Genomic DNA, 55,940 nt, shown 5'->3' with positions numbered 1-55,940 from the left:
GAGTCTTAATAGGGCGTCTAGTCGCTGGGAATAGACCCGAAACCGGGCGATCTATCCATGGGCAGGTTGAAGGTTAGGTAACACTGACTGGAGGACCGAACCGACTACCGTTGAAAAGTTAGCGGATGACCTGTGGATCGGAGTGAAAGGCTAATCAAGCTCGGAGATAGCTGGTTCTCCTCGAAAGCTATTTAGGTAGCGCCTCATGTATCACTGTAGGGGGTAGAGCACTGTTTCGGCTAGGGGGTCATCCCGACTTACCAAACCGATGCAAACTCCGAATACCTACAAGTGCCGAGCATGGGAGACACACGGCGGGTGCTAACGTCCGTCGTGAAAAGGGAAACAACCCAGACCGTCAGCTAAGGTCCCAAAGTTATGGTTAAGTGGGAAACGATGTGGGAAGGCTTAGACAGCTAGGAGGTTGGCTTAGAAGCAGCCACCCTTTAAAGAAAGCGTAATAGCTCACTAGTCGAGTCGGCCTGCGCGGAAGATGTAACGGGGCTCAAACCATACACCGAAGCTACGGGTATCACCTTCGGGTGATGCGGTAGAGGAGCGTTCTGTAAGCCTGTGAAGGTGAGTTGAGAAGCTTGCTGGAGGTATCAGAAGTGCGAATGCTGACATGAGTAACGACAATGGGTGTGAAAAACACCCACGCCGAAAGACCAAGGTTTCCTGCGCAACGTTAATCGACGCAGGGTTAGTCGGTCCCTAAGGCGAGGCTGAAAAGCGTAGTCGATGGAAAACAGGTTAATATTCCTGTACTTCTGGTTATTGCGATGGAGGGACGGAGAAGGCTAGGCCAGCTTGGCGTTGGTTGTCCAAGTTTAAGGTGGTAGGCTGAGATCTTAGGTAAATCCGGGATCTTAAGGCCGAGAGCTGATGACGAGTTACCCTTTGGGTGACGAAGTGGTTGATGCCATGCTTCCAAGAAAAGCTTCTAAGCTTCAGGTAACCAGGAACCGTACCCCAAACCGACACAGGTGGTTGGGTAGAGAATACCAAGGCGCTTGAGAGAACTCGGGTGAAGGAACTAGGCAAAATGGCACCGTAACTTCGGGAGAAGGTGCGCCGGTGAGGGTGAAGGACTTGCTCCGTAAGCTCATGCCGGTCGAAGATACCAGGCCGCTGCGACTGTTTATTAAAAACACAGCACTCTGCAAACACGAAAGTGGACGTATAGGGTGTGACGCCTGCCCGGTGCCGGAAGGTTAATTGATGGGGTTAGCTAACGCGAAGCTCTTGATCGAAGCCCCGGTAAACGGCGGCCGTAACTATAACGGTCCTAAGGTAGCGAAATTCCTTGTCGGGTAAGTTCCGACCTGCACGAATGGCGTAACGATGGCGGCGCTGTCTCCACCCGAGACTCAGTGAAATTGAAATCGCTGTGAAGATGCAGTGTATCCGCGGCTAGACGGAAAGACCCCGTGAACCTTTACTATAGCTTTGCACTGGACTTTGAATTTGCTTGTGTAGGATAGGTGGGAGGCTTTGAAGCGTGGACGCCAGTTCGCGTGGAGCCATCCTTGAAATACCACCCTGGCAACTTTGAGGTTCTAACTCAGGTCCGTTATCCGGATCGAGGACAGTGTATGGTGGGTAGTTTGACTGGGGCGGTCTCCTCCTAAAGAGTAACGGAGGAGTACGAAGGTGCGCTCAGACCGGTCGGAAATCGGTCGTAGAGTATAAAGGCAAAAGCGCGCTTGACTGCGAGACAGACACGTCGAGCAGGTACGAAAGTAGGTCTTAGTGATCCGGTGGTTCTGTATGGAAGGGCCATCGCTCAACGGATAAAAGGTACTCCGGGGATAACAGGCTGATACCGCCCAAGAGTTCATATCGACGGCGGTGTTTGGCACCTCGATGTCGGCTCATCACATCCTGGGGCTGAAGCCGGTCCCAAGGGTATGGCTGTTCGCCATTTAAAGTGGTACGCGAGCTGGGTTTAGAACGTCGTGAGACAGTTCGGTCCCTATCTGCCGTGGACGTTTGAGATTTGAGAGGGGCTGCTCCTAGTACGAGAGGACCGGAGTGGACGAACCTCTGGTGTTCCGGTTGTCACGCCAGTGGCATTGCCGGGTAGCTATGTTCGGGAAAGATAACCGCTGAAAGCATCTAAGCGGGAAACTTGCCTCAAGATGAGATCTCACTGGAACCTTGAGTTCCCTGAAGGGCCGTCGAAGACTACGACGTTGATAGGTTGGGTGTGTAAGCGCTGTGAGGCGTTGAGCTAACCAATACTAATTGCCCGTGAGGCTTGACCATATAACACCCAAGCAATTTGCTGACCTGAGAAGGCACCAGATTGCGGTGTGTGAAGACGAAACGAACCGAAAGTTCGAAACGCACAAACACCAGCTGTCACATACCCAATTTGCTGAAGCGAGGCCATCTGGTCACGAGTCAGTACCCGAATTTCTTGACGACCATAGAGCGTTGGAACCACCTGATCCCATCCCGAACTCAGCAGTGAAACGATGCATCGCCGATGGTAGTGTGGGGTTTCCCCATGTGAGAGTAGGTCATCGTCAAGATTAAATTCCGAAACCCCAATTGCGAAAGCAGTTGGGGTTTTGTTTTGCCTGCGGGAAAGTTTTTCAGCGCTACGGCGAACAAAATTGCACAGTTATTTTCGAATCAGAACACTAGAATAGCCCCATCTTTATCGGAGCCAGAGCCTGTATGTCAGAATCGGTTGACGCCCCCGGGCTGTCAGATTTACCGCTGGAAGACTTGATAGCCTGCCACGAGTGCGACTTGCTGATGCGCAAGCCGACACTTGCCCATGGTGAAAAGGCCCTATGCCCGCGTTGTGGTTATGAGTTGTACGCCCACCGCCATAACGTGGTGCAGCGCAGCCTCGCCCTAGTAATCGCCGCGTTATTACTTTACGTACCGGCAAACTTTTTACCCATCATGCAACTCAATATCCTCGGGCAATCTTCGCAGGATACGGTCTGGAGTGGCGTGGTCGGTCTGTTCAATACCGACATGCAAGGAGTGTCGATTGTCGTCTTCCTTTGCAGCATGGCCATACCGTTGCTCAAGTTGCTGTGCCAGCTGTTTGTGTTACTGACGATTCGTTTCGATGTCGGCCGAAGCTACGGTTTGCTGCTCTATCGTATTTACCATCACCTCAGAGACTGGGGCATGCTCGAGGTCTACCTCATGGGCGTCCTTGTCGCGATCGTGAAGCTGGCGGATATGGCAGCAATCACCGTCGGCCTCGGGCTGGCATGTTTCATTGGCTTGTTGTTGGTACAAGTCTGGCTGGAGGTGGTGATGTCACCGCATCAGATCTGGCAGGCATTATCAGGAGAGGATGCCCATGCGGGCGATTGATGCGGGCATTCTGGTGTGCACCGAATGCCACGAACTGAACAAGCAGGAAGCTGACGTCGATGAGCAAAGCTGTACCCGCTGCGGCGCGCAGGTGCACGCTCGCCGCCCCAACAGCCTGACCCGCACCTGGGCGCTGTTGATCACGGCGGCCATTATCTATATTCCGGCGAATGTCTTGCCGATCATGACGGTCAGCTCTTTGGGCCAGGGTGAGCCGAGCACCATCATGTCCGGGGTGATTGAACTGGTGCAGCACGGCATGATTCCAATCGCGAGCGTGGTGTTCATCGCCAGTATTCTGGTGCCCACGTTCAAACTGGTCGGCATCGCGTTGTTGCTGTTTTCCGTGCAGCGCCGGCAGCCATTGTCGGCCCGTCAGCGTATCTGGATGTACCGTTTCATCGAATTCATTGGCCGCTGGTCGATGCTCGATATTTTTGTGATCGCCATTCTCGTGGCGGTCGTCAACTTCGGCCGGATAGCCAGTGTCGAAGCCAATCTGGGCGCCGTCGCCTTCGCCTCTGTGGTGATTTTGACGATGCTCGCCGCAGTAACTTTCGATCCCCGACTGATTTGGGATAACACGGAGTCGGACGACGACCATGACTGATTTGCCTGTAGCGAAAACCCGACCGGCTTCGAACTGGTCGGCCATTTGGGTGCTGCCTCTGATCGCGCTGATCATCGGCGGCTGGCTCGGCTGGCGTGCTTATTCCGAGACCGGTATAGAGATTCAGGTGCGCTTCGAAAGCGGCGAAGGCATCCAGGCCAACAAGACCGAAGTGGTCTACAAAGGCATGCCGGTCGGCAAGGTCAAGACGCTCAAGCTCGACGATGAAGGCAGCTCGAAAGGGGCGATCGCGACCATCGAAATGAACAAGGACGTGGAACAGTACCTGAAGACCAGCACGCGGTTCTGGCTGGTCAAACCGAGCGTGACCCTGGCCGGTATCACTGGTCTGGAAACGCTGGTCTCGGGTAACTATGTCGCGATCAGTCCCGGTGAAGGCGAGCCGGTTCGCAAGTTCAAGGCTTTGGCCGAAGAGCCGCCACTGTCTGACGCCAAGCCCGGTCTGCACCTGACCATCAAGGCCGATCGCCTCGGCTCACTGAATCGCGGCAGCCCGGTGTTCTACAAGCAGATCAAGGTCGGTCAGGTCAAAAGCTACGTGCTTTCCGAGGATCAGAGCACCGTTGAACTGAAGGTGTTCATCGAGCCGACCTACGCCAAACTGGTGCGCAAACACACACGTTTCTGGAACGCCAGCGGCATCAGCATCGACGCCAACCTGTCCGGCGTGAAAGTCCGTAGCGAATCCCTGGCCAGCATCGTCGCCGGTGGTATCGCCTTCGCCACGCCGGAGAATCGCAAGGACAGCCCAGCGACCGATCCGAGCCTGCCGTTCCGTCTCTATGAAGACTTCGACGCCGCCGCTGCCGGAATTCGCGTGAAGGTCAAGCTCAGCGATTTCGAGGGCCTGCAGGCCGGTCGCACACCGGTGATGTACAAAGGCATTCAGGTCGGCAACCTGAAAGCGCTCAAAGTCGATCCGGACCTGAACAGTGCAACAGCCGAGCTGACCCTTGATCCGTTGGCCGAAGACTATCTGGTTGAGGGCACGCAGTTCTGGGTGGTCAAACCGTCGATTTCCCTGGCGGGTATTACCGGCCTGGAAGCGCTGGTGAAAGGTAACTACATCGCCGTGCGTCCGGGCGACAAAGGCGCTGCGCCGAAACGCGAATTCGAGGCGCGACCGAAAGCACCGCCGCTGGACCTGCGTTCGCCGGGCCTGCATCTGGTGTTGTTCACCGATTCGCTGGGTTCGATCGATGTCGGCAGTCCGATTCTGTACAAGCAGGTCAAGGTCGGTTCGGTGCAGAGCTACCAGTTCTCCCGAACCAAGAAGCAGCTGGTCATCGGCGTGCACATCGAGAAGGAATACGAAAACCTGGTCAACGCCTCGACGCGCTTCTGGAACGTCAGCGGCATCACCCTCACCGGTGGCTTGACCGGGGGCATTCAGGTCAAGAGTGAATCTTTGCAAACCCTAATGGCCGGCGGTATCGCCTTTGAAACGCCGCAAGCCAATGCGCCGTTGAAGAAACGCATACCGCGCTTCCGTCTGTTCGCCGACCACGATGAGGCAAACAAGAAAGGCGCGGTAGTGACGATCAAGGTTGATCGCGCTGACGGCCTGAGCAGCGGTACGCCGGTGCGTTTCAAGGGGCTGGATGTCGGCAAGATTGAAAGCGTCGATCTGACCGATGACATGCAGTCGGTAATCCTCACCGCACGCATCACTGAAGTGCCGGAGAAGATTGCGCGAGTCGGCAGTCAGTTCTGGGTGGTCAAGCCGGAGCTGGGCCTGATCAAGACGCAGAATCTGGAAACGCTGGTCACCGGAAAATACATCGAAGTCCAGCCGGCGGCGAAGAATCTCGGGCCGCAGAAGAACTTCGTTGCCTTGGCCGAGGCGCCGGAAGTCACCAAGCAAGAAGCGGGTCTGAGTCTGGTGTTGAGCGCCGCACGTCGTGGTTCGCTTAAGCCTGGCGTACCAGTGACCTACCGTGAGATCACCGTCGGAAAGGTGACCGGTTATGAATTGGGCCAGACAGCTGACCGTGTGTTGGTGCACATCCTGATCGAGCCGAAGTACGCGCCACTGGTGCGTAGCGGCAGCCGCTTCTGGAACACCAGCGGCGTGGGCTTCGATTACGGTTTGTTCAAAGGCGTGACGGTGCGCACCGAGTCGCTGGAGACACTGATTCAGGGCGGGATTGCCTTCGCCACACCGGATGGCGAGCGCATGGGCAATCCGGCGCGGGCCGAGCAGACGTTCCCGTTGTTCGACAAGTTCGAGGATGAATGGCTGACCTGGGCGCCGAAGATTCAGCTTGGTAAGTAGTGGCGCCTGTCGAATAGCCTTCGAGCAGGCTCGCTCCCACAGGGGAACGCATTCCAACTGTGGGAGCGAGCCTGCTCGCGAAGGGGCCAGCCAAATCAACACAAAATCCAGGCGATAAAAAAGGGCCGCGATCTCATCAGATCGCGGCCCTTTTTTTGCTTCAGCTACCGCCGATCAAACCGCATCCAGCTCCGGCTCATCGGCCTGCACGTTCAGCGTGGCCTTGACCACATCATGGCGACGGATGTACTTCCAGTCCGCCTCATCAATGTAGATGCCTGCCGGGCCGCTGCCGCCTTCCAGGTCGATTGCGACACTGGCGCAGACCTGCGGCTTCACACTCGCCAGAATCGGCACGAAGCCCAGTTGCAGACTGGTTTCCAGCAGCGCCGCCTGGTTCTTCTCGTCGATGTCCGCCGCCTCGTCGAGGTAGTACGGCAAACGCACGCGGCCGGCCAGATCGCGGTCCATCAAGTGCAGCAACAAGTACATGTTGGTCAGCGCCTTGATGGTCATGGTCGTGCCGTTGGACGCCGCGCCGTCGATGTCGGTGTGGATCACCGGTTGGCCGTTGACCTTGGTGATCTCGAAGGCCAGTTCAAACAAGTCCTTGAGGCCGAGCTGGTTGTGGTTCGCTGCCACCAGCCGCGCGAGGTATTCCTTGGCCTCTTCGTTCTTGTTGTCCTGCTCGGCGCTCTGGCTGAGGTCGAACACCGACAGGGTTTCGCCTTCTTCGTATTGGCCGGCGCTGTGGATGATCTGGTCGATGTGCTTGAGCGCTTCCTTGTTCGGCGCGAGGACGATGCGGAAGCTCTGCAGGTTGGAAACCTGACGCTTGTTGATCTCGCGGTTGAACAGCGCCAGTTGGTGCTCGAGGCTGTCGTAGTCGCTGCGAATGTTGCGCAGAGTGCGGGCGATGTCGGTGACCGCCGCGCGCCGCGCCTTGCCGAGGGTCAGGGCTTCATCGGTACGGTGTGCGTAAGCGTTGATCAGCAGCGACAGACGCCGCTCCATGTCGTCTTCGCTGTCGAACTTGGCCACACCTTTCAAACGCACCTGCGCGTACAGCGCCTCGATCTGCCCATCGGCGCGCAGCAGACCCTGCCAGCTATCCTGATAGTCGTTGAGCAACGGCAGCAGGTTGTCCATCGAATCATCGACCGGATCCATGAACGGCGTACCGAACGGCAGATCCGCTGGCAGCAACTGACGACGACGCAGGGCATCGTCGAGGGTGCGTTGCTTGGCTTCCATGTCGGCGATCTGCCGGCCGACCAGTTGCAGCTTGGCCGACAGTTGCTGGACGCGCTCGGTGAAGGCATCGCTGGAGCGCTTGAGTTCGTCCTGCGCAGCTTCCATCTGCGCCAGTTGTTCGAGTTTGTCGCTTTCTTCGGCGCTCAGGGTCTGGGTGCGACGGAAATCTTCCAGCGCCTTCTGCGCGTCCAGCACCTGCTGATAGAGCGCCTCGGTCTGGGTCTTGCTCGCGGCGCGGTCGGCGGCCACGGCTTGCTGGGTTTTCAGTTGCTTGAGCTCTTTTTCCAGACGCTCCTTCTGATCGCGCAACGCGGCGCGGTCAGCCAGAGCCTGCAAGGCAGGCGGCTCAATGTGCGAGATGTCGATCGACAGGCCCGGCACTTCGAAGCGCTCGCCCTTGAAGCCATCAAGTATCAGCTCCACGGATTTGACCCACTCGCCGTTTTCGTCGAGGGTGATGCCGTGCTCGCCCAGCGGCAGGCTGAACAGCGCGCTGTTGAACAGGCGCATCAGGCGTTCGACATCCTGTTGCGAGAACTCTTCGCGCAGACGGGCGTAGCTGTTGTTATCAGCGTGATCGAGTTGCTGCTTCACCGACTTCAGGCGTTTTTCCAGATCGCGCAGACGCTCTTCGAGATCTTCGGCGCTGAACTGACGCGACTGCGCCAGGGCACCGGCCAGTTCATCGTGAGCATCCTTGGCGGCGAGCAATTGTTGCTCGAGCACTTTGACGTCATCGACCAGGGCGAAGCGGTTCTTCAATACCGACAGCTCACCGAGCCAGCGCTGGATGCCGGAAATTTCCCGCTCCAGACGCATCAGTTCCTGAGTGCCGCCGCGCTGATCGTTTTGCAGATCGTCCTGCTCGCGACGGTAGTGCTCAGCCTGGATGGTCAGCTCTTCCTTGCGCGCCGTGGCGTAGTCCGACCAGGTGCCGAGCAGGGAATCGAGCAGCGGCGACAGGCGATGCAGTTTGCCGCGCAGCACATCGCGCTGTTTCACGCCGTTGGCCAGCGCTTCAACCAATGGACCGGCGGCGACCAGCGAGTTGTAGTCCTGCTCCATGCGCCGCACATCGCGGAAAGCTTCTTCGCACGCGGCGATGTAATCGACGCTGCCGGAACGCAGGCTGTGCTCGAAAGCATCGAGGAACAGTTGCTTGAGCTTGGCCGCGGTGATTTCGCGCATGTGCAGCAGGTTGATGAACAACGCACGGAAAGTTTTCAGGCTCTGCTCGCTGGTGGAGCGCAGCGGGATCAGCGTCAAGTCGAGCGGGATCGACGTATGGCCGCCAACCAGCAAGCGGCGCAGTTCATCCGGCTTGAGTTCGTAGGCTTTCAGGCCTTCTTTTTCGAGGTTGCTGAACAGTTCTTTCTGGCGCAGGCAGGTGTCGTTTTTCTGGTAATGCGCCAGATCGAGCTTGCCGGCGTAGGCGAAGAACTGGTGCCCGAAACCGCCGCCCGGGCCGCGCCCGACCACGCCGATCACGTGGGGGCCATGGGGCAGGTTGACTTCAACGAGGATGTAACTGGTGTCGGAGGCGAAGTAGAAGCGCCGCGATTGCTCGAGGCTGTACTTGCCGAAGCTCATGTCCGACATGCGCGCCAGAATCGGGAACTGCAAGGCGTTGATCGACGCTGATTTACCGAGGTTGTTCGCGCCGTAAACCGATAGCGGTTCTTCCAGCGGGAACAGGCCGAGGCTGTAACCGGCGGTGTTCAAAAGGGCAAAGCGGCGGATGCCGTAGCGTTCCTGGCTCATGCATCGGACTCCTGTTCTTCGGCAATGGCGCGGGCCAGTGCGTCTTCTTCGCTTTCTTCTTCAAATTCGGAAAGATCGAGCGGATCGTCGGTTTCGAGGAATTTTGCTTCGGCTTCTTCGTCGATCAGCACCGGCGCCGGCAGCGGCAGAACGCTGTGGACGCTGGCTGCGAGGTCGCGGTCCTGTTGTACCGACAGGCACACGTCGAGGAAACGGTGCATCGGTGGCAGGAAGCGGTAGACACCGTTTTCTTCGCCGGCGAAACCAAGCTGGGTCATGCGGCGCATGATTTTTTCTTCGAGTTCTTCGACGGTCTGCACTTCGGCCTGGATGAACAGGTCGCGGTACTTGTCCAGCAGCGACGGCAGTTCTTCGCGGCCGAGGCTGCCGCCGTCGAGCACGGCGATCGGGTCGCGGCCCTGATCGGCCAGATGCTCGACGAGGATGAAGGTGAACAGCGCCAGACGCTGGGCGGTCTTGTTCACCGCTGCGGCGGCCATGTCCGGCACGAAGTAGTAGAAACCACGGGTGTCGCAGACCAGTTCAAAGCCCAACGCCTTGAACAGCGTGCGGTACTGGTCCTGGAAATTCGACAGTTGTGCATACAGCTCAGGATCACGGCGGCTGACGTGGTAACCCTTGAACAACTCGCGGAAAATCGGCGCCAGTTGCGACAGTTCGGAAAGATCAAGATGCATTTGGGATGCTCGCAGAATCCTCGGCGGCGGTATCGCTGGCCGAGAGCAGGGCGAAGGAGCGCAGGCTGACCTGGTGCTCGTGAGTGTGGTATTCGCGGCGTTCCAGACGCTCGCGCTTGAAGCGTTTTTCCCGCGACAGGCGCGAGAACCAGTAAAGCAATTCGTCGGTGGCGCCGTCCGGTTCCTGCTCCAGCAGCCAGGTCATCAGATCCGGCATCGGCAGGGATTCTTCGCACCGATCGACCATCTCGCGCACGGTGCGCGGTGCACGTGGGGCGTCGCCAGCCTTTTGGGTTTTGTGCGCCTTGGGGAAGCGCGCCGGTTTCGGCTCGAAACGCGCCAGCGCGTAGACGTAGGCTTCGACCTGACTGGCGCTGCCCAGGAAAGTGCTCTGTGGGCGGGTGAACAGCGGCATCGCCGCTTGCGGTACGGCGTCGATGCCTTTACGGCGAATTGCCGCCAGTGCCAGTGCGGCGCCGCGAGTGACGGCATTGTGCCGACGTGCTTCTTCACGCAACGGCAGCAGCAGCTCGCGGGCATGGCGCAGGGTCAATTGCGCGCTGGTCTGCATTTCGAGGATGCGTGCGTGGGTGCGCAGGAGCATGTCGTCATCGACCAGGTGGCCGAGGCGCTGCTGTTCGCTGAGCATCTTCAGCAGCACGGTTTCGACCTTGCGCACGCCTTGTTCGAAGGCGCCGTCGGCGTTGACCAGATCGATCATCGGCTCGACGTATTCGTCCCACGTCGCCAGGACTTCGGCGTACCGCTGACGCAGCGGAATCTGCCGGTCGCTGGTCTTCGCCCGTTCGGCGACTGCCACCAGGGCCTGTTCATCGTTGTCGAGTTTCTTCAGTACGTCGCGCACGCGCATGTCGAGCAAGCGCAGCTGGCGCGCCAGATCGTTGCCATCACGAACGTCGAAAGCGTCCTGGATGTAACCAGCCAGACGCTCCAGGTGACGCAAATAGGCTTCGATTTCCAGGCACAGACCGAGGCGGTGTTCGCGGCGCAGGTAGGCGAGGAAGTCGTGGATCTGCGCGTTGAGCTCGAAACGGTTCGGGCTTTTCGCCACCGGAACCAGAATATCGAGGCGAATCCACACGTCGAGCAGGCTGGTGATGTCCTGCGGCGTGCTGTCGAGTTGTTGGGCGGCCAGTTGCGTGCGCAGTTCGTTGAGGCTCAGGGTGCCTTGGTCGAAGTGCTCGCACAGTGGCTCCAGAAGTGCCCAGTGTTCAGCGAGGGCGCGCAAGACGCGCTTGGGTTCGATCATCGGAATGGCCGGCTGGTTGGCGATTAAAAGCGGCGATTGTACTGCATCACAGGCGCGGCGATTCACTCTCGGGACGGGCTGTCGCATTCTTTGCCCAAAGGGCAGCGGCGCAGCGCTGCGCGGGGTATCGATCAACAGCGAGCGATCTTGTGCGAAGGGCGGTAGAATCAGCGCACTTTCCGTTATCCACAAGTGGCCGACCTTTGCTTATCGAGTCCCGCCGCCGCGCCTATTTGAACGCCATGCAGGTGGTCAACTGGCTGCCGCGCACCGAACTGCCTTTCGCCGCACCGTCGCGGCCCGAGCTGCTGGAGATGCCCGAGCCTGAGCTTGAGGTACCGGTTGTTCCGGCGCCTTTGGCCGAAGCACCGGCGCAGCCTGCCGCGCGTCAGGCCGAGCGACCGAAAATCGAGGTGCCGCGTCCGTCGCTGGCCAGTACCCGCAACGGCGCCAAACCGGTGGAGGAAGTCGACGACACGCCGATGGTGGTCAAGCCAGCGCCAGTGCCGCCGCCACGGTTCGCCCTGCAACTGCTGCGCGCCGGGCGCTGCCTGCTGCTGGTCGAGTTACCCACAGGCGAAGCGTTTCAGAGTCGCGATCCGGCCTACCTGCTGCTCAAGGACATGCTGCGCGCCGCCGGTCTGCCGGATGCTCCGCAGATCGTCGGCGAACCTGTGCGCTGGCCGTGGCTCAATCGCGGCACGTTGGATCAAGGCCCGGAAGCGGCGCGCGACTTCGTGCAAGGCTTCCTCTCGGTGCAGATGGAAGCGGCGCCCTGCGCCTGTCTGTGGCTGATCGGCCTGCCGGCGGTGAAATTTGCCGGGGGAGCGGACGCCGAAGCGTTCAATAGTGAATTGCAGATCGAAGGTCTGGGCCTGGCCTGGGCGATTCCCGGTCTGGAACTGTTAATGGAAGAGCCACAGCGCAAGGCCGCTGTGTGGCAAGCCATGCGTCGGCTGATGGCGCGCTGGAAACAATCCGATGAGTGAGGCTGTAACCTTTCGCCCGATGACCGAGGCGGATCTGGACGCTGTGTTGAAGATCGAATACGCCGCGTACAGCCATCCGTGGACCCGGGGCATCTTTCTCGATGGCCTGGGCAAATACCAGATCTGGCTGATGTTCGAAGGGCAGCAGCAGGTGGGCCACGGTGTGGTGCAGATCATTCTTGATGAGGCGCACCTGCTCAATATCACCGTCAAGCCGGAAAATCAGGGGCGCGGGTTGGGGCTGACATTGCTTGAGCATTTGATGTCGCGTGCGTATGCGGCTGAGGCTCGGGAATGCTTTCTCGAAGTGCGCGACAGCAACACGGCTGCGTTCAAGTTGTATGAGCGGTATGGCTTCAACGAGATCGGCCGGCGTCGCGATTATTATCCGGCGGTGGGCGGGCGTGAGGATGCGGTGGTGATGGCCTGTACCCTGGTTGACTGATCGACCTTGAAAGCTTCGCGAGCAGGCTCGCTCCCACATTGGATTTTGTAACCATCCCTGAACCCTGTGGGAGCGAGCCTGCTCGCGAACGCGTCAGATCAGGCGCCTCTTATCTCCGCTTGCCATCCAGCGGATCCAGATCCGCCAGTTCCGCTTCATCCAGCCCGTCACCGCCGCCGATGTCATTTTCATCGACCACGCTCAGATCCCAATCCGCCTGATTACCCTCGCCGACTTCCTCGGCATCGCGCGCACCATCCTCGCGAATCAACGTTTCCGGGCTCAGGTCATCGTCAGTCGGCTGGTGATCGTCCACCGAGGCCCCGGTCATACCCGCCTCACGCACTCGCTCAGCAGGCATCAATTGTTCACGTTCACGCTCGGGCAGCTCATCGCCGATCTTCGCGCTGGGCTCTTCATCGTCAAAGTCCAGCTCGTGCACCGAGCCCATGCGGTCTTCGTTATCATCGATGGGTTCCGGTTGCACCGCATCATAAGGGCGTCGTGAATCAGTCATGGCAATTCCTCATAGTGTGGGCCTTACTGAGTGGACTCACCGGGCGCGCGAGAATTCCAACGAAAACACTTTGCGCTGGCGGCGTGACTTCGACGGGTGGTCGTCTATCAAACCTGCGCATCTTTCTTGAGGCCTTATCCATGCACGATCTACAAGACCTGATTGATAACAACGAGCGTTGGGCTGACGCGATCACCAAGGAAGACCCGGATTTCTTCGCCAAACTGGCGCGCCAGCAGACTCCGGAATATCTATGGATCGGCTGCTCCGACGCACGCGTACCGGCCAACGAAATCGTCGGCATGCTGCCGGGCGATCTGTTCGTGCACCGCAACGTGGCCAATGTCGTGCTGCACACCGACCTCAACTGCCTGTCCGTGATCCAGTACGCGGTTGATGTGCTCAAGGTCAAACACATCCTCGTCACCGGCCACTACGGCTGCGGCGGCGTGCGCGCGTCGATGCAGGATCGCCAGTTCGGCCTGATCGATGGCTGGCTCCGCTCGATCCGCGATCTGTACTACGAAAAGCGCGAAGAACTGGCCAAGCTGGCAACCGAGGAAGAGCAGGTCGATCGCATGTGCGAACTCAACGTGATCCAGCAAGTGGCCAACGTCGCACACACCAGCATTATTCAGAATGCCTGGCACCGCGGGCAGCCGCTGTCGATCCACGGCTGCATCTACGGCATCAAGGATGGCCGCTGGAAAAGTCTGAACACCACCATCAGCGGTTTCGAGCAACTGCCGCCGCAATACCGTTTGCGTCCGGTCGGCGCGCCGTAACCGCAGCTTTCAGCTTCGGCCTGGATGACGCCAGCGCTGTAAAAAGCGCTGGCCTTCAGGCGTGGGTGGGTCGTCGTAACCGGTGATCCAGCCACGGCAGCGCGACGAGCCGCAATCGCAGGCGAACTGGCGTAGCAGTTTGGCTTCGGTCGATGCGTAATCAATACTCAGATGTTCGCCGCTGTGGATATCTTTCAACGCCCACAGCCACAACTCAGCCATGTCCAGGAATGCATTCGGATCACACGCGTGTTTCAGCACCCCGCAAAAACGCGGATCGTATACGTGGATGCCGGTTTGCAACTGGAGAGTATGTCGGCAGCGGTAGGGCAGCAATTGCCCGGAAACCCGGCACATTCGGCTGATACGCAGAAACTCGCGGCGCGCGACCACTGCCGTGGCCATGCCCTGTTCGTCGTGGATGATCTGGAAGTCGTCGCAGGATGGGAATCCCAGTCGCACGGGGAGTCCGGCGAAGGGATAAATGCCTTTGGTATCGCGCGGCGGGTGCCGGCCCATGGCTTGATTGTTCATAACGATCCCTGTTGGTAGGTGTTGCCTCCGGGTTGTGCCCATGCGTCGTTTCGCGACGCATGATTGGATCCAAGCGTCGCGCAATTGCAACATCGAGTCTACTGTCAAACCTGACAGGCGCGTTCGCCGTTATCCCGCGTCAGCATTGGCTGACACGGGGTTTGCTCCGGCAGCGCTTACAGCGCTGGTGCGGGCACTGTGGCGGCAGGCAGTGGCGCTTTCAGCTGTTGCAGTTGCGTCTTGACCGGCGGCGTGGCGCACTTGGCAGCCGCTTCTTCGGCGCTTAGATCGCGGACCGAGGTGTAGAACAGCTCACAGGTTTTGACCTTTTGCGTCACCTGCCATGTTTGCGTGCAACTGTTCAGTGTGGCCTGCGCATCGCTGCCCGGTTTACTGCCCATACCAGCCTGCCAGCAGGCAGCACTCAAATCCTGGCCCATGACTTTCAGGCCCGCCGCGTCGGCCTTGGCCTGGGCGTCGTCGCCGGTGTAGCTCTTTGGGTCGGCGGCGTACCAGATGTAACTCGGGTGATTCGAACCGAGCACCGGCACATTCACCCCTTCGCTCGGACTGATGCTCGCCAGCCCCAATACGCCAACTGTCGGCCCATATTGCTCCTTGATCCAGTTGCGCACCGGCGCCCCGAACGCAACCATCGGCAGCGTCGTGCCGCTGGCGGTCTGGCTGAACTGCTTGACCAGCGTGGTCTGGTAATCCTTGAAGTAGTCGTAGACGTCCTCCAGATCCCCGCCAGCATTGGACGGCGCGGCGATCGGCGCGATGTCGATGATGGTCTGGTAAGCCGGCGTTTGCCCGGCAGGGATGCCGTTATCGGTCAGCAAAGTCGCCCAGCGATCGGTGGTGTTCGAGCGCAGGTAGTCCTGCGCCTGGGTCAGCGAGTAGTCAGGCGGGAAGTGCAGCAACTCGACGCTCTTGCGATTCTCCAGGGCCATGCCCAACGGCAGGAACATATACCAGCTATAGGCCCATTTGCCATCGGCATTCAGCTTGCTGGCGCCGGCATAAGCCAAATCGCCGGCGTCGAGCAACGCTGACAGCGGCTTGTCATAGCCGTCGGGGACACCGCTGATCTCGGCGTAGATCTGATCGTTGTCGGTCTTCACCAGCACCTTGGCATCGGCGTAACCGTCGCGCTGTACGCTCTGGCTCAAGTAATGAGCGACGGTCTGCTCCAGCGTCCATTTGCGAAAGCAGATCACGCTACAGTTGTTGGGGTAGGCGAAGAGGCGGGTGACGCGCTCGGTGCTGCCCAGTTTCACGTCGACATCGGCGTGAGCGGCGGCGCTTAACGTCAGTGCAACGAGGGTAAGTCCTGCGAGTTTGGACATGCTCAGATCCTTTTCAGCGTGGGTTCCCCTCGGTTTGGGGGCGCTTCATAGTGGATCAGTGGTGTCTGACAGAAAAGCGGTTGAGTGTGGATTCTTGCCTGAATGCGGTATTACCCAAGCAGCGCACATATTGTTACGGCTGTGCCAACAAGCACGCTGCCTGGTGCGCGTCCGCACTGCTAGACTGCAGCGACATTGATTTTTTCACGGGTGATTCATGAAGCCTTCTACTGCTCTCGACATGCAAAGGTCCGCCGTCCGCGAAGTGATCGGGCGCTTTCGTGTGGCCAACCCGCGTGTATTTGGTTCAGCATTGCTGGGGACGGATCTGGACGGTAGCGATCTCGATCTGCTGGTTGACCCGCTGCCCGGCACGACGCTTTTTGATCTCGGCGGACTTCAGGTTGAGCTTGAAGACCTGCTGGGTGTTGCGGTCGAGGTGCTGACCCCCGGCGACCTGCCAGTGAAATTTCGTCAGCAGGTGCTTGATCAGGCGCGCCCCGTATGAACGAGAACCGGCGAGATGATTATCTTGAACATATTCGTCAGGCCGCGAGCGATGCGCTTATCTTCGTCGAGGGCCTGAACAAAGATGAATTCGCTGAAGATAAGAGAACGCAGCAAGCGGTGATCATGAGCCTGATCATCATTGGAGAGGCAGCGACCAAGATCATGGATCGTTACCCTGAGTTCACTGTTGAAAACGCGCAGGTGCCGTGGCGCAGCATGCGTGGGATGCGTAATCGAATTGCTCACGGTTATTTCGATATCAATCTGGACGTTGTCTGGGAAACCGTTCAGGTTGCGTTACCTGCACTGTTGAAGTCCCTTCCGACCGCTCAAGGTTGAATACGCCTGTCCGAAGACAGGCGTATTAAAGTCTACCTACGGCATCACCGGCGGCGTATACGCCAATGTCGTCCCCAGCGCCCACAACAGCAGCAGCACCAGTGGCGTGTGCACCAGCAATTGCACGAACGAGAAGCCGATCAGATCCCGCGCCTTCAACCCGAGCACGCCCAGCAGCGGCAGCATGTAGAACGGGTTGATCAGGTTCGGCAGGGCTTCGGCGGCATTGTAGATCTGCACTGCCCAGCCGAGATGGTATTGCAGGTCATTGGCGACTTGCATCACGTACGGCGCTTCGATGATCCACTTGCCACCGCCGGACGGGATGAAGAATCCGAGAATCGCCGAATAGACGCCCATCAGCAGCGCATAGGTGTCGTGGGAGGCGATGCTGACAAAGAAAGTCGAGATGTGATGCGCGAGGGTTTGCGCATCGGCGCCTTTGACCGTGGTCATCAGCGCGGCGATCGAGCCGTACAACGGAAACTGGATCAACACGCCAGTGGTGGTCGGCACCGCACGGGCCACCGCATCCAGAAAGCTGCGCGGGCGCCAGTGCAGCAGCGCGCCGAGCATGATGAACAGGAAGTTATAGGTGTTCAGGCCGGAAATCGCGGTAATCGCCGGTTTGGTCGAAAACTCGTGAAACAGCCATCCCGCCGCCAGCAGCACCAACACGATGATCAGCAACGGGCTGTGTTCCAGCCATTCGCCGGGGCGCGTGCGCGGTTGCAGCGGCGGCAGGTTGAACGCCGGGTCGATGCCACAGGCCTTGGCGTCGCGTGCCGAATTCGGCCCGGGCGCTGTGGCGTAGGCGATGATGATCGAAATCACGATCAGCGCCAGCAGCATGACCCCGGACTGCCAGAGAAAAATGGTTTCGGTGAAAGGGATCACGCCAGTGATCGACAGGATCGACGGCGGCAGGCTGCCCGGGTTGGCCTGCAACTGTGCGGCTGACGATGACAAGCCCAGCGCCCACACCGCGCCAAGTCCCAGATATGCCGCAGCACCGGCCGCGCGGTAATCCATTTTCAGGTCGGTGCGGCGGGCGAGGGCGCGTACCAGCAGCCCGCCGAATACCAGCGACAGACCCCAATTGAGCAGCGATGCGACCATCGAAATCAACGCTACCCAGGCCACGGCGGAGCGGCCGTTCTTCGGGATGCGTGCCAGTTTGTCGATCAGCTTGACTGCGGGCGGAGAGCTAGCGACGACGTAGCCGCCGATCACCACGAAGGCCATCTGCATGGTGAACGGGATCAGGCTCCAGAAGCCGTCGCCGAAGGCCATCGCTGCAGCGGTGGGTGTGGCGCCCATGGCCAGAGTGGCCAGCGCAACGATGATGACGGCCAACGCGGCGAATACCCAGGAATCGGGAAACCAGCGTTCGGCAAAACTGGAACAGCGCAGGGCAAAGCGCGCGGAGCGGCTATCTTCGATATCAACGGCCACAGGAAGTACCTCGGATTTTTTATGGTTATTTTGATCCGTGGGAGCAGTCGCCCGGCTCGACAGCCACAGAGAACCCTGGGGGAGCGAGCCTGCTCGCGAAGACGTCGGCACATTCAGCATCAGGTTGTCTGAACTGACGCTTTCGCGAGCAGGCTCGCTCCCACGTGGGCGGCTGGTCGGTGTTGGCGTGGTCCCTTGGACAGGCGCTAACAGTAAATCAAGCGCCGCCCTTTTGTTGAGCAGGTTTTCGCAAACCGAGACTATGGTCTGACGGGTTGTCGATCCGCGCTTTTGCGTAGACCATGAGCGCCTTGGTTTTTGCCGATGCCTGAGTTCTTTGTCATGACTGCCAACTCCCCAGCCCGACCGGCGCCGTTCAGCCGTGCCGATTACAAGACCCTCGGCCTTGCGGCGCTCGGCGGGGCGCTGGAAATCTACGATTTCATCATTTTCGTATTCTTCGCACTGACCCTGAGTCAGTTGTTCTTCCCCCCGGAAATGCCCGAGTGGCTGCGTTTGCTGCAGAGTTTCGGCATCTTCGTCACCGGTTATCTGGCGCGGCCTCTGGGCGGGATTCTGATGGCGCATTTCGCCGACCGTCTGGGCCGCAAAAAGGTGTTCAGCCTGAGCATCCTGATGATGGCGCTGCCGTGCCTGCTGATCGGGATCATGCCGACCTACGCGCAGATCGGCTATTTCGCACCCTTGCTGTTGCTGGCGCTGCGCATCCTGCAAGGCGCTGCGGTGGGCGGCGAAGTGCCGAGTGCCTGGGTGTTCGTCGCCGAGCATGCCCCGACCGGCCATCGCGGTTACGCCCTCGGTTTCCTGCAGGCCGGCCTGACCTTCGGTTACTTGATCGGCGCACTCACCGCGACCTTCCTCGCGCAGGTGTTCACGCCTGCCGAAATTCTCGATTACGCCTGGCGCTTTCCATTCCTGTTGGGCGGTGTGTTTGGCGTGGTGGGCGTTTACCTGCGCCGCTGGCTCAGCGAAACCCCGGTGTTCATGGCCATGGAAGCGCAACGCGAGGCGCGGGTCGAACTGCCGCTGCGCACGGTGTTGCGTGAACATCGTCTGGCCATGCTCCCGGCCATGTTGCTCACCTGCGTACTCACCTCGGCGGTGGTGGTGTTCGTGGTCATCACCCCGACCATGATGCAGAAAACCTTCGGCATGACCGCCAGCTACACCTTCGGCCTCAGTGCCTTGGGCATCGTCTTCCTCAATATCGGCTGCGTGATCGCCGGTCTGCTGGTCGACCGCATCGGCGCCTGGCGCACGGTCATGCTCTACAGCCTGTTGCTGCCGCTGGGCATTGGCGTGTTGTATGGCTGTCTGATCATGGGCGGCCATTGGATCGGCATGGCCTATGCGGTCGCCGGTCTCGCTTGTGGGGTAGTGGGTGCGGTGCCTTCGGTGATGGTCGGGTTGTTCCCGGCGCGGATTCGCGTGTCGGGCATTTCCTTCACCTACAACATTGCCTACGCCGCCTGGGCAAGTATCACGCCGCTGTTGCTGATAGGTCTGATGCCGTGGAGCCCGTGGGTCTGCGTGATCTTCTGTGCAGTGATGGGCGCGGTGGGAGTTCTGACAGCGGCGTATTTCGGTGCGCGCATGCCACGTACCGGACCGTGTCAGGCTGCCGGCGCTGCCTGAACCGCAAGCGCCGGATTATTTTCGACTGACGGGTCTGAAGCTGGCTTCAGAAAAGCTGCGCATGGCCGATGGCTAGGTTGTATCCGCTAACTACCCTGCCATCGGTGCCTTCCATGTTCAATAAACGCTTGAAACAAGAGCTGGCCGCTCTGCGCGAAGAACTCTCCAGCCTTGTACAAGTGAAGGAAAGCCTGGAAAGCGAAATGCTCGCGCTGACCCTTGAGCCCGACGGGCGGATTCGTTCGGTCAACCAGAATTTTCTCGATGAAATGCTCTACAAGAGCCAGGACCTGGTCGGCCGGGCAATTGAAGACATCGTGCCGGCCCACGTCAAAACCGACGAATTCCATCAGCGCTTAAAAAACTCGATGAGCCGTGGCGAGCATTTTGCCGGCGCCGTGCGCCTGTTGCGCGGCAATGGCGACGAGGCGTGGCTGCGTTCCATCGTGCAACCGGTGCGCTCGTCCGATGGCCGGATCAGACACATCTCCTTCTACGCCAGCGACCTGACCCGCACCATCGAAGCCTCCCGCGAGCATGAGAACCTGATCGGCGCGCTGGTGCGCTCCACCGCCGTGATCGAGTTCGATCTCAACGGCAATGTGCTCAGCGCCAATGATCGCTTCCTCAACGGCATGGGTTACAGCCTGGCGCAGATCAAAGGCAAACATCACCGCACATTCTGCGCCCCGGATGAGTACAACAGCGCCGAGTACCAGAACTTCTGGCGGCGCTTGAACAGCGGTGAGTTTGTCGCTGGCCGCTTCAAGCGTATCGACAGCCATGGTCGGACGGTGTGGCTGGAAGCGTCCTACAACCCGGTGGTTGATGCCAACGACAAACTGTACAAAGTGGTGAAGTTCGCCACGGTGATTACTGATCAGGTCAACCGCGAGCAGGCGGTTGCCGACGCGGCCAGCATCGCTTACAGCACCTCGCAACAAACCGACAGCACCGCGCAACGGGGCACCACGGTCGTCACCGAAGCGGTGAACGTGATGCGTGATTTGTCGCGTCACATGCAAGCCGCCGGCGAAGGTATCGAGGCGCTGAACGAGCAGTCGCTGGTGATCGGCACGATCGTCAAAACCATCAGCGGCATTGCCGAACAGACCAACCTGCTGGCGCTCAACGCTGCCATCGAAGCCGCCCGGGCCGGCGAGCAGGGCCGTGGTTTTGCCGTGGTCGCGGACGAGGTTCGGCAACTGGCCTCGCGCACCAGCCAGGCGACGGACGAAATCGTCGGCGTGGTACGGCAGAACCAGGAAATGGCCCGCAATGCCGTGGCGCTGATGACCGACGGCAAGCTTCAGGCTGAACAGGGCCTGGCGTTAGCGGCGGAGGCAGGCACGGTGATTGTCGAGATTCAGGACGGTGCGCAGAAAGTGGTGGATGCGGTGGGGCAGTTTGCCAATCAGCTCTCTCACTGATCGACACTGACCAAGTGTGGGAGCGAGCCTGCTCGCGAAGGCGATTCAACATTTAACGTTAATGTTGGCTGATACACCGCTTTCGCGAGCAGGCTCGCTCCCACAGGTTCTGTGTTTCTCCAGTGGCAGCGCTACAATCGGCTCCTTTTCCTCCGGAGCAGATCCCCATGAGCGTCTCCCACCGCCGTCCGGTGCCCTTGAACAAAGCCTACCGCCTGCTCAACCACGGGCCGACCGTGCTGGTCAGCGCCGCTCACGACGGCCAGCGCAATATCATGGCCGCCGCCTGGGCCATGCCGCTGGATTTCGAACCGCCGAAAGTCGCCGTCGTCCTCGACAAATCCACCTGGACTCGCCAGTTGCTCGAAGTCTCCGGCACTTTTGTGCTGAATGTGCCTTGCGTCAATCAGGCCGATATCGTGCAAACCGTCGGCAACACCTCCGGCCTGGAAATCACCCGCAACCAAGGTCAGGACAAGTTTCAGGCGTACGGCCTACACACCTTCGCTGGCGAACAGATTGAAGCGCCGCTGCTTGAGGGCTGTGTCGCCTGGCTCGAATGCCGCCTGCTGCCGGAGCCGCGCAATCACGAGCAATACGACCTGTTCCTCGCCGAAGTCATCGCCGCCCAGGCCGACGAGCGTGTGTTCAGCGATGGGCGCTGGCATTTCGAGGGGCATGACGGCTTGCGCACGCTGCATCACGTTGCGGGCGGGCATTTCCTGAAGATTGGGGATGGGGTGGATGGCAAGACGTTGGCGGTTTAAATGACGTTGATGGAAAACCGTCAGCGGATGTAGCAAGGTAGAAGCTTCATTCCACTGCTCAGGCGCAACGCTCATGGACGTTTCTGTTGCCGGTTATCTTGCCCCGTTGCTCTCGCTGGCGCTGTTGTGGACAGTGGCGGTGGTCACGCCCGGGCCAAATTTCTTCAACATCGCGCAACTAGCGGCCAGTCACTCGCGCCGACATGGCGTGGTGGCTGCGCTGGGTGTGGCCACCGGCACGGTGCTGTGGGGCCTTGCTGGCGGCTTGGGAATCAAGACGCTGTTCAACGCCGCGCCGACCCTCTATCTGGGCTTCAAGATTGCCGGCGGTTGCTATCTGATTTATCTGGGGCTGAAGCAATTCAAGCGCAAGGCCGCGATTGCCCCCGGTGCATCGGCTGCGCCCCGGCAGACTTATTTCGGCGTCTACGCTCGCGGTTTCCTGGGCAACATGACTAATCCGAAATCGGCACTCTTTGTCGCCACCATCTTCGCCACCGCCATGCCGCCCCACGTGCCGCCGCTCCTGCTGGCGCTGGCCGTGCTGACCATGGCCACGCTGTCGTTCAGCTGGTATTGCAGCGTCGCTCTGTTCTTCGCCAGCCGCCGGGTTGCCGGTGTCTACGAGCGGTCACGCCAGTGGCTGGATCGGTTGGCAGGTGGGTGCTATTTGTTGTTTGGGGTGCATTTGGTGGCGAATCGCTGATCAATGAGAGCAATCGCTGTGCGCAAAAAAAGGCCTACCTCCCGGTAAGCCTTTTCTGCCCACTTCGTAATACTCAATCCCCCAACGCTTCTCCCTCACGGCGAGGGTCGGCACCCCCCGTCAATGTCGCTTTGCCCTGCGCATCCTTCACCCGCACGATCGCTTGGGTGCCGCTGGTCATGTCGATTTCGCTGAGCGTGTGGCCCTTGTCCTTGAGCGCCTGAATCAGCGCCGGGCTGAACTGTCCCTGTTCCAATTCGGTGGGGCCATTGCGGCTGCCGAAGTTGGGCAGGTTGATCGCACTTTGTGCATCGAGGTTCCAGTCGAGCAGGCCGATGGTGGTTTTGGCTACGTATTCGATGATTTGCGAGCCGCCGGGCGAGCCGACTGTGGCGACGAATTCACCAGTGTTGCGATCAAAGATCAGCGTCGGCGCCATCGACGAACGTGGGCGTTTTCCGGATTCGACGCGGTTGGCGACTTTCTGCCCGTTCTCTTCAGGGATGAAGGAGAAGTCGGTCATCTGGTTGTTCAACAGAAAGCCCTGAACCATCAGGTGCGAGCCGAAGGCGGCTTCGATGGTGGTGGTCATCGACACGGCGCCGCCGAGATCATCCACCGCGACCACTTGCGAGGTCGAGATGCGCAACGGCGAGCGGTCCGGTGCGTAGGCAACCTGTACGCCCGGCGGTGTGCCCGGTTTGGCGCTGCCCATGCTGCGCTCGCCGATCAGGCTGGCGCGGCTGGCCAGGTAGGCAGGATCGAGCAGACCTTTGACCGGCACCGGGACGAAGTCGGTGTCGGCCACGTATTGCGCACGGTCGGCATAGGCCAGACGTTCAGCCTCGGCGATCAGATGCACCGCTTGCGGCGCCGGTTCCATGCCGGCCGGCGTATTGGTGTTCACTGGTTTGAGCGGCGTCAGCGACAGGCGTGGATCGCGAGTCTCCAGCGCCTGCAACGTGCCGAGAATCTGCGCCACGGCGATCCCGCCCGACGACGGTGGCGGCATGCCGCAGACCTGCCAACGCTTGTAGTCGGTACACAGCGGCGCGCGCTCCTTGGCCTGATAACGCTGCAAATCGGTCAGCGACAGGCTGCCGGGGTTGGCGTGCTGTTGAACCCTGGCGACGATCTCTTCGGCGATCGGACCTTTGTACAGCGCATCGGCACCTTCGCTGGCGATGCGTTTGAACACGGCGGCCAATTTCGGGTTTTGCAGGCGCGTGCCGACAGCTTTGACGCTGCCATCCTCATTGAGGAAGTACGCAGCCATGTCTGGCGACTGGCGTATCAGTGGATCGGCAGTCAGCAGCGAATGCAGGCGCGGGGAAATCGCAAAGCCTTGCTCGGCCAGTTTCATCGCTGGCTCAAACAGCTTCGCCCATGGCAAGCGACCGTGCTGCCGATGCGCCAGCTCCAGCGCCCGCAATACTCCGGGCGTACCGACCGAGCGGCCGCCGATCTGCGCTTGCGTAAAGGCCATCGGTTTACCGTCAGCCTTCAGGAACAGCTTCTCGGTGGCCCCGGCCGGCGCCGTTTCGCGGCCGTCATAGGTGCGCACCTGCTTGCCATCCCACAACACAATCATCGCCCCGCCACCGATCCCGGAAGACTGCGGCTCAACCAGCGTCAACACCGCCTGCATCGCAATCGCCGCATCAATCGCCGAACCACCCTGACGCAACATCTCCCGCCCGGCTTCGGCCGCGAGTGGATTGGCAGCAGCGGCCATGTGCTTATTGGCGTGACGGGTTTGCAGATCAGTGCGGTAACCGGAAGCGGCTTCCGGTGCCAGCGGCAAGGAAGAAGAGGGCGGGGCGTTGCATGCGGTGAGGGTCAGAGCGCTGACAAGCAGTGTCAGGGCTGGCAGGCGAAAGCGCTTCAAGGGCTGGGCTGGAAACACGCGGGCTCTCCGTCCGTGGGGTGAAAGTCTTCGGGGACTTTATCGAGCGGGCGGGCGGGGCGCAAACTGCGTGAGGATTACAGCCCTCCCGCTCAGCGGCCGCGCCAATCGATTGGCCGAAAACGATGCCCTTGTGGGAGCGAGCCTGCTCGCGAAAGCGGTAACTCAGGCGATGCGATCTTCTTGAGAGTGATGCAGGGTTAGTGAGTCATAAACTTATTGCTTGAAGCCGGGTAGACCATGGGTACAGCGCCACTTTTTCACGATTTCGGTAATGCCCTCGGCTGTTTGTTGTTTCATATCCTCGGGCCAATAGATGAGGTCAGTGCCCGCTGGGTGCTCACACAGACGTACAAATTCAAACAACAGCGGATCGAGAATCTCGTCTGGGCTTGTGTTGGCTGCAAGAACAGATTGCACAAATTTCAAGAATTCTGCTTCGGTGTAGTCGGATATGTTAGTCATAACGTCCTCAAGTTGAAGTTCCACAGTTCAAATGAAACGGGCGGCAGGATTCATGTCTTGAACCCGGGTAGTCGATTCGCTTCGCGCCATGCCATGACTGTACGAGCTATTCCGGCAGATGTTGTATCTGCTCCGGGCTCGGGGTAGTAGATCAGATCCATCCCGCTCGGATGTCCTACTATCTTGTTGAAGTGCAGTATCAATGCATCTGCACGGAGATCTGTCGGCGCTATATCTTCCTTTCTTATTTCATCTATGAGATCAATGAAATCCTGCTCGGTATAGTCGGAAAAGCTGCTTTTGATGAATGGGTCGCTCATGGTATGCCCTTATTTACGGTGTACGTCGACATGGTTTTTGGGCGTGTACACCCTTAGGTTATCTACGTTGTAGATATCACCACCTTCGGATATCGGTTCCACATGATGAATCTCATGAGAGATCCTTTTCCCTGCTGCATCACCTAAGCGGACGCGGGGCGCATTTCCGGTGCGCATACGTCGTAGATTATCTTCGCTGACCTGTTGTGCCACTGCGCTGTCTTTTGAGGCAACGGCCCAAAAAGCCCGCCTAAACGAATCAAAACTAGAATATTCGCTCCCTCTGAGTTTATCGGCGATGCTGGTTGGAATAGGGGCGCCACCCTGAGCTTGAGCATGGTCAAGCCAAATACCGCCCACATCCTCACCCACCCCGTAACGATCCCCGGCGTCTGCCTCGCCGGCCTCGAATAAACCACATACAACGACTTCAGCCCGGTGTCCGCCGGGAACACCAGAATACAATCCTCGGCCGTTACATCCTCGCCCGGCAGACCCTCAATCTGGCTATCGGTGTTGTCCGGGATCGGGTGGACGAGGATCGGGTCGAGTGCCTCACCATGGTCGGGATAAACCAGCGGAGGCATCGACCCCAACGGCCCGCGCTGCGGCGTCCAGAGAATGGTGATGCCGTTGAGCTTGGCCTCCATGGCGGTCTTGTCGGCGTTCCACTTGACGTTCACCGTGCGTACGGCGTCGTCGCCAGAGGCGCCGGAGTGGATGCCGTAGACCCGCAGAACACCTTCGGCATCACGACGAAACTGGAAACGCACGCGCGTGGTGGCGCGGCTCATGCGGCGTAGTTCTTCGTCGGTGTGAAGCGTGCCGTCGGCCATTTTGCTCGGCAGCATTCCCAGCACAAACACGCTGGCCGGCCCGCCGGCGCCACGGATGGCCCAGTTCAGGCGCTGTTGCAAAATCCCGCCGCCGGCCAGACGCCCCAAAGCCAGGTCGGCGCCAATTGCCGTCGCGACAGCGGTACTGGTGGAGGGCATGAGCATGGCGCCGGCGACCATGATCTTGCCGAAGTTGCTGGCTGGCTCCTCGGCAGTGCCAGCGTCCGTGCGACACCAGTTGTCCGGCGTGCAGGACTTGGCAAATACCCTGTCTTCGCGTGGCTTGGGCGCAGGCCACTCATCCTTCTCGATGTACACCGGCTCCGGCGCTTTCGGTGGAAGCAAAGTAAACCAGGCCCTGCCACCGCTATACGGATTTAATAACCAGTCATCATCGAGAAGGTATTTGTATTGAGGCATGCCAACTCCCTGCATGGCGCTGAATCGAGCCAGGGGAGCTTGTCGGTCGAAGGGCAATTCAGGGAGAGAGCGGCGGGTGCTTGAAGTGATGAAAAATCCAGTTCTTACGTGAGCAAAGCCTGCTTCCTACAGGGCTATCTCAGTCCAGCGGTTTTGCGCCTGATTCGGGCAAAACCATTGTCGGTCGCGCCTGTAGTCTTTTCCTTTGAATCGCTGACTACGCCGGATTTCTCTTACAGATTATTCAGGTCGACAGCCTACGCGGCGTTGCCTGAGGATGGTTTCTGTAGTTTTTCCAGGATGGATATCAGATGAAGAGGATGAGTCCGTTGCCATTCGATTTTATTTTCAGTCGGCCGCTGTCATGAGCATTTCCAATGAGGATCGTGATTTTCTGGTTGCGTTGGGCAGTCGCATTGCGCATTTACGTAAGGTGCACGAGATAACACAGACGCGGTTTGCAAGGGCTTTAGGTCTTTCTCGGCAGACCTTTCAGGGTTACGAGGAGGGCACGCGCAGCATGCCGGTCACGACACTGGTGAAGATGGCATTTGCGCTTCGCGTTCCCGTTGAAGACCTGCTCGGGGTTCCCTCGTACACGGAGACGCCCAGACGCAGCTTGACCTCGACGTGGTATCGACGGCTGCAGTCCATCAATGAGCTTTCGAAGGTCCAACAGAAGGTAATTGCGCAGATGCTTGACGCGCTGATCGCACAGGCAGCGACCAAAACAAGCAACGAAGAAAAAGAAGTTTGAAGTAACCCAAAGAACGCGGAACCAAGGTGCACGAACACCCAGGTCCCGCTAACCACAAGCAGCTAAACAGGAGCTAATTATGGCTAAAACCAATCATACGACATCAACTCCCATCACTGAACGCCGGTTGAAAATCGCCGCAGATTTCTACCCGGTCCACACCAAGGAAAAGCCCTACAGCCCCGCCAAACCCGTACCCTGGATCAGACTGCGCGGCCTGTGGTTACGGCAGGCAGGATTCGAGGTAAACGAGAACGTCAAAGTGCGCGTGATGAAAGGGTGTCTGGTCATTACAGCCGAATAGATGAATCATCCAAGTAAAGCCGCAACGCCATTTGCGTAGGAAAAACGCCGCTAACCCTCAAAGAATAGCGGCGTTTTTTCTCATATAGCGCTCTTGATTATCTAGAGTTTTATGGCGGGCGGGGCCCGTAATACCTGGCTAAAAGCCTGGTTGTGAGGAAGGCATTATTTTGAATTTGATATTTGGCTTATGTGAAAAAAAGGCGAATTGCAAACTGTAAGAAAGTCTGACGGATGAGCGGCTGCGAGCCCACTGATCAATCGAAAGGGCTGAAGATAGACCTTCTGTGGGTAGGGAACCGGAGGGGGAATTATTGCAGGCATAAAAAAACGGCCTACCTTTCGGTAAGCCGTTTTTAGTACTTGGTGGCTACACAGGGACTTGAACCCCGGACCCCAGCATTATGAATGCTATGCTCTAACCAACTGAGCTATGTAGCCAAGTGGCGCGCATTATTCCCCTGAAATGGCAAAGCGTCAAGCGTAAATCGAAAATATTTCTTCCTGTTTTCAACCGCTTATCCTCGGGCCCCGAAAATCGGGGCCGGGGAGGGCGTCAGCGCAGTTGGAATCTGGCGGTATTGGCGCTCAGGGCTTCGCTGCCCTGGCTCAAGGTGTCGGCCGCGAGGTTCACCGCACGTGCGCCTTCAAGCAAACGCACCGCCGCTTGATCGACCTGCTGGATATTGCCGCTGACTTCGTCGGCGGTGCTGGCCTGTTCTTCAACCGCCGTGGCGATTTGCGCCAGGGTGTCGGTGACGCTCTGTACGGCGCTGGCGATTTCTCCCAAGCGTTCGCCGAGTCCGGTGACCGCCTCGGCATCCGATTGCGCCTGACCACAGGCGGCCTCCATCAGGTTCACGGCTTCGTTGACCGTGGCGCGCAGGCTGTCGACGGTGCTGGCGATCTGCGCGGTGGACGATTGCGTGCGTTGCGAGAGGCTGCGCACCTCGTCGGCGACCACGGCAAAACCGCGACCCTGTTCGCCGGCGCGGGCGGCTTCGATGGCGGCGTTGAGTGCGAGCAGGTTGGTCTGCTCGGCGACGCCGCGAATGGTGTCCACGACCAGTTGAATCTGCTGGCCTTGCTCGCTGACCCGGCCGAGCGCGGCGGCGGTGTCGTTCAGGCGCTGATTGAGCTGCTGAATGCTGGCCGTGGTGCGTTGGCTGTCGCGGCTGCTGTCGGCGGCGATGCGCCGGGTCTGCTGGGCGCTGCCGGAGGCCTGTTCGCAACTCTGTGCGACGCCTTGCGAGGTGGCGGCCAATTGCGTGGCGGCAGCGGCGATCTGGCTGATCTGCAACTGCTGCGCCTCGACTTCGCTCAGGGCGCCGCTGGAGTGTTGGTTGAGGCTGCGTACCGCGTTGCTCAACTGCGAGGTCTCGTGGTCGACGCCAAGCATGCTGCTGCGCAATTGCACCACCGCGACGTTGAGCGCGGTGCTGATCGCCGCCAGCTCATCGCGCCCCACCACCGGCACTTGCAGGCTCAGGTTGCCGTCGCGCAAGGCCTCAGCGAGCAAGGTGATGCCGCTGGCACTGCGGCGGATCGAGGCTTGCAGGCAGACGAACAGGTACAACGCGGCCAGCAGCAGGCAACCGAAGATTGCGGCGACAACAATGAACTGGCGGATCGCCGAGCTGTAATACGCATCGAGCCGCTGATCCAGCGCGACCAGGGATTGCTGGCGCAGGGAAGCGAGGTCGGTGAGCAGCGCGTCGAGGCTGCGTTCGAAGTCCTCTGGCTTGAGGTTGATGCTGCCGCCAAACACACCGTCGTCGAGGACTTTCAGGCCGCTGTCGAGGTGTTCCAGGCTGTCGTGATACTGACCGGCCCAGGCTTGCAGCTCGGCTGGCAAACGCGCCTCCAGCAGGCCGGCGGTTTTCACCAGTTGCTCGCGGGCGTCGCCGATGCGACTGCGCAGGTCGCGCAACTGCAAGCGGCTCTGCAGGGTGAACTGCCCGGAGACCACCGAAGCCTGGCCGACCGCGGCGAGACGGCCGACCCGCTCGATCAGGTCCGGTGCGTGTTGCGTGGAAATCTGCGTCAGCAGGTAGGTTTCCAGCCACGGCGCGAGGGTCAGGCGATTGTCCATGACGATCTGCTCGCGCAAGGCTTGCAGGGCGCCCAGGGCATTGGTGAAGCGGTCATAACCGTCCGGCCACCAGCCGACACTGCTGAGGCTTTTCGTATCCAGACCATTCAGTGCTGTTTGCAGCGCCTGATAACGGTTGAGAGTTTCACCCTCGGCGCCTTCGTTTTTCAGCGCGTTGCCCAAATCTGTAGTGGCTTGCTGCACGGCCGGTTGCACCGCGTCGAACGCGCCCATTGCAGCGAGGGTGGCCGGCGTCGGTTGCCGGTTGGTTTCCGTAGCGCGCCAGCGGGCGGCGCGGTCGCGTTGCGCGGCGAGCAGGTTGTCCAGCGCATCCAGCGCGAGCAATTGACGTACCCCGGCACGTTCGCCGGAAATCAGATTGAGCTTCTCGCGATAGTCATGGCCGATCATCAACAGGCTGCCGGCCAGCGGCAGAATGAACAGCAGAAACAATAATTGGAATTTACCTGCGAAGCCAAACCGCCCCAGCAATTTGATCCCCGGTGAAAGGAAAGCCTGCATGCCTCATGACTCCTCTGGACACCACGCACCATTGGCGTGCATCGCAAGCTGTTGGCTCACGACCCGTGCCCTCTAAAAGGCCTCGAAAGTTCACCATGCCCGCTCTGTAGGCCGGCTCTGTAGCGAAACTTCCCATTGTCGAGCGCCTTTGTAAGGCGATCGTGTTCAAGGGCTGTAGCAAGGCAAGATTCAGACCATGGCGTTGCGCTATCACCTTACAGTCGACGACCAGTCAGTTAGTTAGCTGCCTAAGGGGATAGCGCGAGCGCACCGAAAAATGGCACATTGACGCACCTGCCTGCGGGCACCCATCTGCTGTCCGGAATTTTCCATGGCTATCAGCAACGTTCAGACCGCCGCTGCCTCGGCGACCGCTGCTCCGCAAAGCAGCCCCTTGGTGATGCGCATCATCGGCGCGGTGGCGCTGGCGCATCTGATCAATGACCTGATCCAGTCGGTGCTGCCGTCGATCTACCCGATGCTCAAGGCCAACTATGGCCTGACTTTCACCCAGGTCGGCCTGATCACCTTGACCTTCCAGTTGACCGCGTCGCTGTTGCAGCCGTGGGTCGGTTATCACACTGACCGGCATCCGAAACCGTGGCTGTTGCCGGCGGGCACGGTGTGTACGTTGATCGGCATTCTGATGATGTCAGTGGTCGGCAGCTTCCCATTGATTCTGCTGGCGGCGGCGCTGATTGGTATCGGCTCGTCGACCTTTCACCCGGAAGCCTCGCGTGTTGCGCGACTGGCCTCGGGCGGCCGGTTTGGTCTGGCGCAATCGACCTTTCAGGTCGGCGGCAATGCCGGCTCCGCCTTCGGCCCGTTGCTGGCGGCAGCGATCATCATTCCCTTCGGCCAAGGCAATGTGGCGTGGTTTGGCCTGTTCGCGGTTTTTGCGCTGTTCGTGCTGTACCGCATCAGCCGCTGGTACGCCAATCACCTCAACTTGTTCAAGCTCAAGGCCGGCCAAGCCGCGACGCACGGCTTATCGAAGGGCAGGGTGACCAGTGCCTTGGTGGTCCTGGGGCTGCTGGTGTTCTCCAAGTATTTCTACATGGCCAGTTTCACCAGCTACTTCACCTTCTTTCTGATCGAGAAGTTCGACCTGTCGGTTGCCAGCTCGCAGCTGCACTTGTTCCTTTTCCTGGGCGCAGTGGCGGCGGGGACGTTCTTCGGTGGACCGATTGGCGACAAGATCGGGCGCAAGGCAGTGATCTGGTTTTCCATCCTGGGGGTGGCGCCATTCACCTTGATCCTGCCGCATGTCGATCTGTTCTGGACCAGCATTCTCAGCGTGGTGATCGGCTTCATTCTGGCGTCGGCATTCTCGGCGATCGTGGTGTACGCGCAGGAACTGGTGCCAGGCAATGTCGGGATGATTGCCGGGATTTTTTTCGGTCTGATGTTTGGTTTCGGCGGGATTGGCGCAGCGCTGCTCGGGCATCTGGCGGATGTGCACGGGATTGAGTACGTGTATTTCCTGTGCTCGTTCTTGCCGTTGTTTGGTGTGTTGGCGATCTTTTTACCGCGTACCAGAAAGGCCTGAACAGACGAATCGAACTGTGGGAGCGAGCCTGCTCGCGAATGGATGGGTCAGTTGACGAATGCTTAGCTTACACGCCACATTCGCGAGCAGGCTCGCTCCCACAGGGAAATGTACTCAGTCACTGAATTTCAGGCACAAAAAAGCCGCGTATCAAACGCGGCTTTTTGTTGCCCGGCTGTTGCTTAGACGTTGAAGCGGAAGTGCATCACGTCGCCGTCCTTGACGATGTAATCCTTGCCTTCCAGGCGCCACTTGCCGGCTTCTTTGGCGCCGGCTTCGCCCTTGTACTGGATGAAGTCGTTGTAGGCGATGACTTCGGCACGGATGAAGCCTTTTTCGAAGTCGGTGTGGATCACGCCGGCGGCCTGTGGGGCGGTGGCACCGACCTTGACGGTCCAGGCGCGGACTTCTTCGACACCGGCGGTGAAGTAGGTCTGCAAGTGGAGCATTTCGTAGCCGGCGCGGATCACGCGATTCAGGCCAGGCTCTTCCAGGCCCAGAGCCTCGAGGAACATGTCCTTCTCTTCGCCGTCGTCGAGCTCGGCGATTTCCGCTTCGATCTTGTTGCACACCGGAACGACCATGGCGCCTTCTTCTTCGGCAATGGCCTTGACCACGTCCAGGTGCGGGTTGTTCTCGAAGCCGTCTTCCGCCACGTTGGCGATGTACATGACCGGCTTGGTGGTCAGCAGGTGGAAGCCCTTGATCACGGCTTTCTCATCCGCGCTCATGTTTTTCATCAGGCTGCGTGCCGGCTTGGCTTCGGTGAAGTGCGCGATCAGTTGCTCGAGCAGAGCCTTCTGAACCACGGCGTCCTTGTCACCGCCCTTGGCGTTGCGCGCGACTTTCTGCAGTTGTTTCTCGCAGCTGTCGAGGTCGGCGAAGATCAGTTCCAGGTCGATGATTTCGATGTCGCGTTTCGGGTCGACACTGTTGGAAACGTGAATCACGTTGTCGTCTTCGAAGCAGCGCACCACGTGAGCGATAGCGTCGGTTTCACGGATGTTGGCCAGGAACTTGTTGCCCAGACCTTCACCTTTCGAGGCGCCAGCGACGAGGCCCGCGATGTCGACGAATTCCATGGTGGTCGGCAGGATGCGCTTGGGATTGACGATGGCCGCCAGCGCTTCCAGACGCGGATCCGGCATCGGCACGATGCCGCTGTTCGGCTCGATGGTGCAGAAGGGGAAGTTCTCGGCCGCGATACCGGATTTGGTCAGGGCGTTGAACAGGGTGGACTTGCCGACGTTAGGCAGGCCGACGATGCCGCAATTGAATCCCATGGTGTTTCCCCTCGGGTAAAAGTCAGGCCTTCTGGCTGTGCAGGTTTTTCATCGCGCGGTTCCATTCCCCGGCGAGGATATCCGGCAGCACGCCGAGGGCAAAGTCGATGCTGGCATCGAGTTTTTCCTGTTCGGCGCGTGGCGCACGACCCAGGACGAAATTTGAAACCATACTGGCAACGCCCGGGTGGCCGATGCCAAGCCGCAGGCGGTAGAACGTATTCTGATTGCCCAGTTGCGCAATGATGTCGCGCAACCCGTTGTGACCGCCATGGCCGCCGCCCTGCTTGAGCTTGGCAACGCCCGGAGGCAAGTCGAGTTCGTCATGCGCCACGAGGATTTCTTCAGGCTTGATGCGGAAGAAACCGGCGAGTGCCGCCACGGCCTGGCCGCTGCGGTTCATGTAGGTGGTGGGAATCAGCAGACGAACATCCTGACCCTGATGCGAGTAGCGCCCGGTCAGGCCGAAATATTTGCGATCGGCCACAAGATTCACATTCTGTGCGTGGGCGATGCGCTCAACAAAAAGGGCCCCTGCGTTATGCCGGGTCTGTTCGTATTCAGCGCCTGGATTTCCCAGGCCAACGATCAGTTTGATGGCAGTCACGATAGGGGCCCTTCCTTGGAGTGGTGGATAACATTGCCGCGATCGGGGAAAGCGGCGAAAGTGGACGAAAAATGCTCATTTACCATGGATGTAAACTCCGCGTTCTCGCCCGCTTTCTCGCTACGTTCCAGTCCGCGATGTTACTTGCTCACTCCGGCATGACAGAGTGAATTACTCTGCTGCGCCTTCTTCGGTAGGTTCTGCAGCAACACGTGGAGCGTGGACGTTGGCAACAGCCTTGTCATCGCCGTGTGCCAGAGCAACGAACTCAACACCTTTAGGAGCTTTGAGGTCCGACAGGTGGATGATGGTGCCGATTTCTGCTTTCGACAGGTCGACTTCGATGAACTCAGGCAGATCTTTTGGCAGGCAGGTCACTTCGATTTCAGCAACAACGTGCGAAACTTCGCCGCCTTTCTTCACTGGAGCTTCTTCGCCAACAAAGTGTACAGGCACGATAGCGGTCAGTTTCTGGCCAGCTACAACGCGTACGAAGTCAGCGTGCATCACGTGGCCTTTGGCCGGGTGACGCTGCAGAGCCTTGATGATTACGTTCTGCTTGGTGCCACCAACGTTCAGTTCGATGATGTGGCTGTAAGCCGCTTCGTTTTCGAGCAGTTTGGCAACTTCTTTGGCCAGCATGCTGATGGATTCAGGGGCTTTGTCGCCACCGTAAACTACAGCTGGAACCAGGCTTGCGAGACGACGCAGGCGGCGGCTCGCACCTTTCCCCAGGTCGGAACGCACTTCAGCATTCAGAGTAAAATCGTTCATTTTGTATCTCCAAAATAGCCATGACCGAGTGGCGTTTGCGACCAGCGCCGAACACGGTATGGGCAAAAAAGCCCCGCCCCGACAGGAATGCCGGGGCGGGGCGCTTTTCGTCAACGAGACATTTCGCGAAGGACAGGGCCCTTAACGGAACATCGCGCTGATCGATTCTTCATTGCTGATGCGGCGAACCGCTTCGGCAACAACCGGTGCGATATCCAGTTGACGGATACGTGCACAGGCTTGTGCTGCAGCGGACAGCGGGATGGTGTTGGTCACCACCAGCTCGTCCAGCACGGAATTTTCGATATTCTCGATGGCCCGGCCCGACAGCACAGGGTGTGTGCAATAGGCAAAGACCTTGGCTGCGCCATGCTCTTTCAGGGCCTTGGCCGCGTGGCACAGAGTGCCGGCGGTATCGACCATGTCATCGACGAGAATACAGGTACGCCCTTCGACATCACCGATGATATGCATCACTTCAGAGTGATTGGCTTTCTCACGGCGTTTGTCGATGATCCCGAGATCGACGCCCAGCGACTTGGCAACAGCCCGTGCACGCACGACGCCACCAATGTCCGGGGACACGATCATCAGGTTTTCGAAGCGCTGATCTTCGATGTCATCCACCAGAACCGGGGAGCCGTAGATGTTATCTACCGGAATATCGAAGAAGCCCTGAATCTGGTCAGCATGCAGATCAACCGTGAGAACACGGTCGATGCCGACTACGGTAAGCATGTCAGCAACTACTTTCGCGCTGATAGCCACACGTGCGGAACGCGGACGGCGATCCTGACGGGCATAACCAAAATAAGGAATAACAGCAGTGATACGAGTAGCCGAGGAGCGGCGGAAGGCGTCAGCCATCACTACCAGTTCCATCAGGTTATCGTTGGTCGGAGCGCAGGTCGGCTGAATAATGAAGACGTCTTTACCGCGAACGTTTTCATTGATCTCGGCTGTGATTTCGCCGTCGGAAAACTTGCCGACAGAGATGTCACCGAGAGGGATATGCAGCTGACGTACGACACGCCGAGCCAGATCGGGGTTGGCATTCCCCGTAAAGACCATCATCTTGGACACGCGCAGTACCTAGAGGCTGAGGGTAACCTGGATGAGTAGAGAAAATGGCAGGGGCGGCTGGATTCGAACCAACGCATGGCAGGATCAAAACCTGCTGCCTTACCGCTTGGCGACGCCCCTGTATCTGTTGCTTTCAAGTGCCGGGCACTTGATTCCTTTAGAGCAGACTTTGCAGCTTGCGATGCAACATCGAAACGTTGCTTCCTTTCGCTACAAACCCTGTAAGGGTCTCTGTCAGAAGGGCCGAGACTTTATCAGCTTCAGCTTTGCTTGGGAAGCCCCCAAACACACAACTTCCAGTTCCGGTGAGCTTTGCTTCGGTAAATTTACCTAACAAATCCAATGCGTTACGTACCTCTGGATAACGCCTTGCTACCACCGGCAAGCAGTCATTTCGACTGTTTCCCTCGGGAACGGGGCGCACTTTAATGGGCGGTGTGTTACGTGTCAACAAAGGATCGGAAAAAATTTCTGCCGTACTAACAGCGACTTGCGGCACGAGCACCAGATACCACGGTTCTTCGGGGTCGACCGGGGTCAGTTTCTCGCCGACGCCCTCGGCAAACGCCGCATGGCCACGGACGAACACCGGTACGTCGGCGCCCAGTGACAAGCCCAGTGCGGCGAGGCGATCTTCATCCCAGCCCAGTTGCCACAAATGGTTGAGCCCGAGCAACGTTGTCGCCGCATTCGAACTGCCGCCACCAATGCCGCCGCCCATGGGCAGGACTTTGTCGATCCAGATGTCGATGCCGAGCGAGCAGCCAGACTGTTGCTGCAACATCTTCGCCGCGCGCACGATCAGGTTGCTGTCGTGGGGCACACCGGCGAACTCGGTGTGCAGCTGGATCACGCCGTCATCGCGTACGGCGAAAGTGATTTCATCGCCGTAATCGAGGAATTGAAACAGCGTCTGCAATTCGTGATAACCGTCTTCACGGCGACCGAGAATGTGCAGCATCAAGTTGAGTTTGGCCGGCGAGGGCAGGGTCAGGCGTGCAGCGGTCATGCGTCATTGCCCCAACTTGCGCGGTTGCCAGGTTTTGATCACCAGCGTCACGTCGAGGTCGGTGCCGTGCAGCTTGATGCGCTCGGGCAGCCAATAACCATTCTGTTCGGTGTAGGCGGTGTATTCGACTTTCCAGCCGTCCTGCTCAAGGCTGGCCAGACGACTGTCGGCGTCCAGATTCAAGCGACTTTTGCTTTCCGGCGCGGGCAGGCCACGAACCCACCAGGCCAGATTCGACACCGGCAATTTCCAGCCCAGCTGTTCTTCGAGCAGAGCTTCGGGTGACTGCGATTCGTAGCGGCCCTGGTTGGCGACTTCCAGCGACACCTTGCCCGGACGCCCGGTCAGGCGCGCCGCGCCACGACCCAGCGGGCCGGACAGGCGAATGTCGTAGTAGTCCTGACGCTGCAGCCAGAACAGCGTGCCGCTGCCGGAATCCTTCGGCGCGCGGATGCCGATCTTGCCGTCGATCTGCCAGCCATCAAGGCCGGTCAATTGCTGTTTGTTTGCCGCCCATTGGGCCGGGCTGCCGTGGCCCTCGACCGATTCGCGAGTGCCGAAACCCGAGCAACCGGCGAGCAGGGCGATGAAGCTGAAAACAATAACGTGGCGCAAAAGCATGGTTTAAAGATTCTCGGATCCGGTCAGGCGCTTGATGGTGCTGCGCAGAATGGTGCTGTCGGGCTGATCCTTGAGGAACTTGCCCCACACTTGTTTGGCTTCGCGTTGATTGCCCTTGGCCCAGAGGACTTCGCCAAGGTGCGCGGCGACTTCGTGGTCAGGGAAGCGCTCGAGCGCCAGGCGCAGGTATTTCTCCGCGTCGTCCAGATTGCCCAGGCGATAATTCACCCAGCCGAGGCTGTCGAGAACCGCCGGGTCTTCCGGATTGATCTGGTGCGCCTGCTCGATCAGCGTTTTCGCTTCAGCGTAGCGGGTAGTGCGATCGGACAGGGTGTAGCCCAGCGCATTCAGCGCCATGGCATTGTCCGGATCGCGCTTGATGATCAGGCGCAGGTCTTTCTCCATTTGCGCCAGATCATTGCGTTTCTCCGCGAGCATGGCGCGGGTGTAAAGCAGATTGAGATCGTCCGGATACTTCTGCAGCGCTTGTTGCAGAACTTTCCAGGCCTTGTCGTCCTGTTTGTTGGCCGACAGGCTTTCCGACTCGATCAGATACAGCTGAATCGCGTAATCCGGTTGCTCGTCACGCTCGGCGGCCAGTTTGCTCTGCGCTTCGGCGGTTTTGCCGTTGCTCATCAGGATATCGGCCTGACGCAGCTGTGCCGGCAGATAGTCATTGCCCGGGCCGACCTGGGCATACTCGATGAGCGCGCCTTGCGGGTCGTTGCGCTCTTCGGCAATCCGGCCGAGGTTCAGATGCGCCGAATCGACATGGCTTTCGCGAGCGATCAGGTCTTCCAGATAACCCTTGGCCTCATCCCACGCCTTGGCTTCCAGGCACACCAGCGCCAGCGAATAACGCAGTTCATCGTCTTCCGGGTATTGCTGAACGAGGGTGGAGAATTCGGCCTTGGCGTCGTCCATGCGGTCCTGTTCGACCAGCATGCGCGCGTAAGTCAGGCGCAGGCGCTTGTCTTCCGGGTATTTCCTGATGCTTTTCTGCAACAGCGGCAGCGCTTCGTCGCCACGGTTGAGCAATTGAAGCAGGCGCGCGCGCAACAGGATCGGTGCTATTTCGCCGTCTTCCGGCGGGTTGTCTTCGAGCAGAGTCAGCGCGCCTTGATTGTCGCCGTCCTGCTGCAACAGCAGGGCCTTGCCGAAAATCAGCTGATTGTTGTTCGGATGGCGCTCAAGCAAACGGTCGAAGCTTTTCATCAGACCGTTGCGGGTTTCCTGATCGGTGTCGGCGGCCGACAGTGCGAGGAAGTCGAAATGGGTGTCGCCCTTGCCCTGCAGGACTTTCTCCATGTAGACCATGGAGTCGTCGTAGCGCCCGGCGCGAGCCAGTTGCACGGCGGCGGCGCGTTGCGCTTCGAGATCATCCGGCGCGTTGCGCGCCCAGATCAGCGCGGTGTCGAGGGCCGGTTGATCGGCGCCCAGATATTCGGCGATGCGGAACGCACGCTCGGAAACGCCCGGATCCTGAGTGTTGATGGCCTGGGTCACATAGTTGTCCAGGGCAATGTCGAAACGATTGCGCTGGCCAGCGAGTTCGGCGCTCAGCAGACTGAACACGGTTTCCTCGCTGAATGAGCCGTAAACCTTGGGCTTTTCAGGTGCGGGCGTGGTGTCTTCGACCGGCGGGGTACCGTCCGGCGCAACGGGCGCCATGGCCTGGCAGCCGCTGAGGAAGACAAAAGCGAGGAGCAACGCGGAAGATCTATTCATATAGGAAGAGGACGACTAACCTGCGGTCGGATCATCATGACACAAGCCTTCGGCCAAACATAACCGAGACTCAATTGTGGCCATTATAGGGGCTGACGATTGGGACAATAGTCAGCGGTAGTTGTTCTGAATCTTTCGAAGTAGGACAATTGCCGGCTTCACGTCACCACCAGCGACCTTGAATGGCCTTCCTTGCACTCGGTATTAACCACAAGACTGCTTCAGTAGACGTCCGCGAGCGCGTGGCCTTTACCCCTGAGCAGCTGGTGGAGGCCTTGCAGCAGCTCTGCCGACTGACCGACAGCCGCGAAGCCGCGATCCTCTCCACCTGCAATCGCAGTGAGCTTTATATAGAACAGGATCAGCTGTCGGCCGATGTCGTGCTGCGCTGGCTGGCCGATTATCACCATCTGAGCCTCGACGAACTGCGCGCCAGTGCCTATGTGCATGAAGACGATGCGGCTGTTCGTCACATGATGCGCGTCGCCTCCGGGCTTGACTCGCTGGTGCTGGGCGAACCACAGATTCTCGGCCAGATGAAATCGGCCTACGCCGTGGCCCGCGAGGCCGGCACCATCGGTCCGCTGCTGGGGCGGCTGTTTCAGGCGACGTTCAATGCCGCCAAGCAGGTGCGTACCGATACTGCGATCGGCGAGAACCCGGTGTCGGTGGCGTTTGCTGCGGTGAGCCTGGCGAAACAGATTTTCAGTGATCTGCAACGTAGTCAGGCGCTGCTGATCGGTGCCGGCGAGACGATTACGCTGGTCGCGCGCCATTTGCATGAGCTGGGAGTCAAGCGCATCGTCGTTGCCAACCGCACGCTGGAGCGCGCCAGTCAGTTGGCCGAGCAGTTCGGCGCCCACGCGGTACTGCTCTCGGACATTCCGGCGGAGCTGGTGCGCAGCGATATCGTCATCAGTTCGACCGCCAGCCAGTTGCCAATCCTCGGCAAGGGTGCGGTGGAAAGTGCGCTGAAGCTGCGCAAGCACAAGCCGATCTTCATGGTCGACATTGCGGTACCGCGCGATATCGAGCCGGAAGTCGGCGAGCTCGACGACGTTTACCTGTACAGCGTCGACGATCTCCACGAAGTGGTCGCCGAGAACCTCAAGAGCCGTCAGGGCGCTGCGCAAGCGGCGGAGGAAATGGTTTCGGTCGGCGCCGACGATTTCATGGTGCGCCTGCGCGAACTGGCGGCGGTCGATGTGCTCAAGGCCTATCGTCAACAGAGCGAACGCCTGCGAGACGAGGAATTGCAGAAGGCCCTGCGTCTGCTGGCCAACGGCGGCAACGCCGAAGACGTGCTCGGGCAACTGGCCCGTGGCCTGACCAACAAACTCTTGCATGCGCCCAGCGTGCAGTTGAAAAAGCTGTCTGCCGAAGGCCGCCTCGATGCGCTGGCCATGGCCCAGGAACTCTTTGCCCTTGAGGGCTCACCGGATAGTTTTTCGGATAAAAAACCGCAATGAAAGCGTCACTGCTCAACAAGCTGGACATTCTCCAGGACCGTTTCGAGGAACTGACCGCGCTGCTCGGCGACGGTGAAGTCATTGCCGATCAGGCCAAGTTCCGCGCCTATTCCAAGGAGTACGCCGAACTCGAGCCGGTAGTGGCCGCCTATAAAAAGCTGCTCGGCGTACAAAGCGATCTTGAAGGCGCGCAGGCGCTGCTCAAGGACAACGACCCGGACATGCGCGAAATGGCCGTGGAAGAAGTTCGCGAAGCCAAGGAGTTGCTGGTCACGCTGGAATCCGATCTGCAGCGCATGCTGCTGCCTAAAGATCCGAATGACGGGCGCAACGTCTTCCTCGAAATTCGCGCCGGCACCGGTGGCGACGAGGCGGCGATCTTCTCCGGCGACCTGTTCCGCATGTACTCGCGTTATGCCGAGCGGCGTGGCTGGCGCGTCGAGATCCTCTCGGAAAACGAAGGTGAACACGGCGGCTATAAAGAAGTCATCGCGCGCATTGAAGGCGACAACGTTTACGGCAAGTTGAAATTCGAGTCCGGCGCACACCGCGTCCAGCGTGTCCCCGCCACCGAATCGCAAGGCCGGATCCACACGTCGGCCTGCACCGTGGCGGTATTGCCCGAGCCGGACGAGCGCGAAGCCATCGAGATCAACCCGGCGGATTTGCGTGTCGATACTTACCGTTCCTCCGGCGCTGGTGGTCAGCACGTCAACACCACCGACTCGGCGATCCGCATCACCCACATCCCGACCGGCACCGTCGTCGAGTGTCAGGAAGAACGCTCCCAGCACAAGAACCGTGCCCGGGCGATGGCGTGGCTGTCGGCCAAGCTCAACGATCAGCAAAACGCAGCGGCAGCCAACGCGATTGCCAGTGAGCGCAAGTTGCTGGTGGGCTCCGGCGATCGTTCCGAGCGTATCCGCACCTACAACTACGCCCAGGGCCGGGTCACCGACCATCGCGTCAACCTGACCCTGTATTCCCTGGATGAAATTCTCGCCGGTGGCGTCGAAGCCGTGATCGAGCCCTTGCTGGCCGAATATCAGGCTGACCAACTCGCAGCGATAGGTGAATAAATGACCATCATCGCCAGCCTGTTGCGCGCCGCCGAGCTGCCGGACTCGCCGACGGCTCGTCTCGACGCTGAATTGCTCCTGGCCGCCGCACTGGGCAAGTCGCGCAGCTTCCTGCACACCTGGCCCGAGCGCATCGTGCCGAGCGAGGCTGCGCTGACCTTTGCCGAATATCTGCAACGGCGGCGTAGCGGTGAACCGGTGGCCTACATTCTCGGCCAGCAGGGCTTCTGGAAACTCGATCTGGAAGTCGCGCCGCACACGCTGATTCCGCGCCCGGACACCGAATTGCTGGTGGAGGCAGCCCTTGAGCTGCTGCCGGCAACCCTGGCCAAGGTCCTTGATCTGGGCACCGGCAGTGGCGCGATTGCTTTGGCCTTGGCCAGCGAGCGCCCGGCGTGGAAGGTCACCGCTGTGGATCGCGTGCTCGAAGCCGTGGCCCTGGCCGAGCGCAACCGCCAGCGTCTGCACCTGACCAACGCTACGGTGCTGAGCAGCCATTGGTTCAGCGCCCTTGAAGGCCAGCGCTTCCATCTGATCATCAGCAACCCGCCGTACATTGCCGCCCCCGATCCGCATCTGGTCGAAGGCGATGTACGGTTCGAACCGGCCAGTGCGCTGGTCGCCGGTGAAGATGGCCTCGACGATCTGCGCCTGATCGTTGCGCAGGCGCCGGATCATCTTGAAGCCGGCGGCTGGCTGATGCTCGAACACGGCTATGATCAGGCCGAAGCCGTGCGTGATCTGCTGCTCACTCGTGGCTTTGAAGAAGTCCACAGCCGCACCGATCTGGGCGGCCATCAACGCATCAGTCTGGGGCGCCTGCCGTGCTGAATGATCAGGAATTGCTGCGCTACAGCCGGCAGATTCTGCTGCAACACATCGATATCGACGGGCAGTTGAAGCTCAAGGCCAGCTGCGTGCTGATCGTCGGCCTTGGCGGTCTCGGCGCGCCGGTGGCGTTGTATCTGGCGGCAGCCGGCGTCGGCGAGTTGCATCTGGCGGATTTCGACACGGTCGATCTGACCAACCTGCAACGGCAGATCATTCACGACACCGACAGTGTCGGCATGTCCAAGGTCGACTCGGCGCTCAAGCGCCTGGGCGCGATCAATCCCGAGATTCAACTGGTCGCCCATCGTCAGGCGCTGGACGAGGATTCCCTCGCCGCAGCGGTGGCGGCGGTGGATCTGGTGCTCGATTGTTCGGACAACTTTTCCACGCGCGAGGCGGTTAACGCCGCTTGTGTTGCCGCGTGCAAGCCCTTGGTCAGTGGAGCGGCGATTCGTCTGGAAGGGCAGTTGTCGGTGTTCGATCCACGGCGTGCCGAAAGCCCTTGCTACCACTGCCTGTACGGACACGGCAGCGAAGCCGAACTGACCTGCAGCGAGGCCGGCGTGGTCGGGCCATTGGTCGGTCTGGTCGGCAGCTTGCAGGCGCTGGAAGCGTTGAAAGTACTGCTCGGCTTTGGCGAACCCTTGGTGGGGCGACTGTTGTTGATCGACGCCTTGGGCTCGCGCTTCCGTGAATTACGGGTCAAGCGTGATCCGGGTTGCAGCGTCTGTGGCGCCCGCCATGCGTGAAGCGCCGATCGGCGTGTTCGATTCCGGGGTCGGCGGCTTGTCGGTCCTCGGCGAAATTCAACGCTTGCTGCCCAACGAATCGCTGCTTTACGTCGGCGATTGCGGGCACATTCCTTACGGCGAGAAAACCCCGGAATTCATCCGCCAGCGTTGCAGTGCGATGGCAGGATTTTTTCGCGAGCAGGGTGCCAAGGCTTTGGTGCTGGCGTGCAATACCGCGACGGTGGCCGGTGTTGCCGACCTGCGTCGTGATTTCCCGGACTGGCCGATTGTCGGCATGGAACCGGCGGTCAAACCGGCCGCTGCGGCCACGCGAAGCGGCGTGGTTGGCGTTCTGGCCACGACCGGCACGTTGCAGAGCGCAAAGTTTGCCGCGTTGCTCGATCGTTTCGCGGCTGACATAAAAGTCATCACCCAGCCCTGTCCGGGACTGGTCGAACTGATCGAAACGGGTGATCTGCACAGCGCCGAATTACGCACTTTATTGCAAGGTTACGTCGCTCCATTGCTGGCGCAAAACTGCGACACAATCATTCTTGGCTGCACCCACTATCCCTTCCTCAAGCCGTTACTCAGGTCGATGATCGCCGACGATGTCAGCCTGATCGATACCGGAGCTGCCGTGGCCCGGCAGTTGCAGCGCTTGCTCGCCGAGCGTGATCTGCTGGCGCAACGTCCGAGCCAGCCTGTGAAGTTCTGGACCAGCGGCGATCCGCAATCCCTCAGAAAAATCCTACCGTTGCTGGGCCAAACTGCGTCGAATGTGCAAAACTTCGACTTGTAAAAAAAATGTGAAATAACTTAAAAAACGCTGAACTTCTGACCAAGCGCGGATTTCTATAGCGACAGCAGCAACTAAAAACCAAACGATCGTTCCGGAAAAGGAAGTTTCAAAGTGAAGCGACTATTCTGCTTGGCCGCGATTGCGGCCGCACTGATGGGGCAAAGCATTTCTGCACAAGCCGCTGGCGTTGAATTCGCCGTCGGCGGTACCAGCGATTCGACAATGACGTATCGCTTAGGCATGAATTTCGACTGGGACAAGAGCTGGCTGCAGAGCGACGTGGGTCGCCTGACCGGCTACTGGAGCGGTGCCTACACGTATTGGGAAGGTGACAAGACTTCCAGCAACAACAGCCTGTCGTTCTCGCCTGTATTCGTTTACGAGTTTGCCGGTCAGTCGGTCAAACCGTACGTTGAAGCGGGTATCGGCGCGGCGTTCTTCTCCAACACCGAATATGAGAGCAACAAGCTGGGCGGTTCCTTCCAGTTCGAAGACCGCATCGGTGTCGGCCTGCGCTTCAACGGCGGTCACGAAGTCGGCATCCGCGCCACGCACTACTCCAACGCCGGCCTGTCCAGCGACAACGATGGTGTAGAAAGCTACGCGCTGCATTACACAATGCCGCTGTAACACGCCGCTACGCGGAACCAACGTGGGAGCGAGCCTGCTCGCGAAAGCCGAGTGTCAGTCAATTCAAATGGTGGCTGACACACCGCCTTCGCGAGCAGGCTCGCTCCCACAGTTGTTTCTGCGTTGTCAAAGAAATCAGCGGTAGGCTGTCGCAATACCCCGGCGCTCTTCGATGCACTCCGGCGCGCCCATTTCAAACTCGCGGCAAATCAGCGGGCGTCGTTCATAGATCGTGCACATCATGCTGTCGCGATCCAGCGCCGCGCACCAGCCGTCGTCCAGACGCAGCATCACTTCACCGCCCCATTCATCGGTATCGATAAAGCGATCAGGCACGCCGGTGTCGGTGATCAGCATCACTTCGAGCTGGCAGCAGCACGCCGCACAGGTCGAGCAGGTGACCGCCGGTTCGGCAATTTGGGTGTGGGGGATGGTTTTCATCGTGGCAGTGTAAGGCAGTGATCGCTGTGGGTGTGAAAGCGCTGACGGACGCTCACGGCGCCAGACGTCGCGCCATCAAGTGCAACAACGGAAACAGCACGGCCCAGAGCAGCCCGATCAAGATCAGCGTGGGGATATCGCCATAGGGAAATTGCACGCCGGCCAGCCGTCCGCCACCGTAGTACGACAATGCGCCGCCCAACGCGCCAAGTGCGCTGGCCAGCCACCATGGCCGCGCGCTCCAGGCCAGGCAGTGGCGCAACGTGGTGGCGAGCAGCGCCCAGAGCAGCATCAGCCACAGCGGAATCAGCGGTGAGGCGTCTGCAAAGCGGAACACGTCGAGGTAACGCAAGACGCTGTCCACCGCCGTGCCGACAATCACCACGCACAGAATCAAACGACCTTCTGCCGCCCAACTGCTGATCCAGCGCAGATGAATCACCAGAGCCGCCACCGCCAGCAGCAGCCACAAACTGTTGCCGCCGAGCACGCAGGCCAGCCAGCCGAGCTGAAACAGCACGGCATTGGCGATTCGCTCACGCATCGAAGCGCCCGAGCAGGGGAGCGGTCATCGCCGCCGGTTTGGCCAGCAGCAATTGCGCGGTGCCGATGGTGCGTTCGAGGAATCCGCCCTCGCAATAGCACAGATAAAACTCCCACAAACGCAGGAAATAATCGTCGTAGCCCAGTTCGCTCAGGCGACCATGGGCGAGGCGAAAGTTCTCGTGCCACAGGCGCAGGGTCTTGGCGTAATGCAGGCCAAAATCTTCCATGTGCAGCAGGTTCATGTCGGTTTCGCGGCTGACCACATCGAGCATCTTGTGCACCGAGGGCAGTGCGCCGCCGGGGAAGATGTAGCGCTGGATAAAGTCGACGCTGCGCTTGGCCTGTTCGTAGCGTTGCTCGCGAATGGTGATCGCCTGGAGCAGCATCAGGCCGTTGCTCTTGAGCAACTGCGCGCATTGCTTGAAGTAGGTGGGCAGGAACCGATGGCCGACCGCTTCGATCATCTCGATCGATACCAGTTTGTCGTACTCGCCGCTGAGGTCGCGGTAGTCCTTGAGCAGCAGGGTGACGCGATCCTGCAAGCCGAGTTGTTCGATGCGCTTGGCGGTGAACGCGAACTGCTCTTTCGACAGCGTCGTAGTGGTCACGCGGCAACCGTAATGCTGCGCTGCGTACAGGGCCATGCTGCCCCAACCGGTGCCGATTTCCAGCAGGTGGTCGCTGGGCTTGAGCGCGAGTTTCTGGCAGATGCGTTCAAGTTTGTTCAGTTGCGCCTGTTCCAGGGTGTCGCTCGGCGAAAGGAACTGGGCGGCGGAATACATCATGGTCGGGTCGAGAAACTGTTCGAACAGTTCATTGCCGAGGTCGTAGTGCGCGGCGATGTTTTTCTGCGAACCCTTTCGCGTGTTGCGATTGAGCCAGTGCAGCCCTTGCACGAAGGGCCGGCCCAGACGCGCCAGGCCACCTTCCATCGCATCGAGTACATCGAGATTGCTGACGAACACGCGCACCACAGCAGTCAGGTCCGGCGAACTCCAATAGCCGTGGATGAATGCTTCGCCGGCGCCGATCGAGCCGCTACTGGCGACCATGCCCCACAGGGCCGGGTCGAGTACATGGACTTCGCCGAGCAGAGCACTGCCCGGGGTGCCGAAAAGCATTTGTTCGCCATCCTCGACGACCATCAATTGTCCGTGTTTGAGCTGGGCCAATTGGCGCAACACGCCACGGCGCAGCAGCGAGCCGGTCAAACCGTTGGTGCTGAAGCGACCGAGCGGCAGGCTAGAGGATTTCATGGTGCGGCTCCTTCGGAGGCACAGTGGCGGTTTTAAAGCTGCCGTCGGCAGCCTGGTGAGGGAAGATCGGCGCGCGCTTGAGCAGCAGTCGCAGTGCTTGCCAATAAATCGCCAGAGCGGTTTTTGCGGTCATCCACGGAAAGCGCCGCAGGTAGCGATGCAGGCTGCGACGATCGAGCGGTTCACGGCGCAGATTGAGCGTGGCGTCGAACAGTTTCTCGTTGCCCTGCCAATCGGCCATGTGCACGCCAAGGCTTTGCGCAGCGGGGCTGAAGCTCATGCGGTATTCGAGGTCGCGGGGCAGAAACGGCGAGACGTGAAACGCCTTGGCCACAGCGAAATGCTGATGGAAATCCACCAGGCTGGTCGGCACCTGCGCCGGCAGCACATAGTGATAACGCTCGCGCCACGGAGTGTTGGTCACTTCACAAACAATCGCCGCCAGTTGCCCGTCGGCTTCATGGCAATAGAAGAAACTCACCGGATTGAACGACAACCCCCAACTGCGCGGCTGGGTCAGCAGGCACACCGCGCCTTGTGGCTCATGACCGATGGCCGCGCCGACCTGTTGGCGCACGGCGTCGATCAGGCGCATGCCCTTGCCGGTGAAGGCTTTGAGGTAATCGGTTTCGCGAAACGAGAACGGCGCAAAGCGGCTGCGCCCGGCCAGTGGCGACAGGGCCAGCACGGCGTCCTGTTCGCTCAGGTCGAGGTAGAGCAAACCGATGCGGTAGCGGAATTCGTGGCGGCGCGGCGAAAAACGTCGGTGGCCGATAACGCCGTTGTACAGAGCGCTGTTCACAGGGTTTCACCGAACGCGGCGGCTACGCGCAGCCCGCTGACCACGCCATCTTCATGAAAGCCGTTGGCCCAGTAGGCGCCGCAATAATGTGTGTGCTGCTCGCCATCGAGTTCGCCCCAACGGTTTTGCGCGGCCGCTGCGGCGAGGGTGTATTGCGGGTGGGCGTAGGTATAGCGGGCCAGCACTTTATCCGGGCTGATGCCGGCAGTCTGGTTGAGGCTGACGCAGAACGTGGTGTCGCTTTCGATGCCCTGCAGGATGTTCATGTTGTAGGTGACCGCCGCGCGCGTGTGGCCGGCGCCGCCGAGGCGATAATTCCAGCTGGCCCAGGCCAGTTTGCGCGTCGGCAGCAGGCGCGTGTCGGTGTGCAGCACGACATCGTTGTCGGCGTAGAGCAGGGCGCCGAGAATCGAGCGCTCGGCGTCGCTCGGGTTGGCCAGCAGGTTCAGCGCCTGATCGCTGTGACAGGCGAACACCACTTTGTCGAAATGTTCGAGGCCGGCCGGGCTGTGGATAACCACGCCGTGCTGGTTGCGCTCGACGCGCTTGACTGGGCAGTTCAGACGAATCCTGTCACTGAACGAAGCGGCCAGCGGCGCCACATAGGCACTGGAACCGCCTTCAATGACTTGCCATTGCGGACGATCGCTGACCGACAGCAGACCATGATTCTTGAAGAAGCGCAGGAAGAATTGCAGCGGGAAATTGAGCATTTCCGCCATCGGCATCGACCAGATCGCCGCGCCCATCGGCACGATGTAATGCAGGATGAAACGCTCGCCGTAGCCGCCGGCCTTGAGGTAATCGTCGAGGGTGGTGTCGGCGGCGATACGCAGTTCGATCAGGTCGCGCTGGGCTTCTTTGTTGAAGCGCAGAATGTCGCGCAGCATGCCCCAGAACCCCGGCGACAACAAATTGCTGCGCTGGGCGAACAGGCTGTTGAGATTGTTGCCGTTGTACTCCACGCCAGTGTCCGGGTCGGTTACCGAAAAGCTCATTTCGGTCGGCTTGAACGCCACGCCGAGCTGGTTGAGCAAGCGAATGAAGTTCGGGTAAGTCCAGTCGTTGAACACGATAAAACCGGTATCGATGGCGAACGATTGCCCGGCCACGCTGACCGGTACGGTGTGGGTATGGCCGCCGACCCAGTCACTCGCTTCGAACACGGTGATGTCGTGGCGGCGGTTCAGCAGGTAGGCGCAGGTGAGCCCGGCGATACCGCTGCCAATTACGGCGATTTTCATATCGGGTCCCGCTGCGGAGGGTTCTTGCGCACCATGCGTTTGCCGATCGCCAATTGCGCGCGAGCGGGCAGCTTGGACAGTGGCCACAGCGCGGCCATGAACAGCCCCGGGAAGGCAATTTCCAGCGGACGGTCCTTGAGTTTGGCGAAGATGTGCCGCGCCGCTTTATCCGCAGGCCAGCTCAGCGGCATCGGGAAATCGTTCCTTTCGGTCAGCGGCGTTTCGACAAAACCCGGGCTGATGATGGTGACTTCAATGCCTTCATCCGCCAGATCGATGCGCAGCGATTCGAACAGGTAACGCAGCCCGGCCTTCGATGCGCCATAGGCTTCGGCGCGAGGCAGCGGCAGGTAAGTCACCGAGCTGGCCATGCCGACCAGATGCGGCGCGGTGCCTTTGCGCAACAGCGGCAGGGCGGCCTCGATGCAATAGCTGCTGGCGAGCAGATTGGTGCGCACCACATGCTCGATGATCGACGAATCGAACTGGCGCGCGTCGACATATTCACAGGTGCCGGCGTTGAGAATCACGCTGTCCAGCGAACCCCAGGCCTCGGCGATCTGCTCACCGATTTCGCGCACGGTCTGACTGTTGGTCAGATCGCCGGGCACCACCAGCACCTGGCCCGGGTAACGCTGGGACAAAACCTTAAGCGGCGCGGCCGAGCGCGAGCTGACCGCCAGGTGCGCGCCGCTTTTCAGAATGTCCTCACACAATGCTGCGCCGATGCCACTGCTGGCGCCGGTCAACCAATAACGCCGTGGAGGTGTACGACTCATCCCATTCTCCTTTTCAGCCAGGCAATCGCCCGGCCCAATATTGGCAAGTGTTCATACAGCAGCGCCCCGGCATCGAAATAATCCCGATGGCGATAAACCTTGTCGCGCCAGAGCAGGTGCGAGCAGCCACCGACCCTGATTTCCCGGCCCTTGGCCAGACGCGGATGGCGATAACTCATGACCCAGCGCAGGTAACCCTCACCTTCGCGGATCTGGTCGAAACCATGAAAATCGAAACGCAGATCGCTGACGTTGGCGTACAGCTCGCTGAAGTAATCCTGCAGTTGTGCCAGGCCCTGAACTTCGTGCAGCGGATCGGTGAAATGAATGTCGTCGCTGTACAGCTCGCCGAGGCGATGCAGGTTGTCTTTGTTCAACCCGGAAAACTCGCGGGCGAAGCTGCGCAGGAATTCACTCATCGCTGCCGCCCACAGGCTGGCGCGACGGCAGGTTCTTGAACGCCGTCAGCGCACGCTCGCGTGAAGTGCTGAGGTTAACGATCGGCGCCGGATAATCGGCCACGCCGAACAGCCCTCCGGCTGCCGCCGGATTGTGCACTTCCTTCTTGTTGAGCCCGGCCAGTTCCGGCAACCAGTGCTTGATGAACACGCCTTCGGCATCGAATTTTTCCGACTGGCTCAACGGATTGAAGATACGGAAGTACGGCGCCGAGTCGGTGCCGGTCGACGAGCTCCATTGCCAGCCACCGTTGTTGGCCGCCAGATCGCCGTCGATCAGGTGGCGCATGAAAAAGCGTTCGCCCTCGCGCCAGTCGATCAGCAGGTTTTTGGTCAGGAACATCGCCACGACCATGCGCAGGCGATTGTGCATCCAGCCGGTTTCCAGCAATTGACGCATCGCCGCGTCGATGATCGGCAGACCGGTGCGTGCCTCCTGCCAGGCCTTGAGTTCTTCCGGCGCATCGCGCCAGGCCAGCGCCTCGGTTTCCGGGCGGAAGGCGCGATGCCGCGAGACGCGTGGATAGCCGACCAGAATGTGTTTGTAGAACTCGCGCCACAGCAGCTCGTTGATCCAGGTCACCGCGCCGACCTTGCCGCTTTCGAACTCGCCCTGATTGCTTTGCAGTGCAGCGTGCAGGCACTGGCGTGGCGAGATCACCCCGGCGGCGAGGTAGGCCGACAATTGGCTGGTGCCGGGTTTGGCCGGGAAGTCGCGTTCGCTGCGGTAGTAGTCGATCTGCGCATCGGTGAAGGTGTCGAGGCGGCGCCGCGCCTCTTGCTCGCCGGCCGGCCACAGGGCGCGCAGGGATTCGCTCGGTGTGGCGAAGCCTTTGACCGCCTCGGGGATCGCATCACTTTCGATATTCAGCGCGGCCTGTTTGCCTGGTGCTTTGATCAATGCCGGCATCGAGCGGTGCAGGCGTTCGTAGCAGACCTTGCGGAACTGACTGAACACCTGGAAGTAGGTGCCGGTCTTGGTCAGCACTGTGCCGGGTTTGAACAGCAACTGATCCAGGTAACTGTGGAACTCAATGCCCTCGGCTCGCAACGTTTCGGCCACGGCTTCATCGCGGCGGCTTTCGTGAACGCCGTATTCCTCGTTGACGTGCACCGCCTCGACCTTCAATTGCCGGCACAGCTTGAGCAGTTCTGCCGGTGCCTGATCCCAGTGCGGTGCGCTGCGAATCAACAACGGGATGTTCAGCGCGCCGAGGCTCTGGCTCAGTTCGCGCAAATTGCGTAGCCAGAAATCCACTTTGCACGGCGCATCGTCGTGCTCCAGCCATTGCTGCGGACTCAACAGATACACTGCCACAGTCGGGCCGCGCGCTGCGGCGGCCGCGAGGGCGGTGTTGTCATGTTGGCGCAGGTCGCTGCGCAGCCAGATCAGTTGCATGTGATTAAACCCATCATCAAATCAATCCGCGCTCAAGCAGCGCCTGGTGTGCGGCAAGCGGATCTTCAGCCAGGAACAGATCGGCAGTCTGGGCGGTGCGTGCGGACAACTCGGTGTGGTGAATGTGCACCGTGGGGCCAGCAATCAAGGTCGGGCAATTGACGTTCGCCAACAGCTTGGGCAGATGCGCCAGTTGCATGGCTTTGCTCGAATACAGCAGCACGCCACGGGCTTGCAGATGCTCGACGGTCAGCGCCAGTTCACCGGCCGGCAGTGGCCAGTCGAACACTTGCACCGGGCAATCGGCACTGCTGATCAGCCATGCGCACAGCCACAGATGTGGCTCCAGCGGCAGGTCGGAATGATTGATCAACAGCAGCGGCGCCGAATGCAGCTGACGGTTGTTATGGTAGATGCGCGCACCGAATTTGCTGCGCAACCAGGAAAAGAAAAACGTCCGTTCCATCTGTGCGCCGAACTGGCCCTGCCAGCGCTGTTCGAGCTCGGCCAGCAGCGGCATCAGCAATTGCTCGCACAACGTCCGTGGCGGATACAAGGCGATGGCCTGATTGACGCTGTCATCCAGCGCCCGCTCATTAAGCGCGGTGACCGCCGACAGCAAGGTCTGATGCAGACGCTGCCAATCGTTTTCCACGGTTTCCGTGAAGGCCTGCGGCGCATCGAGCAGTGGCTTGACCTGGCTGACCGCAACGCCACGGTTGAGCCAGGTGAGGATGGCCATGATTCGCTGCACATGTTCAGCGCTATACAGTCGATGGCCCTTGGGCGTGCGCTGAGGCACCACCAACCCATAGCGACGTTCCCACGCGCGCAGGGTGATGGCGTTGACACCGGTCTGCCGCGCGACTTCGCGAATCGGCAACCAGCCCTCGTCGAGGGCTTTCTTGAAGTCGGCGCCGAGGTCTTCCCGGGCGCTGCTGTCGGTTTTATCGTTCATTAGATCGCGTTTCGCAGACTGAGGTTTTCCGGATGCGGCTGCAGGTAAACCTGCTGCGCGATGTACGGGTCCGGATGGAGTCGAAAATGGTGTTTGAGCAGCGTCAACGGCACCACCAGGGGCACGATGCCCTGGCGGTACTGGCCGATGATCTGCTGCATTTCCTGTTTGTCTTCGGCGCTCAGCGATTGTTTCAAATAACCGCTGAGGTGCAGCAGCACGTTGCAATGGGTGCCGCGGGTGGCGCATTTCTTCAGCGCGGCCATCAGCTCGCTGAAGTAGCGCGGGCCGAGCTCGGCGGGATCGCTGTCAGCCATATTGCCGAGCATCTTGCCGAGGTTTTTGTATTGCAGCGGGTTGTGCGCCATCAGCAGGTACTTGTAGCGCGAATGGAATTCGGTGAGGGCGCGGCGGCTCAGGCCCTTGGCGAGCACTTGCTGCCAGGCGCTGTAGGCCAGGACGCGGGTGATGAAGTTTTCCCGCAGCACCGGATCGTTGAGGCGCCCGGCTTCTTCCACCGGCAGATCCGGATGCTGTGCACAGAATGCCTGCGCATAGATGCCGCGTCCGCCACCATTCACTGGCGCGCCATTGTCGTGATAGACCTTGACCCGTTCCAGCCCGCAGGAGGGCGACTGCTGCATGAAGATGTAGCCGGACAGGTCCTGCAACTCGGCGGCCATTTTCTCGCCGTATTCGGCCAGCGGCCTGGTGACGTTGATGGTCCGGTCGACGGTGCCGACTGCCTCGGGTTGTTCAGGGTCGCCGACCAGCCGGATCGGCTCACGGGGAATGCCCATGCCGATGGCGACTTCCGGGCACAGCGGGACGAAATCGAAATATTCGGTGAGGGTACGGCTGCACAGCCGCGATTCCTTGTGCCCACCGTTGTAGCGCACTTCTTCGCCCAACAGGCAGGCGCTGATGGCGATCTTCGGCTTGGACAGGGAAGCAGTAGACATGAGCACCTCGAATCTATACCTGTACAGAGAGTTATCGCTGTACAACTTTTCCTCAGCATAGATCGATGGATGTACAAGTCAAATGTTTTGTATAAGATTTTTGTGCGGCGCTAAAACTGTGGGAGCGAGCCGCTCGCGAAAGCGGTGGGTCAGTCAATGAATTTGTATCTTGATACAGCGCATTCGCGAGCAGGCTCGCTCCCACAAGGGAATTTATTTCCAGCCCAGTATCCAGTGTTCGTTGTTGTGGAGCGTGCGCCAATCCAGCCGCTCGCTACGCTGGGTCAGCACCGCCTGCAATTCAACTTCCAGCACCGTACCTTCCTCGTCGCGGATCAGTTCGGTGACCAGAAAATGTTTTTCGCGATTTTGCGGGTGGGCTGCTGTCCACTTCGACAGCAGCAATTTACGCGGATTGATGCGATTCATTGCAGGTGTTCGTGCAAGCGACGTGCAGCCTCCTGACCACTGAGCCAGGCGCCTTCAACCCGGCCCGACAGGCACCAGTCGCCACAGGCGTACAAGCCCAGATCGACATCGGCCAGTGTGGTCCATTCATGGCCAGTGGCGGGGCGGGCGTAGAGCCAGCGGTGGGCGAGGCTGAAGGTCGGCGCAGGCATGGCGCTGTGCAGCAGTTCGGCGAAAGCACCGTGCAGATGCTCGATCACCGCCTCCTTGGAGAGGTCGATGTGTTGCCGACTCCAGGCGCTGGTTGCATGCAGCACCCACGTGTCGAGAGTTGTGTCGCGCCCGGGTTTGCTGCGGTTGCGCGCCAGCCAGTCGAGCGGGCTGTCCTGTACGAAGCAGCCTTCGATTGGCGTATCCAGCGGGGTTTCGAAGGCGAGAGCGACGGCCCAGGTCGGCTCCATTTTCACCCCGGCAGCGACGCCGGCAAGTTTCGGCGCGGCGGCCAGTAACGCGGTGGCTTGCGGTGCCGGTGTGGCGATCACCACGTGGCTGAAGGGGCCGTGGGTGCAGCCGTCGGCGTCTTGCAGATGCCAGTGTTCTTCGCCGCGATAGACCTCGGTGATGCGGCAGGCAAACTGCACGTCCAGGCCATCGAGCAGGCCGCGGGTGATGGCGCTCATGCGCGGCGTGCCGACCCAGCGGGTCTGCTCGTCCGGCGACATGTTCAGTTGGCCGCCCTGGAAGGTGTACAGCTGCGGCGCCCACTCGGCGGCCCAGCCCCGGCTCTGCCAGCGCTGCACCTCGGTTACGAAGCGCCGGTCACGCGCGGTGAAGTATTGAGCGCCCAAGTCCAGCGAGCCGGCGTCGCTGCGCTTGCTCGACATGCGCCCGCCGCTGCCGCGGCTTTTATCGAACAGTTGAACAGTATGCCCGGTCTCTGTCAGAGCCTGAGCGGCGGAGAGCCCGGCGATGCCGGTGCCGATGATTGCGATAGGTACAGTCATAGGGGCCTCGTTTACCTTTCTGTACAGACTACGCCGTCGATGAAACCTGTACAATTCTGTTTTTTGGTATAACTTCTAGCGTTCTCGTTCTGACAGCTTGGCCTATTGTTAAACCATAGAGCCTGCCCGATCGAAAAGATCCCTGCCTATAAAAATAGACTAGTGATCCGGGTTAAACGCCACGCGAGGAAGATGTCATGCACATATTGCTGACCGGCGGTACTGGTTTGATCGGACGTCAGCTCTGCCGGCACTGGCTGGAGCAGGGCCATCGGCTGACGGTGTGGAGTCGCCGCGCGGAAAAGGTCGCGCAGATATGTGGCGCGCAGGTGCGCGGAATTTCGCGTCTGGAGGACCTCGGCGAAGAGCCGCTGGATGCGATCGTCAATCTCGCCGGCGCGCCGATTGCCGACCGCCCCTGGACCCATCGACGCAAGGCGTTGCTGTGGAGCAGCCGCATCACCCTGACGGAAACGCTGCTGGCGTGGCTGGAAACTCGCGCGCAGAAACCGGCGCTGCTGATTTCCGGCTCGGCGATCGGCTGGTACGGCGACGCTGGCGAACGCGAGTTGACTGAAGAATCACCTCCCGGCATCGACGACTTCGCCAGTCAGTTGTGTATCGCCTGGGAAGAGACCGCGCTGCGTGCCGAGAACCTCGGCATCCGCGTGGTGCTGGTGCGAACCGGTCTGGTGCTGTCGGCTGAGGGCGGCTTTTTGTCGCGGCTGTTGCTGCCGTTCAAGCTCGGGCTGGGCGGGCCTTTGGGCAACGGTCGGCAGTGGATGCCGTGGATTCACATCGACGATCAAATCGCCCTGATTGATTTTCTTCTACACCGGAATCAGGCCAGCGGTCCTTATAATGCCTGCGCGCCGAAACCTGTGCGCAACCGCGAATTTGCCAAGACCCTGGGCAGTGTATTGCACCGCCCGGCGTTCATGCCGATGCCGACTCTGGCGCTGAAAGTCATGCTCGGCGAGCTGTCACTGTTATTGCTCGGCGGCCAGCGCGCGACGCCGGCACGCTTGCTCGAAGCGGGGTTCGCTTTCCGCTTTACGGATTTACGCGCGGCTCTGGATGATCTCTCCAGCCGCCTCTGAAATAGGACGTTGCATGACCGATCACGCTTTGCTTCTGGTCAACCTGGGCT

At 59.9% G+C, this 55,940-nt stretch carries 54 protein-coding genes, 2 tRNA genes, 2 rRNA genes and 2 pseudogenes (2 of these 60 cut by a window edge); 26 read left to right on the top strand and 34 right to left on the bottom strand.

The window, feature by feature from the left end:
* From OC605_RS03605 to OC605_RS03585, 5 genes are all read left to right on the top strand, one after another.
* Positions 1-2,268 (top strand): 23S ribosomal RNA (locus tag OC605_RS03605); it begins 626 nt to the left of the window's first position.
* A 153-nt stretch (positions 2,269-2,421) separates the two neighbouring features.
* Positions 2,422-2,537, top strand: a 5S ribosomal RNA gene (rrf, locus tag OC605_RS03600).
* Positions 2,538-2,685: 148 nt separating this feature from the next.
* Entirely contained in the window at positions 2,686-3,345 is a 660-nt protein-coding gene (locus OC605_RS03595) for a paraquat-inducible protein A (protein WP_041480024.1), read from the top strand.
* Positions 3,332-3,955, top strand: a complete 624-nt coding sequence (locus OC605_RS03590) for a paraquat-inducible protein A (RefSeq protein ID WP_071173597.1) — start codon at positions 3,332-3,334, stop codon at positions 3,953-3,955. The genes OC605_RS03595 and OC605_RS03590 overlap by 14 nt, the downstream gene beginning before the upstream one ends.
* A complete protein-coding gene (locus OC605_RS03585) occupies positions 3,948-6,251 on the top strand; it encodes an intermembrane transport protein PqiB (protein WP_262136325.1) in 2,304 nt (767 codons plus the stop codon). The genes OC605_RS03590 and OC605_RS03585 overlap by 8 nt, the downstream gene beginning before the upstream one ends.
* A gap of 174 nt (positions 6,252-6,425) precedes the next feature.
* Here OC605_RS03585 and mksF read toward each other — a convergent pair whose 3' ends face one another.
* Genes mksF through mksB form a run of 3 tightly spaced genes read right to left on the bottom strand, consistent with a single transcriptional unit; the run spans position 6,426 to position 11,234 of the window.
* Positions 6,426-9,266 (bottom strand): Mks condensin complex protein MksF, encoded by a 2,841-nt coding sequence (mksF, locus tag OC605_RS03580; protein WP_041480021.1) that lies wholly within the window; start codon positions 9,264-9,266, stop codon positions 6,426-6,428.
* On the bottom strand, positions 9,263-9,964 hold the full coding sequence (gene mksE / locus OC605_RS03575) for an Mks condensin complex protein MksE (RefSeq protein WP_016773189.1): 702 nt from the start codon (positions 9,962-9,964) through the stop codon (positions 9,263-9,265). Before mksE ends, mksF begins: the two co-directional genes overlap by 4 nt.
* Positions 9,954-11,234: an Mks condensin complex protein MksB gene (gene mksB, locus OC605_RS03570; protein WP_160768349.1), complete on the bottom strand. Its 1,281-nt coding sequence runs from the start codon at positions 11,232-11,234 to the stop codon at positions 9,954-9,956. Before mksB ends, mksE begins: the two co-directional genes overlap by 11 nt.
* 242 nt (positions 11,235-11,476) lie before the next feature.
* On the opposite strand from mksB, the gene OC605_RS03565 reads away from it, so the two are divergent.
* Complete coding sequence (locus tag OC605_RS03565; RefSeq protein WP_262136483.1) at positions 11,477-12,223, top strand: energy transducer TonB; 747 nt, start codon at positions 11,477-11,479, stop codon at positions 12,221-12,223.
* The gene (rimI, locus tag OC605_RS03560; protein ID WP_039761243.1) at positions 12,216-12,668 is read left to right on the top strand and encodes a ribosomal protein S18-alanine N-acetyltransferase; all 453 of its coding nucleotides are present in this window, start codon (positions 12,216-12,218) and stop codon (positions 12,666-12,668) included. The genes OC605_RS03565 and rimI overlap by 8 nt, the downstream gene beginning before the upstream one ends.
* A 109-nt stretch (positions 12,669-12,777) precedes the next feature.
* Here the strand turns inward: rimI and OC605_RS03555 are convergent, their stop codons facing one another.
* On the bottom strand, positions 12,778-13,185 hold the full coding sequence (locus OC605_RS03555) for a hypothetical protein (protein WP_024014311.1): 408 nt from the start codon (positions 13,183-13,185) through the stop codon (positions 12,778-12,780).
* A 140-nt stretch (positions 13,186-13,325) separates the two neighbouring features.
* Between OC605_RS03555 and can the strand changes: the two genes are divergently transcribed.
* The gene (can, locus tag OC605_RS03550) at positions 13,326-13,970 is read left to right on the top strand and encodes a carbonate dehydratase (protein ID WP_039761245.1); all 645 of its coding nucleotides are present in this window, start codon (positions 13,326-13,328) and stop codon (positions 13,968-13,970) included.
* 9 nt (positions 13,971-13,979) lie between these two features.
* Here the strand turns inward: can and OC605_RS03545 are convergent, their stop codons facing one another.
* Positions 13,980-14,504, bottom strand: a complete 525-nt coding sequence (locus OC605_RS03545; protein ID WP_262136324.1) for a lysine methyltransferase — start codon at positions 14,502-14,504, stop codon at positions 13,980-13,982.
* Between the two features lie 176 nt (positions 14,505-14,680).
* Entirely contained in the window at positions 14,681-15,853 is a 1,173-nt protein-coding gene (locus OC605_RS03540; protein WP_262136323.1) for a hypothetical protein, read from the bottom strand.
* A gap of 217 nt (positions 15,854-16,070) precedes the next feature.
* On the opposite strand from OC605_RS03540, the gene OC605_RS03535 reads away from it, so the two are divergent.
* Entirely contained in the window at positions 16,071-16,361 is a 291-nt protein-coding gene (locus OC605_RS03535; protein ID WP_042609686.1) for a nucleotidyltransferase family protein, read from the top strand.
* Positions 16,358-16,702 (top strand): DUF86 domain-containing protein, encoded by a 345-nt coding sequence (locus OC605_RS03530; protein ID WP_129997694.1) that lies wholly within the window; start codon positions 16,358-16,360, stop codon positions 16,700-16,702. The genes OC605_RS03535 and OC605_RS03530 overlap by 4 nt, the downstream gene beginning before the upstream one ends.
* Positions 16,703-16,738: 36 nt before the next feature.
* On the opposite strand, the gene OC605_RS03525 is transcribed toward OC605_RS03530, so the two are convergent.
* Positions 16,739-18,157: a short-chain fatty acid transporter gene (locus tag OC605_RS03525; RefSeq protein WP_262136322.1), complete on the bottom strand. Its 1,419-nt coding sequence runs from the start codon at positions 18,155-18,157 to the stop codon at positions 16,739-16,741.
* A gap of 342 nt (positions 18,158-18,499) precedes the next feature.
* Between OC605_RS03525 and OC605_RS03520 the strand changes: the two genes are divergently transcribed.
* The 5 genes and pseudogenes from OC605_RS03520 (at position 18,500) to OC605_RS03505 (ending at position 22,716) form a co-directional block, all read left to right on the top strand.
* Positions 18,500-19,813: an MFS transporter gene (locus OC605_RS03520; protein WP_262136321.1), complete on the top strand. Its 1,314-nt coding sequence runs from the start codon at positions 18,500-18,502 to the stop codon at positions 19,811-19,813.
* 68 nt (positions 19,814-19,881) lie between these two features.
* A pseudogene (locus OC605_RS28120) lies at positions 19,882-20,703 on the top strand (PAS domain-containing protein); the annotation flags it as partial.
* A complete protein-coding gene (locus OC605_RS28115; protein WP_241663599.1) occupies positions 20,683-21,243 on the top strand; it encodes a methyl-accepting chemotaxis protein in 561 nt (186 codons plus the stop codon). The pseudogene OC605_RS28120 and the gene OC605_RS28115, both read left to right, overlap by 21 nt.
* A gap of 167 nt (positions 21,244-21,410) precedes the next feature.
* On the top strand, positions 21,411-22,010 hold the full coding sequence (locus tag OC605_RS03510; protein WP_262136320.1) for a flavin reductase family protein: 600 nt from the start codon (positions 21,411-21,413) through the stop codon (positions 22,008-22,010).
* A gap of 73 nt (positions 22,011-22,083) precedes the next feature.
* A complete protein-coding gene (locus OC605_RS03505; protein WP_130888168.1) occupies positions 22,084-22,716 on the top strand; it encodes a LysE family translocator in 633 nt (210 codons plus the stop codon).
* Between the two features lie 73 nt (positions 22,717-22,789).
* On the opposite strand, the gene ggt is transcribed toward OC605_RS03505, so the two are convergent.
* The 5 genes and pseudogenes from ggt to OC605_RS28105 form a co-directional block, all read right to left on the bottom strand.
* The gene (ggt, locus tag OC605_RS03500; protein WP_262136319.1) at positions 22,790-24,622 is read right to left on the bottom strand and encodes a gamma-glutamyltransferase; all 1,833 of its coding nucleotides are present in this window, start codon (positions 24,620-24,622) and stop codon (positions 22,790-22,792) included.
* A gap of 216 nt (positions 24,623-24,838) precedes the next feature.
* Positions 24,839-25,087 (bottom strand): bacteriocin immunity protein, encoded by a 249-nt coding sequence (locus OC605_RS03495; protein WP_262136318.1) that lies wholly within the window; start codon positions 25,085-25,087, stop codon positions 24,839-24,841.
* Positions 25,088-25,137: 50 nt separating this feature from the next.
* The gene (locus tag OC605_RS03490) at positions 25,138-25,407 is read right to left on the bottom strand and encodes a bacteriocin immunity protein (RefSeq protein WP_130888171.1); all 270 of its coding nucleotides are present in this window, start codon (positions 25,405-25,407) and stop codon (positions 25,138-25,140) included.
* 9 nt (positions 25,408-25,416) lie between these two features.
* Complete coding sequence (locus OC605_RS28110) at positions 25,417-25,767, bottom strand: hypothetical protein (RefSeq protein ID WP_410055976.1); 351 nt, start codon at positions 25,765-25,767, stop codon at positions 25,417-25,419.
* Positions 25,768-25,880: 113 nt separating this feature from the next.
* Positions 25,881-26,201, bottom strand: a pseudogene (locus OC605_RS28105) (S-type pyocin domain-containing protein); the annotation flags it as partial.
* 826 nt (positions 26,202-27,027) lie between these two features.
* Between OC605_RS28105 and OC605_RS03480 the strand changes: the two are divergent.
* The gene (locus OC605_RS03480; RefSeq protein WP_262136316.1) at positions 27,028-27,420 is read left to right on the top strand and encodes a helix-turn-helix domain-containing protein; all 393 of its coding nucleotides are present in this window, start codon (positions 27,028-27,030) and stop codon (positions 27,418-27,420) included.
* Between the two features lie 79 nt (positions 27,421-27,499).
* A complete protein-coding gene (locus OC605_RS03475) occupies positions 27,500-27,724 on the top strand; it encodes a type I toxin-antitoxin system SymE family toxin (RefSeq protein WP_262136315.1) in 225 nt (74 codons plus the stop codon).
* 363 nt (positions 27,725-28,087) lie between these two features.
* Here the strand turns inward: OC605_RS03475 and OC605_RS03470 are convergent.
* Both OC605_RS03470 and OC605_RS03465 read right to left on the bottom strand, forming a co-directional pair.
* Positions 28,088-28,164: transfer RNA gene (locus tag OC605_RS03470), tRNA-Met, on the bottom strand.
* A gap of 115 nt (positions 28,165-28,279) precedes the next feature.
* Positions 28,280-30,337, bottom strand: coding sequence for a methyl-accepting chemotaxis protein (locus OC605_RS03465; RefSeq protein ID WP_262136314.1), 2,058 nt, complete (start codon positions 30,335-30,337; stop codon positions 28,280-28,282).
* Between the two features lie 331 nt (positions 30,338-30,668).
* Between OC605_RS03465 and OC605_RS03460 the strand changes: the two genes are divergently transcribed.
* Positions 30,669-31,886 carry an MFS transporter gene (locus OC605_RS03460; RefSeq protein ID WP_217865237.1) on the top strand — a complete coding sequence of 406 codons (1,218 nt, stop codon included), beginning with the start codon at positions 30,669-30,671 and terminating at the stop codon, positions 31,884-31,886.
* Between the two features lie 182 nt (positions 31,887-32,068).
* Here OC605_RS03460 and ychF read toward each other — a convergent pair whose 3' ends face one another.
* From ychF to OC605_RS03420, 8 genes are all read right to left on the bottom strand, one after another.
* A complete protein-coding gene (ychF, locus tag OC605_RS03455; protein ID WP_016773202.1) occupies positions 32,069-33,169 on the bottom strand; it encodes a redox-regulated ATPase YchF in 1,101 nt (366 codons plus the stop codon).
* Positions 33,170-33,191: 22 nt separating this feature from the next.
* Entirely contained in the window at positions 33,192-33,776 is a 585-nt protein-coding gene (pth, locus tag OC605_RS03450; RefSeq protein ID WP_016773203.1) for an aminoacyl-tRNA hydrolase, read from the bottom strand.
* A 171-nt stretch (positions 33,777-33,947) separates the two neighbouring features.
* A complete protein-coding gene (locus OC605_RS03445) occupies positions 33,948-34,550 on the bottom strand; it encodes a 50S ribosomal protein L25/general stress protein Ctc (protein ID WP_110602994.1) in 603 nt (200 codons plus the stop codon).
* Between the two features lie 141 nt (positions 34,551-34,691).
* On the bottom strand, positions 34,692-35,633 hold the full coding sequence (locus OC605_RS03440) for a ribose-phosphate pyrophosphokinase (RefSeq protein WP_003171603.1): 942 nt from the start codon (positions 35,631-35,633) through the stop codon (positions 34,692-34,694).
* A gap of 45 nt (positions 35,634-35,678) precedes the next feature.
* Positions 35,679-35,753, bottom strand: a tRNA-Gln gene (locus OC605_RS03435).
* A 37-nt stretch (positions 35,754-35,790) separates the two neighbouring features.
* Positions 35,791-36,642, bottom strand: a complete 852-nt coding sequence (gene ispE, locus OC605_RS03430) for a 4-(cytidine 5'-diphospho)-2-C-methyl-D-erythritol kinase (RefSeq protein WP_133338255.1) — start codon at positions 36,640-36,642, stop codon at positions 35,791-35,793.
* A gap of 3 nt (positions 36,643-36,645) precedes the next feature.
* Positions 36,646-37,263 carry a lipoprotein insertase outer membrane protein LolB gene (lolB, locus tag OC605_RS03425; RefSeq protein WP_016773207.1) on the bottom strand — a complete coding sequence of 206 codons (618 nt, stop codon included), beginning with the start codon at positions 37,261-37,263 and terminating at the stop codon, positions 36,646-36,648.
* A 3-nt stretch (positions 37,264-37,266) separates the two neighbouring features.
* Complete coding sequence (locus OC605_RS03420; RefSeq protein WP_262136313.1) at positions 37,267-38,991, bottom strand: tetratricopeptide repeat protein; 1,725 nt, start codon at positions 38,989-38,991, stop codon at positions 37,267-37,269.
* Positions 38,992-39,173: 182 nt separating this feature from the next.
* Here OC605_RS03420 and hemA point away from each other — a divergent pair, with 182 nt between their 5' ends.
* From hemA to OC605_RS03390, 6 genes are all read left to right on the top strand, one after another.
* Positions 39,174-40,460 carry a glutamyl-tRNA reductase gene (hemA, locus tag OC605_RS03415; RefSeq protein ID WP_016773209.1) on the top strand — a complete coding sequence of 429 codons (1,287 nt, stop codon included), beginning with the start codon at positions 39,174-39,176 and terminating at the stop codon, positions 40,458-40,460.
* Positions 40,457-41,539, top strand: coding sequence for a peptide chain release factor 1 (prfA, locus tag OC605_RS03410; protein WP_016773210.1), 1,083 nt, complete (start codon positions 40,457-40,459; stop codon positions 41,537-41,539). The genes hemA and prfA overlap by 4 nt, the downstream gene beginning before the upstream one ends.
* Entirely contained in the window at positions 41,540-42,370 is an 831-nt protein-coding gene (gene prmC, locus OC605_RS03405) for a peptide chain release factor N(5)-glutamine methyltransferase (protein WP_262136312.1), read from the top strand.
* Complete coding sequence (locus OC605_RS03400; protein ID WP_262136311.1) at positions 42,364-43,119, top strand: molybdopterin-synthase adenylyltransferase MoeB; 756 nt, start codon at positions 42,364-42,366, stop codon at positions 43,117-43,119. The genes prmC and OC605_RS03400 overlap by 7 nt, the downstream gene beginning before the upstream one ends.
* Positions 43,112-43,903 (top strand): glutamate racemase, encoded by a 792-nt coding sequence (murI, locus tag OC605_RS03395; RefSeq protein ID WP_262136310.1) that lies wholly within the window; start codon positions 43,112-43,114, stop codon positions 43,901-43,903. The genes OC605_RS03400 and murI overlap by 8 nt, the downstream gene beginning before the upstream one ends.
* A gap of 111 nt (positions 43,904-44,014) precedes the next feature.
* Positions 44,015-44,533 (top strand): acyloxyacyl hydrolase, encoded by a 519-nt coding sequence (locus OC605_RS03390; protein WP_122507863.1) that lies wholly within the window; start codon positions 44,015-44,017, stop codon positions 44,531-44,533.
* 135 nt (positions 44,534-44,668) lie between these two features.
* Here OC605_RS03390 and OC605_RS03385 read toward each other — a convergent pair whose 3' ends face one another.
* From OC605_RS03385 to OC605_RS03330, 12 genes are all read right to left on the bottom strand, one after another.
* Positions 44,669-44,974 carry a YkgJ family cysteine cluster protein gene (locus tag OC605_RS03385; RefSeq protein WP_024014290.1) on the bottom strand — a complete coding sequence of 102 codons (306 nt, stop codon included), beginning with the start codon at positions 44,972-44,974 and terminating at the stop codon, positions 44,669-44,671.
* Between the two features lie 52 nt (positions 44,975-45,026).
* Positions 45,027-45,518, bottom strand: a complete 492-nt coding sequence (locus tag OC605_RS03380; RefSeq protein ID WP_262136309.1) for a DUF2878 domain-containing protein — start codon at positions 45,516-45,518, stop codon at positions 45,027-45,029.
* Complete coding sequence (locus OC605_RS03375; RefSeq protein ID WP_016773216.1) at positions 45,511-46,776, bottom strand: SAM-dependent methyltransferase; 1,266 nt, start codon at positions 46,774-46,776, stop codon at positions 45,511-45,513. Before OC605_RS03375 ends, OC605_RS03380 begins: the two co-directional genes overlap by 8 nt.
* A complete protein-coding gene (locus OC605_RS03370; RefSeq protein ID WP_207809686.1) occupies positions 46,763-47,578 on the bottom strand; it encodes a DUF1365 domain-containing protein in 816 nt (271 codons plus the stop codon). The genes OC605_RS03375 and OC605_RS03370 overlap by 14 nt, the downstream gene beginning before the upstream one ends.
* The gene (locus OC605_RS03365; protein ID WP_262136308.1) at positions 47,575-48,822 is read right to left on the bottom strand and encodes an NAD(P)/FAD-dependent oxidoreductase; all 1,248 of its coding nucleotides are present in this window, start codon (positions 48,820-48,822) and stop codon (positions 47,575-47,577) included. Before OC605_RS03365 ends, OC605_RS03370 begins: the two co-directional genes overlap by 4 nt.
* A complete protein-coding gene (locus OC605_RS03360; protein WP_016773219.1) occupies positions 48,819-49,601 on the bottom strand; it encodes an SDR family NAD(P)-dependent oxidoreductase in 783 nt (260 codons plus the stop codon). Before OC605_RS03360 ends, OC605_RS03365 begins: the two co-directional genes overlap by 4 nt.
* Positions 49,598-50,020 (bottom strand): nuclear transport factor 2 family protein, encoded by a 423-nt coding sequence (locus tag OC605_RS03355; RefSeq protein WP_133338275.1) that lies wholly within the window; start codon positions 50,018-50,020, stop codon positions 49,598-49,600. The genes OC605_RS03360 and OC605_RS03355 overlap by 4 nt, the downstream gene beginning before the upstream one ends.
* Entirely contained in the window at positions 50,013-51,458 is a 1,446-nt protein-coding gene (gene phrB, locus OC605_RS03350) for a deoxyribodipyrimidine photo-lyase (protein WP_262136307.1), read from the bottom strand. Before phrB ends, OC605_RS03355 begins: the two co-directional genes overlap by 8 nt.
* A 16-nt stretch (positions 51,459-51,474) precedes the next feature.
* Positions 51,475-52,416 carry a MerR family transcriptional regulator gene (locus OC605_RS03345; protein ID WP_262136306.1) on the bottom strand — a complete coding sequence of 314 codons (942 nt, stop codon included), beginning with the start codon at positions 52,414-52,416 and terminating at the stop codon, positions 51,475-51,477.
* On the bottom strand, positions 52,416-53,378 hold the full coding sequence (locus tag OC605_RS03340; protein ID WP_262136305.1) for a YbgA family protein: 963 nt from the start codon (positions 53,376-53,378) through the stop codon (positions 52,416-52,418). The genes OC605_RS03345 and OC605_RS03340 overlap by 1 nt, the downstream gene beginning before the upstream one ends.
* 213 nt (positions 53,379-53,591) lie before the next feature.
* A complete protein-coding gene (locus OC605_RS03335) occupies positions 53,592-53,807 on the bottom strand; it encodes a TIGR02450 family Trp-rich protein (RefSeq protein WP_262136304.1) in 216 nt (71 codons plus the stop codon).
* The gene (locus OC605_RS03330; RefSeq protein WP_262136303.1) at positions 53,804-54,790 is read right to left on the bottom strand and encodes an NAD(P)/FAD-dependent oxidoreductase; all 987 of its coding nucleotides are present in this window, start codon (positions 54,788-54,790) and stop codon (positions 53,804-53,806) included. The genes OC605_RS03335 and OC605_RS03330 overlap by 4 nt, the downstream gene beginning before the upstream one ends.
* A gap of 197 nt (positions 54,791-54,987) precedes the next feature.
* Here OC605_RS03330 and OC605_RS03325 point away from each other — a divergent pair, with 197 nt between their 5' ends.
* Both OC605_RS03325 and hemH read left to right on the top strand, forming a co-directional pair.
* Complete coding sequence (locus tag OC605_RS03325; protein ID WP_262136302.1) at positions 54,988-55,890, top strand: TIGR01777 family oxidoreductase; 903 nt, start codon at positions 54,988-54,990, stop codon at positions 55,888-55,890.
* Positions 55,891-55,903: 13 nt separating this feature from the next.
* Positions 55,904-55,940, top strand: the 5' end (the start) of a protein-coding gene (gene hemH / locus OC605_RS03320; protein ID WP_186569158.1) for a ferrochelatase. The gene runs 989 nt beyond the window's last position; the window shows 37 of its 1,026 coding nt (coding positions 1-37); it begins with the start codon at positions 55,904-55,906; its stop codon lies off the right edge, out of view.

The sequence above is a fragment of the Pseudomonas sp. Marseille-Q5117 genome, assembly GCF_946901175.1.
Taxonomy (GTDB): domain Bacteria; phylum Pseudomonadota; class Gammaproteobacteria; order Pseudomonadales; family Pseudomonadaceae; genus Aquipseudomonas; species Aquipseudomonas iranensis.
This window is presented reverse-complemented; position numbering and strand designations above follow the sequence as displayed.

What these genes read in the sequence shown, in the direction of transcription:
- OC605_RS03595 (WP_041480024.1), top strand. Translation starts at nt 2,686, where the DNA reads ATGTCAGAATCGGTTGACGCCCCCGGGCTGTCAGATTTACCGCTGGAA.
- OC605_RS03590 (WP_071173597.1), top strand. Translation starts at nt 3,332, where the DNA reads ATGCGGGCGATTGATGCGGGCATTCTGGTGTGCACCGAATGCCACGAA.
- OC605_RS03585 (WP_262136325.1), top strand. Translation starts at nt 3,948, where the DNA reads ATGACTGATTTGCCTGTAGCGAAAACCCGACCGGCTTCGAACTGGTCG.
- mksF (WP_041480021.1), bottom strand. Translation starts at nt 9,266, where the DNA reads ATGAGCCAGGAACGCTACGGCATCCGCCGCTTTGCCCTTTTGAACACC.
- mksE (WP_016773189.1), bottom strand. Translation starts at nt 9,964, where the DNA reads ATGCATCTTGATCTTTCCGAACTGTCGCAACTGGCGCCGATTTTCCGC.
- mksB (WP_160768349.1), bottom strand. Translation starts at nt 11,234, where the DNA reads ATGATCGAACCCAAGCGCGTCTTGCGCGCCCTCGCTGAACACTGGGCA.
- OC605_RS03565 (WP_262136483.1), top strand. Translation starts at nt 11,477, where the DNA reads ATGCAGGTGGTCAACTGGCTGCCGCGCACCGAACTGCCTTTCGCCGCA.
- rimI (WP_039761243.1), top strand. Translation starts at nt 12,216, where the DNA reads ATGAGTGAGGCTGTAACCTTTCGCCCGATGACCGAGGCGGATCTGGAC.
- OC605_RS03555 (WP_024014311.1), bottom strand. Translation starts at nt 13,185, where the DNA reads ATGACTGATTCACGACGCCCTTATGATGCGGTGCAACCGGAACCCATC.
- can (WP_039761245.1), top strand. Translation starts at nt 13,326, where the DNA reads ATGCACGATCTACAAGACCTGATTGATAACAACGAGCGTTGGGCTGAC.
- OC605_RS03545 (WP_262136324.1), bottom strand. Translation starts at nt 14,504, where the DNA reads ATGAACAATCAAGCCATGGGCCGGCACCCGCCGCGCGATACCAAAGGC.
- OC605_RS03540 (WP_262136323.1), bottom strand. Translation starts at nt 15,853, where the DNA reads ATGTCCAAACTCGCAGGACTTACCCTCGTTGCACTGACGTTAAGCGCC.
- OC605_RS03535 (WP_042609686.1), top strand. Translation starts at nt 16,071, where the DNA reads ATGAAGCCTTCTACTGCTCTCGACATGCAAAGGTCCGCCGTCCGCGAA.
- OC605_RS03530 (WP_129997694.1), top strand. Translation starts at nt 16,358, where the DNA reads ATGAACGAGAACCGGCGAGATGATTATCTTGAACATATTCGTCAGGCC.
- OC605_RS03520 (WP_262136321.1), top strand. Translation starts at nt 18,500, where the DNA reads ATGACTGCCAACTCCCCAGCCCGACCGGCGCCGTTCAGCCGTGCCGAT.
- OC605_RS03510 (WP_262136320.1), top strand. Translation starts at nt 21,411, where the DNA reads ATGAGCGTCTCCCACCGCCGTCCGGTGCCCTTGAACAAAGCCTACCGC.
- OC605_RS03505 (WP_130888168.1), top strand. Translation starts at nt 22,084, where the DNA reads ATGGACGTTTCTGTTGCCGGTTATCTTGCCCCGTTGCTCTCGCTGGCG.
- OC605_RS03495 (WP_262136318.1), bottom strand. Translation starts at nt 25,087, where the DNA reads ATGACTAACATATCCGACTACACCGAAGCAGAATTCTTGAAATTTGTG.
- OC605_RS03490 (WP_130888171.1), bottom strand. Translation starts at nt 25,407, where the DNA reads ATGAGCGACCCATTCATCAAAAGCAGCTTTTCCGACTATACCGAGCAG.
- OC605_RS03480 (WP_262136316.1), top strand. Translation starts at nt 27,028, where the DNA reads ATGAGCATTTCCAATGAGGATCGTGATTTTCTGGTTGCGTTGGGCAGT.
- OC605_RS03475 (WP_262136315.1), top strand. Translation starts at nt 27,500, where the DNA reads ATGGCTAAAACCAATCATACGACATCAACTCCCATCACTGAACGCCGG.
- OC605_RS03465 (WP_262136314.1), bottom strand. Translation starts at nt 30,337, where the DNA reads ATGCAGGCTTTCCTTTCACCGGGGATCAAATTGCTGGGGCGGTTTGGC.
- OC605_RS03460 (WP_217865237.1), top strand. Translation starts at nt 30,669, where the DNA reads ATGGCTATCAGCAACGTTCAGACCGCCGCTGCCTCGGCGACCGCTGCT.
- ychF (WP_016773202.1), bottom strand. Translation starts at nt 33,169, where the DNA reads ATGGGATTCAATTGCGGCATCGTCGGCCTGCCTAACGTCGGCAAGTCC.
- OC605_RS03445 (WP_110602994.1), bottom strand. Translation starts at nt 34,550, where the DNA reads ATGAACGATTTTACTCTGAATGCTGAAGTGCGTTCCGACCTGGGGAAA.
- ispE (WP_133338255.1), bottom strand. Translation starts at nt 36,642, where the DNA reads ATGACCGCTGCACGCCTGACCCTGCCCTCGCCGGCCAAACTCAACTTG.
- lolB (WP_016773207.1), bottom strand. Translation starts at nt 37,263, where the DNA reads ATGCTTTTGCGCCACGTTATTGTTTTCAGCTTCATCGCCCTGCTCGCC.
- OC605_RS03420 (WP_262136313.1), bottom strand. Translation starts at nt 38,991, where the DNA reads ATGAATAGATCTTCCGCGTTGCTCCTCGCTTTTGTCTTCCTCAGCGGC.
- hemA (WP_016773209.1), top strand. Translation starts at nt 39,174, where the DNA reads ATGGCCTTCCTTGCACTCGGTATTAACCACAAGACTGCTTCAGTAGAC.
- prfA (WP_016773210.1), top strand. Translation starts at nt 40,457, where the DNA reads ATGAAAGCGTCACTGCTCAACAAGCTGGACATTCTCCAGGACCGTTTC.
- prmC (WP_262136312.1), top strand. Translation starts at nt 41,540, where the DNA reads ATGACCATCATCGCCAGCCTGTTGCGCGCCGCCGAGCTGCCGGACTCG.
- murI (WP_262136310.1), top strand. Translation starts at nt 43,112, where the DNA reads ATGCGTGAAGCGCCGATCGGCGTGTTCGATTCCGGGGTCGGCGGCTTG.
- OC605_RS03385 (WP_024014290.1), bottom strand. Translation starts at nt 44,974, where the DNA reads ATGAAAACCATCCCCCACACCCAAATTGCCGAACCGGCGGTCACCTGC.
- OC605_RS03380 (WP_262136309.1), bottom strand. Translation starts at nt 45,518, where the DNA reads ATGCGTGAGCGAATCGCCAATGCCGTGCTGTTTCAGCTCGGCTGGCTG.
- OC605_RS03375 (WP_016773216.1), bottom strand. Translation starts at nt 46,776, where the DNA reads ATGAAATCCTCTAGCCTGCCGCTCGGTCGCTTCAGCACCAACGGTTTG.
- OC605_RS03365 (WP_262136308.1), bottom strand. Translation starts at nt 48,822, where the DNA reads ATGAAAATCGCCGTAATTGGCAGCGGTATCGCCGGGCTCACCTGCGCC.
- OC605_RS03360 (WP_016773219.1), bottom strand. Translation starts at nt 49,601, where the DNA reads ATGAGTCGTACACCTCCACGGCGTTATTGGTTGACCGGCGCCAGCAGT.
- OC605_RS03355 (WP_133338275.1), bottom strand. Translation starts at nt 50,020, where the DNA reads ATGAGTGAATTCCTGCGCAGCTTCGCCCGCGAGTTTTCCGGGTTGAAC.
- phrB (WP_262136307.1), bottom strand. Translation starts at nt 51,458, where the DNA reads ATGCAACTGATCTGGCTGCGCAGCGACCTGCGCCAACATGACAACACC.
- OC605_RS03345 (WP_262136306.1), bottom strand. Translation starts at nt 52,416, where the DNA reads ATGAACGATAAAACCGACAGCAGCGCCCGGGAAGACCTCGGCGCCGAC.
- OC605_RS03340 (WP_262136305.1), bottom strand. Translation starts at nt 53,378, where the DNA reads ATGTCTACTGCTTCCCTGTCCAAGCCGAAGATCGCCATCAGCGCCTGC.
- OC605_RS03335 (WP_262136304.1), bottom strand. Translation starts at nt 53,807, where the DNA reads ATGAATCGCATCAATCCGCGTAAATTGCTGCTGTCGAAGTGGACAGCA.
- OC605_RS03330 (WP_262136303.1), bottom strand. Translation starts at nt 54,790, where the DNA reads ATGACTGTACCTATCGCAATCATCGGCACCGGCATCGCCGGGCTCTCC.
- OC605_RS03325 (WP_262136302.1), top strand. Translation starts at nt 54,988, where the DNA reads ATGCACATATTGCTGACCGGCGGTACTGGTTTGATCGGACGTCAGCTC.